Source organism: Cupriavidus sp. 05N39, assembly GCF_056397325.1.
On sequence record NZ_JBFTNE010000034.1, the window covers coordinates 1 to 57671 of the forward strand.

Annotated in this window: 46 protein-coding genes and 1 pseudogene (1 of these 47 running past the window's edge); 20 read left to right on the forward strand and 27 right to left on the reverse strand. The window is 65.2% G+C overall.

Annotated elements, in window-relative coordinates:
* Both AC1DN0_RS17675 and AC1DN0_RS17680 read right to left on the reverse strand, forming a co-directional pair.
* On the reverse strand, positions 1–1876 hold a 1876-nt coding region (locus AC1DN0_RS17675; RefSeq protein WP_477145882.1), incomplete at its 3' end, for a GNVR domain-containing protein.
* An 85-nt stretch (positions 1877–1961) separates the two neighbouring features.
* A complete protein-coding gene (locus tag AC1DN0_RS17680) occupies positions 1962–3428 on the reverse strand; it encodes a mannose-1-phosphate guanylyltransferase/mannose-6-phosphate isomerase (RefSeq protein ID WP_441626252.1) in 1467 nt (488 codons plus the stop codon).
* A gap of 470 nt (positions 3429–3898) precedes the next feature.
* Between AC1DN0_RS17680 and AC1DN0_RS17685 the strand changes: the two genes are divergently transcribed.
* Positions 3899–4975 (forward strand): DUF1839 family protein, encoded by a 1077-nt coding sequence (locus AC1DN0_RS17685; RefSeq protein ID WP_441626160.1) that lies wholly within the window; start codon positions 3899–3901, stop codon positions 4973–4975.
* 46 nt (positions 4976–5021) lie between these two features.
* Here the strand turns inward: AC1DN0_RS17685 and AC1DN0_RS17690 are convergent, their stop codons facing one another.
* The 11 genes from AC1DN0_RS17690 to AC1DN0_RS17740 form a co-directional block, all read right to left on the reverse strand.
* Positions 5022–5744 carry a Crp/Fnr family transcriptional regulator gene (locus tag AC1DN0_RS17690; RefSeq protein WP_276288170.1) on the reverse strand — a complete coding sequence of 241 codons (723 nt, stop codon included), beginning with the start codon at positions 5742–5744 and terminating at the stop codon, positions 5022–5024.
* A gap of 310 nt (positions 5745–6054) precedes the next feature.
* Positions 6055–8604: a glycoside hydrolase family 2 protein gene (locus AC1DN0_RS17695; protein ID WP_441626162.1), complete on the reverse strand. Its 2550-nt coding sequence runs from the start codon at positions 8602–8604 to the stop codon at positions 6055–6057.
* Positions 8601–9584 (reverse strand): DUF1839 family protein, encoded by a 984-nt coding sequence (locus AC1DN0_RS17700; RefSeq protein WP_276288172.1) that lies wholly within the window; start codon positions 9582–9584, stop codon positions 8601–8603. The genes AC1DN0_RS17695 and AC1DN0_RS17700 overlap by 4 nt, the downstream gene beginning before the upstream one ends.
* Positions 9584–10561: an amino acid--[acyl-carrier-protein] ligase gene (locus AC1DN0_RS17705; protein ID WP_441626165.1), complete on the reverse strand. Its 978-nt coding sequence runs from the start codon at positions 10559–10561 to the stop codon at positions 9584–9586. The genes AC1DN0_RS17700 and AC1DN0_RS17705 overlap by 1 nt, the downstream gene beginning before the upstream one ends.
* Positions 10562–10571: 10 nt before the next feature.
* Entirely contained in the window at positions 10572–11726 is a 1155-nt protein-coding gene (locus tag AC1DN0_RS17710) for an acyl-CoA dehydrogenase family protein (RefSeq protein WP_441626254.1), read from the reverse strand.
* A 38-nt stretch (positions 11727–11764) separates the two neighbouring features.
* On the reverse strand, positions 11765–12013 hold the full coding sequence (locus AC1DN0_RS17715; protein WP_441626167.1) for an acyl carrier protein: 249 nt from the start codon (positions 12011–12013) through the stop codon (positions 11765–11767).
* Positions 12014–12117: 104 nt separating this feature from the next.
* Complete coding sequence (locus tag AC1DN0_RS17720; RefSeq protein WP_441626169.1) at positions 12118–13521, reverse strand: undecaprenyl-phosphate glucose phosphotransferase; 1404 nt, start codon at positions 13519–13521, stop codon at positions 12118–12120.
* 106 nt (positions 13522–13627) lie between these two features.
* The gene (locus tag AC1DN0_RS17725) at positions 13628–14299 is read right to left on the reverse strand and encodes a phosphatase PAP2 family protein (RefSeq protein ID WP_441626171.1); all 672 of its coding nucleotides are present in this window, start codon (positions 14297–14299) and stop codon (positions 13628–13630) included.
* A gap of 644 nt (positions 14300–14943) precedes the next feature.
* Complete coding sequence (locus AC1DN0_RS17730) at positions 14944–15255, reverse strand: hypothetical protein (protein ID WP_441626173.1); 312 nt, start codon at positions 15253–15255, stop codon at positions 14944–14946.
* Positions 15256–15355: 100 nt separating this feature from the next.
* Positions 15356–15814, reverse strand: coding sequence for a DNA-binding response regulator (locus AC1DN0_RS17735; RefSeq protein ID WP_441626175.1), 459 nt, complete (start codon positions 15812–15814; stop codon positions 15356–15358).
* Positions 15815–16011: 197 nt separating this feature from the next.
* Positions 16012–16869, reverse strand: coding sequence for a response regulator transcription factor (locus tag AC1DN0_RS17740; RefSeq protein ID WP_441626177.1), 858 nt, complete (start codon positions 16867–16869; stop codon positions 16012–16014).
* 507 nt (positions 16870–17376) lie between these two features.
* Here AC1DN0_RS17740 and AC1DN0_RS17745 point away from each other — a divergent pair.
* Positions 17377–19023 (forward strand): phage integrase family protein, encoded by a 1647-nt coding sequence (locus tag AC1DN0_RS17745; RefSeq protein WP_441626179.1) that lies wholly within the window; start codon positions 17377–17379, stop codon positions 19021–19023.
* A gap of 54 nt (positions 19024–19077) precedes the next feature.
* Here AC1DN0_RS17745 and AC1DN0_RS17750 read toward each other — a convergent pair whose 3' ends face one another.
* Positions 19078–20094 carry a ParB/RepB/Spo0J family partition protein gene (locus AC1DN0_RS17750; protein ID WP_441626181.1) on the reverse strand — a complete coding sequence of 339 codons (1017 nt, stop codon included), beginning with the start codon at positions 20092–20094 and terminating at the stop codon, positions 19078–19080.
* Positions 20095–20096: 2 nt separating this feature from the next.
* Positions 20097–20756, reverse strand: a complete 660-nt coding sequence (locus AC1DN0_RS17755) for an AAA family ATPase (RefSeq protein WP_035875292.1) — start codon at positions 20754–20756, stop codon at positions 20097–20099.
* Between the two features lie 365 nt (positions 20757–21121).
* Between AC1DN0_RS17755 and AC1DN0_RS17760 the strand changes: the two genes are divergently transcribed.
* Complete coding sequence (locus tag AC1DN0_RS17760) at positions 21122–21325, forward strand: cold-shock protein (RefSeq protein ID WP_006159056.1); 204 nt, start codon at positions 21122–21124, stop codon at positions 21323–21325.
* 301 nt (positions 21326–21626) lie between these two features.
* Here the strand turns inward: AC1DN0_RS17760 and AC1DN0_RS17765 are convergent, their stop codons facing one another.
* Both AC1DN0_RS17765 and AC1DN0_RS17770 read right to left on the reverse strand, forming a co-directional pair.
* Positions 21627–22721, reverse strand: a complete 1095-nt coding sequence (locus AC1DN0_RS17765; RefSeq protein ID WP_477145879.1) for a replication protein RepA — start codon at positions 22719–22721, stop codon at positions 21627–21629.
* 1814 nt (positions 22722–24535) lie between these two features.
* Positions 24536–24739, reverse strand: a complete 204-nt coding sequence (locus tag AC1DN0_RS17770; protein WP_035875195.1) for a cold-shock protein — start codon at positions 24737–24739, stop codon at positions 24536–24538.
* Positions 24740–25221: 482 nt separating this feature from the next.
* Here AC1DN0_RS17770 and AC1DN0_RS17775 point away from each other — a divergent pair.
* The 3 genes and pseudogenes from AC1DN0_RS17775 to AC1DN0_RS17785 all read left to right on the forward strand — a co-directional run.
* Positions 25222–25976, forward strand: a pseudogene (locus AC1DN0_RS17775) (solute carrier family 23 protein); the annotation flags it as partial.
* Between the two features lie 579 nt (positions 25977–26555).
* A complete protein-coding gene (locus AC1DN0_RS17780) occupies positions 26556–27026 on the forward strand; it encodes a hypothetical protein (protein WP_441626184.1) in 471 nt (156 codons plus the stop codon).
* Positions 27027–27151: 125 nt separating this feature from the next.
* Positions 27152–28522: a sigma-54-dependent transcriptional regulator gene (locus AC1DN0_RS17785; RefSeq protein ID WP_035875198.1), complete on the forward strand. Its 1371-nt coding sequence runs from the start codon at positions 27152–27154 to the stop codon at positions 28520–28522.
* A gap of 91 nt (positions 28523–28613) precedes the next feature.
* On the opposite strand, the gene AC1DN0_RS17790 is transcribed toward AC1DN0_RS17785, so the two are convergent.
* The 7 genes from AC1DN0_RS17790 to AC1DN0_RS17820 form a co-directional block, all read right to left on the reverse strand.
* The gene (locus tag AC1DN0_RS17790; protein ID WP_441626188.1) at positions 28614–29954 is read right to left on the reverse strand and encodes a transporter; all 1341 of its coding nucleotides are present in this window, start codon (positions 29952–29954) and stop codon (positions 28614–28616) included.
* Positions 29955–30013: 59 nt separating this feature from the next.
* Positions 30014–30793 carry a hypothetical protein gene (locus tag AC1DN0_RS17795; RefSeq protein ID WP_441626190.1) on the reverse strand — a complete coding sequence of 260 codons (780 nt, stop codon included), beginning with the start codon at positions 30791–30793 and terminating at the stop codon, positions 30014–30016.
* A 1-nt stretch (position 30794) separates the two neighbouring features.
* A complete protein-coding gene (locus AC1DN0_RS17800) occupies positions 30795–31487 on the reverse strand; it encodes a C39 family peptidase (protein WP_441626192.1) in 693 nt (230 codons plus the stop codon).
* A 73-nt stretch (positions 31488–31560) separates the two neighbouring features.
* Positions 31561–32367 carry a hypothetical protein gene (locus AC1DN0_RS17805; RefSeq protein ID WP_441626194.1) on the reverse strand — a complete coding sequence of 269 codons (807 nt, stop codon included), beginning with the start codon at positions 32365–32367 and terminating at the stop codon, positions 31561–31563.
* 18 nt (positions 32368–32385) lie between these two features.
* A complete protein-coding gene (locus AC1DN0_RS17810; protein WP_441626196.1) occupies positions 32386–32976 on the reverse strand; it encodes a hypothetical protein in 591 nt (196 codons plus the stop codon).
* Positions 32973–33521 (reverse strand): hypothetical protein, encoded by a 549-nt coding sequence (locus AC1DN0_RS17815; protein ID WP_441626198.1) that lies wholly within the window; start codon positions 33519–33521, stop codon positions 32973–32975. The genes AC1DN0_RS17810 and AC1DN0_RS17815 overlap by 4 nt, the downstream gene beginning before the upstream one ends.
* A 482-nt stretch (positions 33522–34003) precedes the next feature.
* Positions 34004–34171, reverse strand: a complete 168-nt coding sequence (locus tag AC1DN0_RS17820; RefSeq protein ID WP_441626200.1) for a hypothetical protein — start codon at positions 34169–34171, stop codon at positions 34004–34006.
* A gap of 253 nt (positions 34172–34424) precedes the next feature.
* On the opposite strand from AC1DN0_RS17820, the gene AC1DN0_RS17825 reads away from it, so the two are divergent.
* The 3 genes from AC1DN0_RS17825 to AC1DN0_RS17835 all read left to right on the forward strand — a co-directional run bounded on the left by AC1DN0_RS17825 (position 34425) and on the right by AC1DN0_RS17835 (position 37378).
* Positions 34425–34592 carry a DUF1328 domain-containing protein gene (locus tag AC1DN0_RS17825; protein WP_045236439.1) on the forward strand — a complete coding sequence of 56 codons (168 nt, stop codon included), beginning with the start codon at positions 34425–34427 and terminating at the stop codon, positions 34590–34592.
* Positions 34593–34701: 109 nt separating this feature from the next.
* Positions 34702–35667 carry a YihY/virulence factor BrkB family protein gene (locus tag AC1DN0_RS17830; RefSeq protein ID WP_477102884.1) on the forward strand — a complete coding sequence of 322 codons (966 nt, stop codon included), beginning with the start codon at positions 34702–34704 and terminating at the stop codon, positions 35665–35667.
* 136 nt (positions 35668–35803) lie between these two features.
* The gene (locus AC1DN0_RS17835; RefSeq protein ID WP_477145880.1) at positions 35804–37378 is read left to right on the forward strand and encodes a peptide chain release factor 3; all 1575 of its coding nucleotides are present in this window, start codon (positions 35804–35806) and stop codon (positions 37376–37378) included.
* 45 nt (positions 37379–37423) lie between these two features.
* On the opposite strand, the gene AC1DN0_RS17840 is transcribed toward AC1DN0_RS17835, so the two are convergent.
* Positions 37424–38197 (reverse strand): TSUP family transporter, encoded by a 774-nt coding sequence (locus AC1DN0_RS17840; protein WP_441626204.1) that lies wholly within the window; start codon positions 38195–38197, stop codon positions 37424–37426.
* A 250-nt stretch (positions 38198–38447) separates the two neighbouring features.
* Here AC1DN0_RS17840 and AC1DN0_RS17845 point away from each other — a divergent pair, with 250 nt between their 5' ends.
* From AC1DN0_RS17845 to AC1DN0_RS17875, 7 genes are all read left to right on the forward strand, one after another.
* Complete coding sequence (locus tag AC1DN0_RS17845) at positions 38448–39347, forward strand: LysR substrate-binding domain-containing protein (protein WP_441626206.1); 900 nt, start codon at positions 38448–38450, stop codon at positions 39345–39347.
* Positions 39348–39947: 600 nt separating this feature from the next.
* Complete coding sequence (locus tag AC1DN0_RS17850) at positions 39948–41201, forward strand: MFS transporter (protein WP_441626208.1); 1254 nt, start codon at positions 39948–39950, stop codon at positions 41199–41201.
* Between the two features lie 500 nt (positions 41202–41701).
* Positions 41702–43483 carry an N-acetylglutaminylglutamine amidotransferase gene (locus tag AC1DN0_RS17855; protein ID WP_441626210.1) on the forward strand — a complete coding sequence of 594 codons (1782 nt, stop codon included), beginning with the start codon at positions 41702–41704 and terminating at the stop codon, positions 43481–43483.
* A 75-nt stretch (positions 43484–43558) separates the two neighbouring features.
* Positions 43559–45358, forward strand: a complete 1800-nt coding sequence (ngg, locus tag AC1DN0_RS17860) for an N-acetylglutaminylglutamine synthetase (RefSeq protein ID WP_441626212.1) — start codon at positions 43559–43561, stop codon at positions 45356–45358.
* 69 nt (positions 45359–45427) lie between these two features.
* Positions 45428–46636, forward strand: coding sequence for an osmoprotectant NAGGN system M42 family peptidase (locus tag AC1DN0_RS17865; protein ID WP_441626214.1), 1209 nt, complete (start codon positions 45428–45430; stop codon positions 46634–46636).
* A 35-nt stretch (positions 46637–46671) separates the two neighbouring features.
* Positions 46672–47556 (forward strand): mechanosensitive ion channel family protein, encoded by an 885-nt coding sequence (locus tag AC1DN0_RS17870; RefSeq protein WP_441626216.1) that lies wholly within the window; start codon positions 46672–46674, stop codon positions 47554–47556.
* Positions 47557–47710: 154 nt separating this feature from the next.
* A complete protein-coding gene (locus tag AC1DN0_RS17875; RefSeq protein WP_441626218.1) occupies positions 47711–48901 on the forward strand; it encodes a porin in 1191 nt (396 codons plus the stop codon).
* Positions 48902–48911: 10 nt separating this feature from the next.
* Here AC1DN0_RS17875 and edd read toward each other — a convergent pair whose 3' ends face one another.
* Complete coding sequence (gene edd / locus AC1DN0_RS17880; protein WP_441626220.1) at positions 48912–50738, reverse strand: phosphogluconate dehydratase; 1827 nt, start codon at positions 50736–50738, stop codon at positions 48912–48914.
* A 617-nt stretch (positions 50739–51355) separates the two neighbouring features.
* Here edd and fusA point away from each other — a divergent pair.
* Complete coding sequence (fusA, locus tag AC1DN0_RS17885) at positions 51356–53413, forward strand: elongation factor G (RefSeq protein ID WP_441626222.1); 2058 nt, start codon at positions 51356–51358, stop codon at positions 53411–53413.
* Between the two features lie 48 nt (positions 53414–53461).
* Here the strand turns inward: fusA and AC1DN0_RS17890 are convergent, their stop codons facing one another.
* Positions 53462–54457, reverse strand: coding sequence for a LysR family transcriptional regulator (locus AC1DN0_RS17890; protein ID WP_441626224.1), 996 nt, complete (start codon positions 54455–54457; stop codon positions 53462–53464).
* 153 nt (positions 54458–54610) lie between these two features.
* On the opposite strand from AC1DN0_RS17890, the gene AC1DN0_RS17895 reads away from it, so the two are divergent.
* The 3 genes from AC1DN0_RS17895 to AC1DN0_RS17905 all read left to right on the forward strand — a co-directional run.
* A complete protein-coding gene (locus AC1DN0_RS17895) occupies positions 54611–55927 on the forward strand; it encodes an L-fuconate dehydratase (protein WP_441626226.1) in 1317 nt (438 codons plus the stop codon).
* 66 nt (positions 55928–55993) lie between these two features.
* Positions 55994–57298 carry an MFS transporter gene (locus tag AC1DN0_RS17900; protein ID WP_441626228.1) on the forward strand — a complete coding sequence of 435 codons (1305 nt, stop codon included), beginning with the start codon at positions 55994–55996 and terminating at the stop codon, positions 57296–57298.
* A gap of 29 nt (positions 57299–57327) precedes the next feature.
* Positions 57328–57671, forward strand: partial view of a fumarylacetoacetate hydrolase family protein gene (locus AC1DN0_RS17905; protein WP_441626230.1) — the 5' portion only. The gene runs 853 nt beyond the window's last position; only the first 344 of its 1197 coding nucleotides appear in the window; the start codon lies at positions 57328–57330; its stop codon lies off the right edge, out of view.

Below are 57671 nucleotides of genomic sequence, written 5' to 3' on the forward strand. Positions count from 1 at the left end.
GTATCTCCGCCAGACCGCCTTCAGCCCCCTGGTCGAACCAGCTCGCCACCTTGCCCCGGCGCATGTCGGCGTCGATCAGCAGCACACGCTGGCCGGCTTCGGCAAACAGCACCGCCAGGTTGATGGCGGCGAAGGTCTTGCCCGCGCCCGGTGCGGGGCTGGTCACGGCCACCACGCCATCGGCCGCGCTTCGCAAGCCGAAATGCAGCGCGGCGCGCACGCTGCGCAGGCCCTCCACGGCCAGGGAATGCGGGGCGCTTCGCGCCAGCAGATAGCGGTCGTGCAGACCCTGGCGCAGCAAATGCTTGATGAAATCGGGATAGGATTCGTCGAGCGCCTCCAGTGCCTGCCCCGGCTCGGGCCCCTCCAGCCGAGCCGCGCCCGGCGCCGCGAAGCCAGCGGCAATACCCAGGCGGACCTTGGCCTCGATGAGACGCTCCAGCTCTTGCTGCTCGCGGCTGTACGCAATGTCCCCGAGCATGGGCATGCCGAGCAGCGCTTCCGCTTCGTTGGCGCTGGCGACGGTCTGCTTCGTGCGCTGGCGCACGCTCACGCAGGCAATGCCAAGGCACAGGCCAAGCAGGCCACCGCCGGCGGTCAACGGCCAGGGCCCGGGCCCCACCGGCGACATCGGCACCACCGCATTGTCGACGACGCGGACCTGACTACTGTGGTCCGAGACAATCAGCGACAGTTCCTGGACCTTGTTGCGCAAGGTCATGTACATGTCCTCCGCCACTTTGACATCACGCGTGAGCGACACCGACTCACGCTCCGACATCGAAAGATTCTGCATGCGCGCATCCAGCTCTTTGCGCTCACGCATCATCTGGGTAATCTTGTTGTCGACGGTGCGTACCTCGTTGGATTCCGTGGTGAAGCGCTGCAGCAGTCCGGTACGTTCCATCTTCAGCGCGGCGATCTGCTTCTGGTAGTCGATGCTGCCATTGAGGTAGGACTGCGCGTCCTGCGAGGGCTGCATCGACCCGGAGCGCGAACGGTAACGCGTCAGCGCGGCTTCGGCGCGCTCAAGCTCGCCCTGTACGCGCGGCAGCTGGCTGGAGAGAAATGCCAGCGTGCTGGCCGCGTCGTCGCTGCGCTGCGCGGTCTGCCCCGAAATGTAGGAATTGGCAACACCATTGACCAGCGCCGCGGCCAGTTTCGGGTCGGGATTCTGCCAGGTGATTCGCGCCGTACCGGCTTCGCCCTCCTCGCTGCTGACCTTGAGCTCCCCGGCGATCGTGCTGACCATGGCCGCCAGGTCGTGCCGCGTAATGGTGAAGCGCGTGCCGGGCAGCGCATCGACGCGCGTCACCAGCAATTCCACACCGTTGCCGGTGGCAGGCTCGTCGACCTTGCCCTCAAGCAGAACGGCATCCGCCGAGCGCAGCACGAAGCGTTGCTCCGGCAAGACCTCGAACATCAGCGGCTCGTTGAACAGGCGCTCCGGCACGGTCATCTTGTCGACCACGAGCCGCTGCGCGCCCCATGCATAGCCAAGGTTCGCCGGCCAGGGCGCGCCAAACCTGCCCGGTGTCGCAAAGCGGGCCGCCAGGCTGCCCAGCAGCGGCGCCCGTAACGGCTCGGCGGAGATATCGAGATGCAGGTTCTCCACCACCGGGCCGACCATCGCCCGGCTCTTCAGCAAGCCGATATCGAAGGGGGCGGGCTTCGCACCGCGCGCAACCCCCTGTGTAGCGGCATCCCTGGCGCCAATCTGCACCAGCGCCTCGGCGCGGAACTGCCGCGGTGTCGACAGCGCCAGCAGCGCCGCAACCGCGGCACCCGCCAGGCCAGCGGCAAGGATCCAGCCGATATGATCGAGCATCGCGCCCGCGGGCACGATGCGCTCCGGCGCGACGCCGGCAAATGACATTTTGCTCACAGCAAATTCCCCCGCTAGGTTCGTCCCCGCCTTGCCTGCGCAGCGGGCAAGCGAGGCCTGCTCCCATACCGCAGTGCTAACCGCGCCCGTAGTTATCTTCGAACCGGACGATGTCATCCTCGCCCAGATAGGCACCCGACTGGACCTCGATGATTTCCAGCGGTGTCTTGCCCGGGTTCTCCAGCCTGTGCAGCGTGCCGATCGGGATATAGGTGGACTGGTTTTCGGACAGGATGCTGACCGTGTCGCCGCAAGTCACGCGTGCGGTACCGCGTACCACCACCCAGTGCTCGGCACGGTGGTAATGCATCTGCAATGAGAGGCTGGCTCCCGGATCCACGACGATGCGCTTGACCTGGAAACGCTCGCCGTGATCGATGGAGTCGTAGCAGCCCCAGGGGCGCTGGACCTTGCGATGATTCACCACCTCGCATCCGTGATCGGAGCGAATGCGCTGGACCACGTTCTTGACGTCCTGCACATGCGCCTTGTCCACGACCAGCACGGCATCCGCCGTCTCCACCACCACCACGCCCTGTACCCCGACGCACGCGATCAGGCGTCCCTCGGAATGTGCCAGGCAAGACGAAGCGCCATCGAACAGCACGCGTCCCCGCCCCACATTTCCCGCTGCGTCCTTGGAAGCGATATCCCAGATCGCGGCCCACGAGCCAACGTCGGACCAGCCAGCGTCCAGCGGCACCAGCATGCCGCTCACACCGGGCAAGGCCTCCAGCTTCTCCATCACCGCGTAGTCGATGGAATCCGACATACAGTCGCCAAAGGCTTCCTTGCCAATGCGGAACGTGTCGCCGCTGCGTTCACCGGTCTCATATGCAGCACGGCACTGCAGGTACATTTCCGGCTGCAGCTGGCTGAGCGCCTTGAGCCAGACCGACGCCCGCACGACAAAAATGCCGGCGTTCCACCAGTAGTCGCCCGACGCCACGTAGTGCTCGGCCAGTTCCAGATGGGGCTTCTCCACGAAGCGCTCGAGCGTGAAGGCCCCGCTATCCTCGTTCACGCCGGCGCGGATGTACCCGTAGCCGGTTTCCGGCGCAAGCGGGCGCACGCCCAGCGTCACGATGGCGCCACGGTCGGCATGCTGTATCGCCGTCGCCAGTGCCTGGCGAAATGCTTGCGGATCCGCCACGCTGTGGTCTGCCGGGGTCACGACCAGGACGGCATCCTCGGTCTCCCCCAGGCCGCCGGCCGCGTGCAGCGCGGCCATCGTCAGCGCGGGCGCCGTATTGCGGCCGCAAGGTTCGGAGAGGATCCGCGCGGGCTTGCCGGCTCGCTTCATCATCTCCGCGATCATGAAACGGTGGTCCTCGCCGCAGACCACCATCGGCGCCACTTCCTTGCCCGCCGCACGGCCGGCCAGTTCCGCCAGGCCGTCGAAGCGGCGCGCGGTGGCTTCCAGCAGCGTGTCATCGGCAACCAGGTTCAGCAACTGCTTGGGATGCTGCTCGCGCGACAGCGGCCACAGCCTGGTGCCGGCGCCGCCGGCCAGGATGACTGGCTGGATCGCGGTTATCGGCATGGACTGCACGCCTGCATCGGCGGACACTGCTATTGCCGCGCCGTCCGGCTGGTACGCGTCCCGAGTCGTTGCGTTCATCTTGCCTCCTTGCCTGCCGCAGCCCGGAAAGGCTGCGGATACTCGCCACGTGCGCGGAACACGGACTGTGCATTCTTCATCCGGGGGATCACCGGCGCGCATGCACTCGCGCCGCGCAGCGCCGGGGGTAACGCTTCCGGACATGAGGCCCGCCTGGGCCGGACGGTCCGGCGCATACTGACAGCCAGTGTAGGGAGCGGGAGCGGGGGTATCTGTTCGCTGCCGCACACGCCAGCCGCCAGGCTGTCCCCGCGCAAATGCCCCTGCCATTGTCGTGCCCTCTGTTGGGCAACGAACGGATGGAAAGCGCCAATACGGTTGCAATGGCAGCAAAGGCGCCTACCGGTTTTCGACGGACCGGGCAGCGCGGCAACAGACGCAGGAGGCGGAAGATGAAACGGGACGCTGTACTCATAAGCGGCGGCGGCGCGGACAATATGGCGCGGGCAAGGCCGCGTGCCGCCCGCCCGGCGGAGCTTGCCACCAGTACAGCCGCTACCGTAAGCCATCCGCACGTGCTGCATGGCGCGGACGCGATCTGGCAGGAGACCAACTGCTATATGGACCTGTGGATCGAGCTGTTGCATGGCCGGGGACTCGATCCGCGCGCCGCGCTGCCATTCACGGTGACGCAGGATTTCGAAGGGGACCATTTCACATTCTTCAAGTATCCGCAGATGGATCTGGAGTTGCTGTACGGCACCGTGGTGCAGGAAATGCCGGTCTATGACACGCTCGAGGCCCACGTCGTCGCACAGGTCAGCCGCGGCCATACCGTGCTGGTGGAACTCGACAGCTACTACCTGCCGGACGTACGCGCGACCGCCTATCGGCGCGAGCACGTCAAGACCACGGTGGCAATCGACCGCATCACGCCGGCGGCGCAGGAGCTTGGCTACTACCACGGCCTTGGCTATCACACGCTGGCCGGAGAGGACTACCGCGGCGCCATGCGGCTTACGCCCGAACTGAGCGGCAACGGCAACATACTGTTCCCCTACGCCGAGTTTGCCCGGCAGGCGAGAGCGCCGCTGCGCGCCCGTGCGCTGGTCAATGCTTCGGTGTCGCTGATGCGCCACCACCTGACCCGGCGCCCCACAGCCAATCCGGTCAGCCAGTGGCGCACGGCTTTCGGTGGGCAGATGGAAGTCCTGCTGGCGCGTGGAGATGCTTACTTCCACCAATACAGTTTCAACCTGCCGCGGCAGCTCGGTGCCGGTTTCGAGTTGCTTCATCATTATCTTGGCTGGTTGGCCGAGCACGATTACAGGATCCCGGCAGCGGCGGCACTTGCGGCCCGAGCCGTTGCCACCGAATGCAAGGTGCTGCAATTCCGCCTGGCGCGGGCCGTGGCGCGCCGGCGGCATGACGACTGCGCGGATTGCCTGGAAACGCTCGAGGCGTCCTATGAGCGCGCCATGGCCGGGCTGGTCTCGGCGTTCGGCTGTGCGACTCGCCTTCACGCCTGAGGCCAGCGTCGGCATGCCGGCCCCGGTGCGCCGGGGTCCGCTCTGTTCAGGCGTGCGCCAAGGCAGGCAGCAACCGGTCGTACTCGCGTTTGACGAGCTTGTAGCATTCGCAGGATTGCTTCTCGAGCCCGCAACGGTCCAGCACGGTGATATGCCCACGGCTGTGGTGGATGAGTCCGAGGTCCTCCAGCTTTCCGGCTGCCTCTGTCACGCCTTCGCGCCGGACACCGAGCATGTTCGCAATCACCTGCTGCGTGATCACAAGCTCGTTGGAACTCATCCGGTCGATCGCCAGCAGGAGCCAGCGGCACAATTGCTTGTTGAGGGAGTGATGGCGGTTGCAGGCCGCGGTCTGCGCGATCTGCGTCAGTACCGCCTGCACGTAGAGCAGCGTCACGCGCTGCAGCACCGGTGTGCGCATCAGCTCATTGCGCAGATCGCGGGCTGCGATGCGATAGGCGAAGCCCGGGCTGCGCACTTCCACGCGGCTGGGCATGGTATCGCCGCCGGTGACGACCGGGATGCCGACCAGGCCCTCGTTGCCGATGGCCGCGAACTCGACCGTGGCACCATCCTCGAGCAGCGAGAGCATGGAGACCACTGCCGTGGTGGGAAAGTAGACATGGACGATGCGCTGTCCCGAATCCGTCAGCAACTCCCCCGCGCGGAGCCTGACCAGTTCGAAGTGCCGGCACAACACCTCCCACTCGTGGCGCGGCAACGCGCTGAGCAAATGATTGACATGCAGATCTGACCGATGCGTGATCATTTTCGGACCTCCCTTGGACCCTAGGATCACGGCTGGTGCCAGCAAGACATCCTGATGCCCTTATGACTGGGCACTACTGTCAATGCCGTTCCACCCGTTGCAAACAACCGCTGACTTTCCGCCAGCTGGTGTATCTGTATTAAGCGCCACGCAACTCCGTTGTGACACTGGGCAGACGGCTAGTACTAGATCATCCCTTGGTAGGTTGGAGATGACACGGGCGGACACCGGCGGTCGTGCCCGCTTGGGCGCGCAAGCGAGGCCCGGCGGCTGCGCAGGCCATGCCAGGAGTGGGAATCAGCGGCGCGTCCTATGCGTTGTAGCTGACCGGCCGGTCCGCGTTGATGGCGTGAATCTCGCCCGAAGGGATGAGCGCACCCGGGGCGGGGGAGCCGCCGTCATGCATAAGACGGATACGCCGGCTCTCGCCGGGGGCAAGATGAAACCAGTCTTGTGCCGGTTGAAAGACATGATCTTCGATATGCACCCAGCGCGCGAAGCGCTGTGTGCTGATTGTGAGCCACCATTCACCCGCCACGCATTCGACTACAACTTTCAGGCCAGGCGGCTTGAGCGCGCTCGCCCTGCGATCCGGCAGGTAGGCCACCTGGCTCAGCAGTGCACCATCAGCCCCTACAAGCGAGGCCACGACGACGTCGTGCGCCGGCGGACCAAACCGATAGGCGTAGGTGAAATCGAAGAACACATCCATCAGCGACGCGGCCTCGATGCGGTGCGCCTCGCGTGGGGCAAGCACGAGGTCCTGCGTGGCTTCGGCCACCACCGTCTCGCCGTCGCGGTAGCAGCGCAGCGACAAACGCACCTGATGCGGCTCCGGCGATTCGTTGAGCAGGTGCAGGTGCAAGCCGTTGAGCCCCTCGTCCGTGAACAGCAACTGCAGCGGCTGCCAGACCTGCCGCAAGGCATGCCAGGCCGATTTGGGACGCGCGCATGCGTCCACGATCCCCCAGCCCGGCCCCGGCAGGAGATCCTGCAGCTGCCAGACCAGCCCGCCCGCGCAGGTGGAACCCACGCGCCGCCATTCGCTGAAGACATCGGTCATGATCTCGGCCACCACCGCGCGTGACAGTGCCAGATAGCGCCCCGGCCGTTCGTAGCGCAGGCGGGGTGGATCGACGTCATACAGCGTACGCAGATAGAAGTCGCGCACGTCCTCGAAATCCCACGGCGCGCCGGCATCGCGCGGCACGCGTGTCTTCCAGCGCGGATCGTGCAAGGGCTGGCCAAGGTCGTGCTCGGCCAGGGTGCGCTCGCAAGGTACGTTGGCAAACGCCAGGCATTCCGCGGCGAAACGCACATTGGCGAGACGCGCATCCGCCAGGGGGCGCTGGTAGGCGCCCACGCCGTAATAATGGCTGACGCCGGTATCGGGCTGGAAGGGCCATGCGCCTTCGCAAGGTGAGTTGCGCACGTAGACGACATCCGGCCTGTGCGCGGCCACCAGGCCGGGGATCAGCGCTTCGAACAGCGGCTGGCGCCAGGCCGCGCGCGCCGCACCCATCATGGCGGCTTGCTGCTCGGTCTCGCTGCCACCGCACAACACCGCGACGCTCGGATGCGCGCGCGTGGAAACCAGCCACTCCGTCACCTCGCACGCGGCGTCGTCCATCAGCGCGGATCCCGCCATGCCGTCGCTGCCGCCATAGTCGAAATTGGCGAACATGAAGTCCTGCCACACCAGCAGGCCAAGTTCGTCGCAGAGCCGATAAAAGTTCTCGCCCGGATAGCAGGTGACGCCGCTCACACGCACCATGTTCATGCCGGCCCCTCGAGCCAGCGCCAGCCAGCGTCCGACCGTCTCCTGCGCATCCGACAGGCCGTGCAGGTCGTGGCTCGACACGCACGCGCCACGGCAGAAAAGCCGCTCGCCGTTGATGCGCAAGGCAAAGGCGCCCGGCGCAGCGCCGCGGTCGGCCTCGATGGTGCGAAAGCCGATGCGCCCGCATGCCAGCGTGCCGCCCTGCACCGTGGCAACTATGCGGTAGAGATAGGGCTCGCCGTGCGTGTGCGGCCACCACAGCCTGGCATGGGCGATGCGCAATGTGCCAGCCAGCGTGTGGGCATCCAAGCGCCGCAACAGGCCCGCGCAAAGCGGCTCACCGTCACCATCGACGGCACTGAAACTGCCATGCTCTGGCGCTTCTCCCGGAAAATGCAGCCGCAGGGACACCACGCCCTCATGCCCCTCGATCCGGCTGGAGAGATCGGCGCGCATGCCTTGCGATGCATCGTCGCCGGCCGGGTCGAGCAGTTCGACCGGGCGCCACGGCCCCACGGCATGCACCGGGGGGCACCAGCCGGCCATATGGCCGAGCAGGGTGGTGCGCACCGCGCGCAAGGTCGCTGGCGCGATCATCCGTGGCTTCCAGCGGACCGCGCCGCGCTGTGTGCGCAGCCACGGATACATCGCGCGAAAGCACAGGTGCAGTGTATTCTCGCCCGCCAGTTCGACTTCGATCTGATGGCTCACGAACATATGGCGCGTGGTAAGCACCAGCGCACCGTTCAGCCACACCTCGGCCAGCGTGGCCAGGCCGCTGAACCGCAGCACGCGGCGGCCACTGCCCGTGAAGTGCACGCGGTACCAGTGATCGCGCTGGTGCAGCGGTGGCGGCGCGGCATCATCCCATCGGCCGGCGGCACGCAAGGCGCCCGCCACGGTGCCGGGCACGGGCGCAGCCAGCCAGCCGGCGCCCTCCGGCAAGGCGGCCGGGCACCCGGCGGCGCCAGCGGAGGTTTCGAGCCACACCCACTGCCCGGACAACGGCGCGCCTTTGACCGCGACGCCGGGCAATGCCGGCAAGCCGCGCCGATCGGGGGCGAAGTCGCGCGCACTCACCCGCCAACCTCGCCGAAGTAGGCAGCCAACGCCGGCACCGTCGCCTTGTAGGACATCTCGAGCTGATCGAAGCAATCCTGGCAGGGATCGGGCTTGCGGCTGATGACGGCACGCATCAGCCGGAACTGCATCACCATGGCCTCGGAGGCAATGGTGTAGCAAGCCTCGGCGATGGTGTCCGGCAGCGGCTGGCCATGCATCACCAGCCAGCGAAGGTAGCAACCCAGMAGCTCGAAATTGGCGCCCAGCTGGCGCAACACGCTCGACGCATAGGCCTGGAATCCCGGCTCCCCACGCCCCATCATCTGGTCCAGGTGCGCGGGGAAAACCGTACGAAAGGCGCTGATGGGATTGACCCGCGGCCGCCGTCCCAAGTGGCGGCGCAGCATGTCAAGCGAGATCCGCACCAATGCGGCATCGGTCTGGGGAGCAAAGCGGCGCCGCACCACTCTCGCTTGCGGATACGGCGCGATATTCTTGTCCTTCAGTTCCGCCGGCAGCCGGAAGATGGCCTGGTACTCCTCGCCGCTGACCGTGTGGTAGCCGTCGCCATGGTAGTAACCGGCGGTCGAGGCCTCCGGCACCAGCAGGTCCACACCGATGCAGGAACGCGCATGCAGGCGCCGGTAGCCAGCGGCGGCGGCATACGGCAGGTTGAAACTGTCGACGTCAAGCAGTACCACGTTGCCGCGGCATGTCTGCGCGGCAATGTGCCCCTCCAGGTTGTCGTACACGGACAAGTCGTGCACGGTGACACCATAGAGCCGCTCGAGATCACCGAACGGGAAACTGAATAACGTGAACTGATCGCCCTCGAAATCCTGGCTCACGGTAAATGCCAGTGCGGCAATGGGCTCGAGTTCCCAGCCATGCAGAAGCTCTATCCACAGATCGACATTGCAATTTGCGTGCGACCACACCGGGTTCCCGCCGCGCAGACCGAGACCGCCGCGGCCCCCCAACTTGGGTGTTCCATGCATTACGCGCTCCAGAGCCGCTCGCGCACGCCTCGCGGCCAGCGCGCCGGATCGAGTCCATGGTGACGCAGCAGGGCAAGCCCGAGCCGCTCGATGCCAAAGCCCACGCAACCGGTATGCGCGGTGCCACCGTCGTCTGTCCGGATGCCCCACAAAGCACCGAAATGGTCCATATGGTAGTTGAAGCTCATACAGGCGGTAGGCGGCGCCCCGTCATTGACGGGAATCAGCAACTCGAACTTGAGCCGGAGCTCGCGCTGGCTGTCGGCCACGATCTTGCCGCCGCGCCCGAAGAACGGATCATTGGCCACGTCGACTTTCACCGGGAGCTCGAGCGCCTTGCCCAGTTGCAGCCCGCGCTCCATCCATAGCTGACGGAATGCCACGATGCGCTCGGCCGGCCCCAGGCACACGTATTCCCTCTGTCGGAACAACTGCATGCGCGTCGGCTCCAGCGAAGGCTCGTGCCGATAGCAATAGGACAGGACATCGACCACCTTGCCCTGCCACGGCAGCGGTCCCCGGCGCGCCATCACCGGGTAGACCGGATAGCAGGCTGCCGGTGTCAATACCACGCCGGAGAATGCCTGCTGGTCGGTCCACGCGTCGCCATCCTCCAGCCGTGCAAGCAGGCGGCGGTGGCCGCGGTCGTCGCCGCAGAAGCTATGGACGGTGCCCGCCAGCTGGGGAAAGCTCTTCATGTATTCACTGGTCTCGAAGTCAGCCTTTCCGATGGCGGGCGGAAATCGCAGGATCTCGGCGTGCTGGTCGCTGCCGAGCGCGGTGATCGCCGCGTTCAGGCCGTCGGCGATGGCTTCGAAGGTCTCGCTGCGACCGTACAAGCCCTGCACGCCGGTTGGGATCAGGAGGCCTGCGTCGAGCAGCGCCGCGAGAAACGTCGCCGGTCCGGTGCGGGCCGCCGGTGGCTCGTCGGCGCCGCTCGTGGCCAGGGTGTCGCTGATAAGGGCAATGGAATCCATCTTGTTTCTTTCAGGAACGATCTGCCAGCAGCAGGTTGGCGGTGTTGGCCAGGATACGGTCGTTATTGATCATCAGGGGCGCGGACCACAGATCACGCAGATGACGGCCGAGACTATAGGGCGTGCCATGTTTGTAGCCGGCCATGCCGCAAACCAGCATGGCCTGGTGCACCACCTGCAGCGCCATCTCCGAAACCGAAGTCTTCAAGCCGTTCATCTCAGCCGCGAGCGAGAACGAAGCCGATACCGACGCGGCAACGTGACGCTGGCGCTGACGCGCAAGGGCTAGCCCGAGCCGCCCTTCGATCATCTGCAACTGGCCCACCGCCTCCGCGACATGGGACGCCGAGGGCGGCAGCGAACCCGGTCGCGCCCTTGCCTGCCCCCGGAAGAGATTTTTTGCGCGTTGGACCGCGTCGCCTGCGATGCCAAGCCAAAGTGCGCTCCAGAGGATATGCGAGACCGGCGTCATGGTGACGTCGGCGATCTCGCCAAACGCAACGGGCAATACCTGGGCAACCTGCCCGGCCGCTTCAAGCCGGAAGCCGTTGCTGCAGGTGCCGCGCATACCCAGCGTATCCCAGGTATTAAGGCACTGAAGCGTGTAGTCGCCGTGCAGCACGCACACCAGCACCTGGTCCGACGGCGAAGCATCGGCGTGCCGCCGCGCGGTCACGAGGATGCCATCCGCGTACGCACCGTATGAGATGGTGGGCGCGATCTTCAACAGGTGGAATTGGTCGCCGTCGGCGTCGACCGCGCAGCCGCTGTTTCGCAATGCGCCGCCGATGGCTTCCTCCGAGGTGGCGGAGGCCAGCAGAAGCTGCTCGGCCGCGATGCGGGCAAGCAGGCTTTCATGCCACGGACTACCCGCGCCGTGCCCGGCCACGCATGCCACCTGGATCTGGTGCATGGCGTAGATCATGCCGGTGGACGAGCAGGCGGCGCCGAGGATCTGGCAGATGGCCGCGATGGTATCGAGCGATGCTCCCGCACCGTCGTATGCGGTTGGCACCATGGCGCCAAGCAGTCGCTGATCACGCATGGCGGCAAGGGCCTCGTGGGGAAACCTTGCCTCGCGATCTACCTGGTCCCCGTGCTCCGCCGCCACCTCGGCCACGACATGAGCGGCAGCAATCAGCGCCTCGCCGGACGCCGGATCCATGCCAGGCTGCGCCAGCTCCACCCTGGCCAGCGGCGGGCTCACGCTGCCTCCTGCTGCTTGATCTGCTGCACCGCGGTGGCTAGGGAATCAATGCTACGGAACAATTGCCGCGTCAGCATTCGGTCCGGAATCTCGATATCGAAAGCGTTCTCGATGGCAAGCATCACATGCACGGTCGCCAGGGACGACAGGCCTACCTCGTAGAGATCTGTGCCATCGTCCAGCCGGTCTGCCGGAACCGTGAGTCTCGCTACCTCGCCAAGGATGTGACGGATCGTTGCTTTCATGCTGATCTCCAGCGATTGAGACGGGAGCCATTGAACATGGAATCGCCTTGGCGGGGCGTGCGTTCCCCCACCAATAGCGCGGCGAGCGGGGGGATCGCACGAACTCAGAACGCGCTTTTGCCGGTCCATCCGTGCACTGCGGTTCGCAGGATGATGGAGATGTCCAGCTGGAACGACCAGTTGCGGATGTAGTAGATGTCGAACTCGACGCGCTTGCGCATCTTCTCGACGGTGTCGGTCTGGCCGCGCAGGCCATTGATCTGCGCCCAGCCGGTGATGCCAGGCTTGACGCGGTGCCGGAGCATGTAGCGGTCGATCAGCTCCTTGTAGAACTCATTGTGTTCCATCGCATGGGGACGCGGACCGACCACCGACATCTCGCCCCGCAGCACGTTGAGGAATTGCGGCAACTCGTCCAGGCTTGTGCGGCGCAGGAAGGCACCGATGCGCGTCACGCGCACGTCGTCGCGCGTGGCCTGTGTCACACCGGCCTCCTGGTGCACCACCATGGTACGGAATTTGTAGACATTGAACGGAGAGCCGTCCATACCGAGCCTTCTCTGGCGGAACAGCACAGGGCCCGGAGAAGACAACTTGACCAGGAGTGCGATGGTCAGCAGCACCGGCGACAGGCCAAGCACCACGCACAGCGCGAAGACCCGGTCGAAGCTCGCCTTCAACAGCCCGGTGATACCGGACACAGGCGGACTGTTCAGGTCGATCACCGGCATGCCGAGGAAGTCGCTGAATCGGTGGCCGAGCAGTTCCACCGACATGATATCGGGCACCCAGCGCACGTCGACCATGTCATTGCGGAACTGGAACACCACGTCATAGAGGTCGCGGCAGGCCGCCATCGGCAACGTCAGCCAGATTTCGCGCACGCCATTGCTGCGCACAAAGGCACAGACATGCTCCAGCGACTCGAGCCGCGCTACGCCCACCGGGATCGGCTTCTCGCGCTCATCGTAGATGCCGACCACATCGTAGCCCGCGCCGCGGATGCGCTGCACGCGCTGGTACAACTCATTCCCAAGGGTCCCATAGCCGAGGATAACCACGCGCTTGGCATTGAGGCCTTGTTCACGCACGCTGCCCAGCATGCTGTACAGCACCAGGCGCGACGCCACCAGCGCGGCGGCGACGCCGAGCAGCCAGGTCATGGACCACAGCCGGGAGAGCGCGGCAACCTGGTGCATCAGGAAGACTGTGACCAGGCCCAGGAGACAGACCGCGCACCATGCTGCCACCGTGCGCAGCGCCAGCGCAGCCAGGCTGCGGCCGCGCCAGGAACTGTAAAGGCCGCAGGCGGGAAACACCAGCAATGCGCCCACCGCGCACAAGGCGATGAGGAAGCCGTGCACCGGTGAGGCACCGCGGATGCCGTAGGGGAAGAGCAAGGCACCGACCGCCACGCCGCAGGCAGCGATGATGACTGCATCGGCGATGCGGTACAGGATTTGCAGGGCGGCTTGCCGCTCGGCTACAAAGGCTCGGACTGTCGACATGATTGGCCTCCACCTGGCATACCCAAGCAGTGATGGAGACCATGATTGCGCCGCAAGGGCGCCACGTCTGTTTGCTTACGCACACAGACGCCGGCCCCGGCCAGCGTCAGCGCATCAGCGGCACCGGTGCGAGGTGCGTCAACACCTGCTCGTGCCCGCTCTGCAATGCCCAGGAGCTCCATTGTCCGCGCTGGAAGGGCTTGTCACGCCCGGCCAGCCGCGTCGCGAGCACCTCCAGCCAGTGATGCGTAGGCGCGGCGACGCCCGTGACGGGTACTGCCAGCAGCAGCAAAAGCACCAGGCTTGCCGCCACGACCGGGGCCGAGCGTACCGGCCGTGCCGAGCTCAGGATAAAGGGCAGGCTCACGCCAAAGCCAAGGATGAGTCCGCTCAGGACTTCGGAGCTGGAGTGCGCGTCCAGTTCCAGTCGCGAAAAGCCGACCAGCAACGCGAGCAGCATGCCCATGCAGCCGGCGCCAAGCGCAAGGCGTTGCCACGCGTTCGGGACCAGCAGATAGAGCAGTGCCGGCAGTACCGATGCGGCCATCATGCTATGCCCCGAGAAACCAGTGAAATCGAGCGCGGCGCTGCCGATGCCCCAGCCCATGAACGCCAGCTTGGAGACCAGCACCATCGCGGCTGCCACGCCGAAGCTCAGGAACCACCGCCACGCGCTGGCGATAGCGCGGGTGTGGAAGAGCCAGGCGGTGATCAGTATCGCGCCCGGCAGCAGCAGGGAGGTCTCGCCGAAGCGAGTGATGAATTGCCAGTTAAGCATGATTGCGCCGAGGATCGAGTACGCGAGAAAAGTAACACAGTTGAGCCATTTTCCAGTCCCCGCCATCGGCCGGCGGCAGCATCTCCACCCAGCCAAAAGCATGACAAGTCGCAGATGTGCCGGACAAGTAAAGCGGCTGGTCCGTTGCGCCCATTGGGTTGGCGGACATCGCGGGCGCCGCGGCCGACACGCGGTGCGCTGCGTGGCGGATGCGGCTTCTGGTCGATAGGCGTGGCACCGCTGTTTGACTATCGTCTGAAGAGTGGCCCGCCGAGCGGAATCGTGCCGGCCACTTTAGAGCCCGCATGGTCCCCCGGTCGGCGGGCTCTTTTTTTGCTCGCGGTTCCACGGCAAGCGTGCCGATACCGATCAACGCCGACGCAGGCGGGCCGCCAGTCCCGCGCCAGAACAAAACAAATAGGCCACGGTCCGCCACTTGCGCTACGCGGCTGTTACCGTGGCCATCAAGATCCGGCGCAGCACGCGCTGCAACCGAAATGCGCGTGTGCGCATCCGGATTGGCATACGCACCGGATCGCTCCGGTCCCCCGAACACGCGCTTTTCGCCCCCCTTTGCCTTGTCGCCTTGCGACGTCACGATGCTCGCCGATCGTAGCGCCTTGCCTGGCTGGTTAGCGCCGCCGCTAGCCCGTGGCCACGTCATTGCGGCCATCGCATGCCTGCTCGCTCGCTACCACCACGCAATACTCATGGCGGGCAATCAGTCCAGCCCTGACGGTTGCCACCTGCCGGCGCGCTTCCTGCTCGCCGGCGAAGGTCGCCGCGGCGATGGCTGCCGCCTCGCAGCTATAGCGCCGGCCATGCAGTTCGCCGCGATAGAGCAGTGGCCCATCGCGTCCGGTCGTCAATCTGATTTCGTAGCAGCATGCCCACTTGCCCCGGCCTTCGGGCACGGCGAAGCCGCGCACAACCAGGATGTCCACTCCCGCGTCCATATGACCCCCTCTGCAACGCGCGGCGGCCGTATTGAATTTGATATTCCCGGCTTCGCTACCCGCGCGCCTTCAGCATAGTTGCCAACGCTGCCGCCCGCCCTCATCCCCTTGCCGTAGATCCACCTGAACCAATGGGGGAAGGAGCCGGCGCGGGTGTCATGGAGAAGGCTCTGCGGGGAAAACACTGGCCGCCGGCGCGGACCAGCTCCACCGCCGCGCGCGCCTGCTCGGGCGTGGCCGGCACGGTCAGGCACCCGCTCGCGCCAAGGCGGGCGGCATAGCTTGCCACCCCGGAGCCAGGCGCCTCGCACAGGATCAGCCAGCGCCTTGGCGCCAGGCGCGCGCAGAGGGTGTCGACAAGAACCTGCGGGTCGGCGTCCGTGCCGCTGCAATCCAGCAGCGCGAAATCCACTGGAGCCGAAGGCATTTCCGCCGCTGGCGCATCCAGTAGCCATTCGGGAGTCTGTGTCAATACCGGCGTGAGTGATGAGATTTCGCGAAGGTGGCGCAGCAGTCCGCGGCGCAGCATCATATTGTGGGCGAGCAGGAGCGTTGTCATCGACTCGGGTGGACGCGGGTGGACATCCGGCCGGCAAGCACAGGGATCGCCTATCGCATGCGGCACTTGTCAAAAGCGTAGCAACTACAACAAAGCGCCGCCTCGTGCGTTTGGATGAGGCGGCTCATGCCAACGATTGAAGCGCTTGCGGGTTGCCATGCCCCCGCCGGCCAGGCGGGGAGCAGGCGCCGCGCTGCTCAGGCGGCCGCCTGGCAAACAGCGGCGAAATCAACCAGTTGGGCGGCGCCGCGAATCGGCGCGGCGGCAGCCGGGCCCGGCCAGCTCAGTTTCGCGCCGCGCTGCAACGCCACGTAGACCGCCTCGCCCTTGTTGCGTACGTGCAGGCGTTGATACAGGGTGCACGCATGGGTCTTGGCCGTGGCCACGGAAATGTTCAGCAAGCGGCTGACTGTCTTGATCGGATAGCCGCGTGCCAGCAGTGCCAGCACCTCGTACTGGCGTTCTGTAATGTTGAGCAGATGCGAGCCCACTGATGGCGTTTCAGGCTCCGGTGCCACATCGGATGCGCGGCGCGACGGATGTTGGGCTGCGGTTGCGGCCTCGCTATCCGCCTGGCCGGGCCCGGCCCGCACATGCAGCGCCGTTGGGGCGTGGCGCGCATTGTCGGTCGGCCACGCCGAGACGCCATCGGTGCCATGCGCCGCCTGCGCGCGCGCGGGGAAACACTCGCCATCGGCCAGAACAAGGCGGATCGCCGCGTCGAGCATCTCGGCGCTGCAGCCCTTGGACAACACGCCCCGCACATTGTCTGGCATCCGAGCGCTGATCGAGTGGGATGGGATCTGGTCCGACAACACCAGTATCCGCCTGGGCATCAAGGTCTGGCAGATGTCTCCCAACGACTGCCAGCCTGCATCCTGGTCCGGCGGCAAACCATAGACCAACAAATCGGCATGGCAGAGCCATTCGGCAGGATGGGGCAAGGAAGTCGGATCGATGTCGACCAGATCGCCGTGGAGTCCAGCTTGAGTTAACAGATGGCGCAGACCCAGGCGCAGCAGAGGATGTGGCTCGATCAAGAGGATTGTGGCCATGGCCGCTCTCTTTTATTGTTTCGGCATGGCGAGCCCCGCGACAACCCGCACATGCTAACGGAACTGACCGCTATGTTGCGGTTGCAGTCCCATACGATCCGTCCCGTCTCCAGGCCATGGCAGCGCACCCGTCCAGGTTCCGCTGCCCGACTGACCATCCCGTGGAGTCGTTTCGAATCGCCCCGTTTGCGTTTTTTACGCTTTAGATGTTTCTTAAGTCAGAGTTAAAGAACTCTGACTCTGGGTATCAGGATATGCACAGGTGGGGGTGAATGCAAGAGAGGGTTACACCCGTCAAAGGGTGTCGCGCGATGCCAACCGCGCCATGTACGCTACCGAACCGCGCGACGTCGAAACCTGTGGCAGGCGCGATTCGGGGATGGCCGCACGGATTCGGCGCTATAATTATCGGCATTAAATTTCACTATGCATTTCTACCCGGATGCATTTAGCGATCGCTTAAGTGCCTTATGAATCAATATCTTAGCTGCCCGTTTGGGCGTTGTCATGCAGCCCGGTAAGGCCCCCAATCTGAGTCTCACCCGTAGCGAATTTGCGGCCGTCCGCGCCTACGTGCAGGGTATGCCGGCCGCGATGGTTGCCGGGCGCTACCTGTCCGACGACGGCGATGACGACGCCGGTGGCGAGTCCGCACTGCGCTTGCTGCTCGGCCTGCGTGACCGCATGGTACAACTGGCGCACCTGCATAACAGGCAGGATCTGGCCGAGTTGCTCGAGCTCGGCCCCGGCCGCTCCAACCGGGGCATGGACCGGCGCGTGGAAGCCCTGGCCGAACTGGAGCGGCTCGGCACCGCACGGCCGCGTGCGGATCATGGCATCGAGCTATGGTTTGCTCCCGCCCTGGCGCGACGTTTACGCGCCCAAAAGATATCCAATCTGCACATTTTGGTCGAACTCGCCAATCGCCACGGCAGTGCGTGGTGGCGCTCGGTTCCGCGTATCGGGGCGCTCGCCGGGACGGTCATCAACCGCTGGCTGGCCGATCATCGCGATGTCGTCAGGGACGAGCGAGGCGAGCCACTGTTGCGCGAGCATTTTGGCGCCCAGGGCCGCTTGACGGAGGCCGCGCTGGGGCCCCGCCTGCGCCAGCTTGTGCCGTTCGAACTCATGCGCGAGGAGGGGTCCGCGACAGCGCAGATAACCCAACATAATAGTGATGTAACAGGCTCTTTTAGTAGCGATCTTGCGGCCGTCCACGGGTGGCTTGCAGCCAATCGCGCGCAACGGAGTACCTGGTTGGCCTATCGCAAGGAAGCCGAGAGGCTGCTGCTCTGGTCCGCAATGGACCGGCGTAAGCCGCTGGCCGCGTTGGACGGCCAGGATCGTTTGGAGTACTTTGGGTTCCTGCGCAATCCCGGCCCCGTCCGGCTATGGGTCGGACCGCGCGCTCCCAGGGAATCGGCAGCCTGGCGTCCGTTCACCGGTCCGCTGTCGGAAAGCAGCGTGCTTCACGCGTCGCGCATCCTTGGTGCGCTATTTGAGTGGCTGCAGATTCAGGGGTATCTTGCGGACCATGTCTGGCAGCCCGAGACACGGGCCAACGCGCAACGTGCCGCGGTGCCTGCCGGCGTGGGCAGCCCGCTCTCGCTCGATTCCCTTTCCCGGTTTCTGGAGTGGCTGGCTGCTCGGGGGCGGGACGCCGAGGGGCTGCGGTACCGTGCAGCCGAGGCCGCGGTTCGCTTGCTCCAGGAGCAACATATTGGTTTTGCCGACCTGACGACATTCACGCGCGACAAGCTCGGCATGGCCGGCGAACCCGGCTGTGGAGATGAAGCACTCAGCGCTCCGGCACGCATCGCGCTGGAGCGTCACTGGCAAGACCGCGGACTGGACTGGCACGGTCAGGCTGGCCAACCGATCGTGCTGATCGGACCTCCCCGGCTGCCACCCACCGGGCGAGCCAGGCGCAAAGCCGACGTGTCGCCAGGTGCCGGTTACTCGGTGCGGGGCCTGCACGCGCTGTTGAGCCAGGCGATCGAACGCTATCGCGAAGAGGAAGATGCGGGATTCGCGGCGCGCTCTCCGCGTGATCTTGCGGGGCGGCGAACCCGCATGGCACGGGCCGGCGCGCGCGGGCCCGATGCAGGGGCCGCGGCCGGTATCATCGCGTCGGGGACACCGGCCATCGGATGACGCCTCGTGGACGAACGTGCCGCGGCGACCGTCCCCTATGCTGCCGCCCAGCCATCAGCCCGCAGGCTTGTCCAGGCCGAAGCGTGCCTTGAGTGCCTCAACCAGGGCTTCGCGGGCGCCGCGATCGCCCACCTGGACGTCCAGCATCACGCGGCCGGAATCCCACTCCTTGATCGTTCCCAGCAATAGGCCACCATCGCTCCGGATCTTATATTGGCGACTGATTTCCTTGATCTTGCGCGCTTTTCCTTCCTGTGCATGCTTGCGAATGGCCTCGACCTCGCGGCTGGACAAGCCTTCCGCCATGATCCGGGCAGCGAGGTCGCGGGTACGGTCCTCTCCCACGATCTTGCAATATAGAGTCAGTTCGTAACCGGTCGCAATGCCGATTGCACTGGGCCGCTCGCGCATGACACCCAACACAGAATCCGGGAGCCTTAACAGCGCCAGGGTCTTGTTGACGGTCCCGGCGGACATGCCAGTCAGCTCGCAGATATCTTCCTCCTTCTGGACCTTGCCTTCGTCGAGGAGTTGCCGCCAAGCGATTGCATTGTCCAGCGCCGACTGGTCGGAACGCTGTTCATTGAGCAGGAAGGACAAGCGATAGAAATCGAGATCGCTCAGGTTGCTCTCGACGAAACATTCCATCTCGAGCTTTCCCGCCGATGCCAGCGCGCGCTTGCGGTAATGGCCATCGATCAGGATGTAGTGCCCTGGACGCGCCGGATCCGGCGTAGCCAGGCCCGGCGTCTTCTGACCATGCGTGGCTATGGAAGCGGCCCGCTCCTGGACCACCACCGGATCATAGATGCGGCGCGCATTGAACGGATTGTCGTGCAGTTGCGCCAGAGGAACCTTCATCAGGATCCGCCCGTCCCCCTCGTCCTCCATCTCACTTTCAGCGCTGAAAATGGGATTCGGCTCGCGGCTGCGCGCTTGCAACAGACCATTGGGATGCTGCGAAATTGCCGCTTCGGCACGGGCAAAGCGGTCGAGCGCGTCGCCCCGCGTCTTTTCGGCCGCCATTCCGGCCAGCATGCCTGCCTTGAGGCTTTTCAATTTTGTTGCCATACCTATTGCTCAATCAAAGACAAGACTTCGTCGACCATCATGTCGACTTCCTGCACGGACTCGCGCGCGCCCGCCACACCATGCACCGTGCACCCGATCGCCTGGCATTCGCGGAAAGCCGAACGTGAGCCGATCATGGAATGCATCAGGGGCACCTCCGAATCGTCGCCCAATATTTCAATCGCCTGGCGTGCAATGGAAACGCGCCGCTGGACCATGTTTGCCATCACGCGGATGCGGAGCGTCTCGTTCTGGACCTGCGCATGCTGGGCCAGCGTCTTGGCCGCCACGGCAGCCCAGAGATCGGGAGGAGACGGAACGACGGGAATGATCGCCAGATCGGAGATCAACAGGGCGCTTGAGGGAGCCGCCGAATGCACGGCTGGGGGGCAGTCCACCACGATGTAATCGTAGTCCTGCACAAACTTCCTGACCTCGCGATGCATGGCACCCCCAGACGGGGCCAGGCCGATTACCGACGCTGGAAAGGGTCGCTCGTCGCTCGCCTGCGCGGCCCAACGCGTCGCGGTGCCCTGCTCGTCCATGTCTACCAGCATCGAGCGTGCGCCGCGCAAACCGAGCGTACCCGCGAGATGCATGCTGACCGTGGTCTTTCCGCACCCGCCCTTCTGGTTAAAGACCGTGATGATTTTTGCTGGCACTAAGACCTCTCTTTCAGCGCTGAAAGCGCGATTAACTCTAGCCGCAACTTTAGTCAAAGTGACGTGCTGGCTCAACTGTTTTTTGAATTTATATTTAAAATATAAAATTAGTGGAAACATTTCGCTTTATGGAAATGAAAGATTTCCACTTGAAATGCGGCATGAAATACGCCTAAAGTATCGATAGTGCGTCTTTCGGCGCACATGACACAACTAGACAAACTGGTTATGATGCCCGCTACAGTCGAGTCAAGTCGTGTCACCTCGTCGGCGTCCGTTCGGTAACTACGAGAACTTAGCGTGCTTGAACGGTTGTTAGCGTTGTTAGCGTTGTGTACAAGAACTTGCTTCGAAAGGAAATTCACATGGCAACCGGTACGGTCAAATGGTTCAATGAGACCAAGGGCTTTGGCTTCATTACCCCGGACGACGGCGGTGCGGATCTGTTCGCGCACTTCTCCGAAATCCAGGGTTCGGGCTTCAAGACGCTCAAGGATGGTCAGCGCGTCACGTTTGAAGTAAAGCAGGGCCCGAAGGGCTTGCAGGCATCCGCCATCAAGCCGGCCTGATCTCACGAATCACGCCGAAATCGCCGATCACGCGAGGCTCCCGGGCCATGCGTGGTCAGCAAAGCAAAAGGCAAGCGTTTTCGCTTGCCTTTTGTGTTTACACAGCCGGAAGGCCACGCCTCCCCGACCGCCTGTTCCTAGGCACCGTCTCCGCGACGGCTCCCCCATCGGAAGTGCCCGCCAGGCAAGACCCGCGGACAGCCACACGACGCTCCCTTCGTCCGCAGGCACAATATCCTCCAGTAACAAAAAACCCGCGGGCTGGATCAGCCCGCGGGTTCCGCACCACGTGTGGCCAGGATCAGGCCAGCTTGCGAACGCTCGTCCGGGAAGGCTGCAGGATCAGCGCCTTGGAGGAATCGGCGTCCACCTTGGCGCCTGGATAGACGACCAGCACATCCTTAAGCGCCTTGCGGAACAGTGCGCGGAATTTGCGCTCGCTCTCGGTTTCCGTGCCGAATTGCATCTGCAAGGCTTCCCAGGGGATCTCAGTGCGGCGCTGGATCGTGAAAAAGCGGTAGGTTAGCCAGGAGTAAACATCGAGCGCGAACGGGGATTGCTTGAGTGCTTTCAACGCACGCATATCCACCGGAACTGGCCGATTAACCAGTTCATTGAAAAACGGCTCCGACAAGACCACGAAACTCTCGAACATGGACCCCTGGCCAGGCTGCATGGGATCCCACCACGTCGACAGCTGGTCTGCCAGCAGGTAGCCAACACGGTCAATCGAAAGGGGTTCGTGGCTCTGGTTTTGGTTCTGGCTGGGCGTTGACTTGTTCTGGACGATCGCAATTGTGGCGGAGAACAGACGGATCATCTGTTGCCGCACCAGGGTCATGGTGCCGCGTTTACCTCCTGTGGCCATCGGAATGCCCAGGTTATACATGAACTCGGACAAGGAGTTGCCAAGCGAGATGCGACGGTCCTCTACGGTTCCCGTAAACTCGCCTCGCTTTTTCTTGGCCATGATTTCCTTGCCGATCCAGGCAAGCATAARRCGCGGATAGGAGCCGTAGGGATACCCGAGCGACACCGTCTCGGATACCAGTTTCTGGCGACCATTGCTCGCTTTTTCTGAACGCTGCTGAGTGAAATAGCCAGGCTGGATCATCAGCGAAATATTCCCGCTGGTCCGCGTCCACACAGGGGGAGCACCCTTTGGCGCCCGATAAGGCAAGGTGACTTGCACACTGGCCCGGCTCAGAAAGCCGACTTCGCCGCTTTGCCAGGCGTCTTCACGCTCCATGGCCTGGGCTTCGTCAAAGAGCCGCTGGAATTTTTCGGACGGAACCAGACTGTTCTCGTCGCCGGGAACGATGATGCGGGAGGGCTCACTGTCCACATCGGCGGGACCGCGAGACCCAAGGATGGTCTGGTTGCGTTTGATCGGCATATTGGCGTGCTTCGGAATACCCGACTTTTTACGCGAAGCCAACAGCCTTGTCACGCAGAAACGGGTTCAGTAGACGAATTTCCTGCAATGCCGCGTGTTTTGGGGTGGGGGGGTCTCCAGACTGGTCGCATGGTTGCCGGCGGTGGGCAACCCCGGAGGGTTGTCCACGGACGGCAACCCATCAGCTACCGGTAAACGATAAGAGTATGGGTTAACTACTTGTAAACCGTATACGGAGCCCCCAAGGCTCTGATTCTTAAGCGGAAATATGGCCTCGCCGAACCCGATTCTGCGTGAAACCGTACTCGATTCTGCGAAGTGCTGTACCTGATTCTGCGGTATACCGAACCCGTTTCAGCGCAAAGCCCGAACCGGTTTCTGCGGGGATAAGTCGCTGTTCCCACAGGCTTTTCCACAGCCACCCGAGCCAAAAGCGTACCCGTTTCTGCGCATCAAGGGCGCTTTTCGTCACGTATGCCGTTGGGATCCGGTTTGCGGACTAGTTATCCCCGCAGAAACGGGTACGCCGCCCATCCCGCCACAGCCCTTTTTCATCGCGCCCGTACCCAATTCTGCGTAACAAGGGTGCTTGCCGTTCCATTTCCGTACCCAATTCTGCGTGGAGCTATTTGAAATCCGAGGTTCGGCGCCCTGGCGCACTCAAAACGTACCCATTTCTGCGGCGTACCCAATTCTGCGAATCGTGGATTCCGTTGCTTCACAGTGCTTGGCGTACCCGTTTCTGCGGGCCCAACAAGCCAGGTTTCCGCTCACCGCGTACCCGTTTCTGCGTATATCCGTTGCCACTATTTCCCGCAAGCTGGTTCTCCTTTCCATTATACACAAGCTTCTTACTGAAAGCGAGTACTTGCACTCAAGGATCATAAATAAATTAAAGGCTTTCCGGTGGCGTACCCGTTTCTGCGTGCTGTTGGTGGTGAGGGGATGGTGGCGTGCCCCGGCGGCGCGCGATGACTTGACGGGCGCGTACCCATTTCTGCGACGGAAGGAACACCGTCGTCGCGTCTGGGGTGTACCCATTTCTGCGGGGGAGCACGGATTTCCTCGCCGCGGCAAGGAATTGGCGTGGCGCCAGGTGACGCGGGGGCTCTGCGCGAGGGGGGCAACTGCGTCACGGTGCCCGAAAGCCGCGCTCCGTACCCGTTTCTGCGCGACGGGYGCGCTTGCACTAGTGATTGGCCTGGCCCAAAAAATGAGGGGGCGTACCCGTTTCTGCGTTGCGGCGTTGCATCACCGCGCCGCTTGCGGAGAGGTATTCGCCCAGCCTTGGGGGCGTGGAGGGCAGATCTGGCGCAGGGCGTACCCGTTTCTGCGTGATGACTTGCTGCGTCACAGCCGGCAAACGCCGCTTAGTTGCCGACGCGAAGCGCCCGAATGATGAGGCGTACCCATTTCTGCGTGGTTTCTGGCCATCGGGAATGGCCGCGGGTGCTCAATGCGCCTTGGGCGTACCCATTTCTGCGGAGTGATTTGGGGGTCCGGGAGTTCTCTTTAGCCCCGCCGCAGGCAAGCGTACCCATTTCTGCGTGCGTTGCCGGGAGCGTTTTCGCCAATGGGGCTGATTTGGGCCGGCAGGCGGCGGCGCAATGGCACTGCTTGGGGCCGCCAGTGCGCTGCGCTGCCGGCATGGATGCCGCACGGTTGGCGGTCCGCCGTAGCGTGCCGAGTGGGTGGAGGGCCATGCCTGACTGATCCGCCGCGCACGCAGTACGCGCGGGCGAAAAAAAACCCCGCCTCGAGAGGCGGGGTTTTCCTGACTGGGCGCACCCCAGGGCGGGGTGCCAGTCTATTGCTTACAGCGGCGTGATGTTCGCGGCTTGCAGGCCCTTCGGGCCGTTCTTGACTTCGAACGACACACGTTGGTTTTCCTGCAGCGACTTGAAACCTTCCGAGCGGATTTCAGAGAAGTGCGCGAAGAGATCGTCACCGCCAGCGTCCGGCTTGATGAAACCGAAGCCCTTGGCGTCGTTGAACCATTTAACGATACCGGTTTGCATGGTATTGCTTTTCCTGGGAAAAATTTAAAAGAAACGGATAGCTCACGCGTATCCGAGCAAAGCAACTCAAGGAAAGGACACCATGGACAACGGAAGTACCATGACGGTGGCTAACGAATGTGCTGTTGCCTCGTCGCTTGAATCTAGCGGGGTTTATACGGCGGATTAGCGTCAGCGTCAAGGTAGGGTGATTCTGGATGCCTGCCCGGATCCACTGCCGATCGTCGTGGGATCATCACATTTTTCAGATGATGCCTATTGGCCGGCAGCGGTGCCGGGGGGAAGAAATTGCTAGACAGTACGCTTGGCCGCACATGCGCAGCGTCAGTAGCCCGGGCAGGAACCCGCCAGCAAACCAGTCTACCCGCAGGTGCCGCCGGAGTTTCGCAGGTGGAGCGCTTGTTCAAGTTAAGCGAGCACCGACCGACGCGCGCATCGAGTTGCTGGCCGGGCCAACCACGTTCCTGACCATGGCCTACACCGCCGGCTTCTTCGTGATCCTGGCACGCGATCACCTTAAGGTCAAAGGCGCGATCCTGATCGGCATCCTGCTTACCACCATCCTTAGCTTCGTAGTCGGCGACAACACGTTCCATGGCCCTCCATTGCGCCGACCCTGCTCAGGCTCGATATCTCCGCCGCCCTGTCGATCGGCATCATCAATGTGGTGCTGGTGTTCTTCCTGGCGGAGTTGTTCGACGCCACCGGCACCCTGATGGGCGTGGCCAATCGCGCCGGCTTGCTAAAGGCGGGCAAGATGGACCGGCTTAACAAGGCACTGATGGCCGATAGCACGGCGATCATGCCGGGATATTTTCTCGGCACCTCGTCGTCCACCACCGCCTATATCGAAAGCGCATCAGGCGTGCAGGCAGGTGGATGGATCGGGCTTACCGCGGTCACGGTGGCGACGCTCTTTCTCGCCAGCCGGTTCATCGCTCCGCTCGCGGGCACCGTGCCCGGCAATGCCACGGCGCCGGCGCAGTTCTACGTGTCTCGCCTGATGTTGCGCGAGCTGGTGGACCTGGACTGGAGCGATGCGACCGAGGTGGTACCCGCCATGCTGACCGCGCCTGGCATGCCYTTCACCTATTCGGTGGCAAAGGGCGTGGCTTTTGGCTTCATTACCTATGCGGGGCTCAAATTGTTGACAGGGCAGGCCCGCACGGTCCCGGTCCTGGTGTGGATCATCGCCGCTGTCTTTGTCTTCAAGTTCTATCACTTGCCGGGGCATTGAGCCCGCAACCGCGATTGGCCCGCGGCGACGCGCGTACCCGTTTCTGCGTCGCCCGCGGAGCGCATTGCCGCCTCCGGGATCGCTGGGGCGTACCCGTTTCTGCGCACCCGCCGAAACGTGCCCGGGGCTTGCCAGGCTCCCGAACTGTCGTTCTTTTTACACAAAAAGTAAGTGGCTAATTACCTCGCAAGGCAGATGATCGTGGTCATGTGGCTCATACGAAAGGATGATATTCGGCTGAGTGCCCATACTGAGGGCTGGACAAACAGGCCCAAATGCACTGAACTAGAGGCGTGGCAGATAGCGGGGCGCTTTAAGGGCGCCCCTTCTTGACTCCGGCACTCCGGGGTCGCGCCGCTGGCGCAGTGTAGTCAGGCCTGAAAATTTAGACAGAAACAAGTCCACCGCACACAGACGGCAAGGACTGAACGATCAGACCATCGTCCAGATGGCTTCGCCACCACGAAAGGAGCGCGCGGATACACGCCCGCCCGATTAGAAAAGCAAACAATAAGATCAAACATAAGTGGTAATCGCGAACGTGTAGTGCCGGGGGTGTTGTTCAACGGGGATCACATCATGACCGCAGGAGAAATCCGGCGACCCGCCATGGGGCCCATCAGCGAGTCCGCCAGCCTGTCCATTCACCGTGCCTGGTTGGCTTTGGGAGAAGCCGCAGCCGAGGCACCGCGCCGAAGCCGCATCAGCGAGCGGGGCGATCCTGCCGCCAGTACCGTCGACGCATTCCTGAGCCAGGACGAGACGCTCCCGCCCCATGTGCGGGCAGCGATCGAGCAATTGCTGCAGCGGCAACGCTCGCTCGAAAGCGAACTGTCCCGCCAGCGTGAGTTGCTGCAGGAATGGATCCTTAGCCAACTGACCTACAAGGCGCTCTATTGCCGTTACTCGGGCCAGTCGCTGGAGGCACCGCGCAGCGAGCTGACGCGCGAGAAAGACGAGGTGCGCCGGCGTATTCGCGAGCAGCTCCAGGCCGGGGGCGACCACACCGCCATTCTCGGCGAGCAGTCCCGCAGCCAGTCCAAATCGTAATGCCGACGTTGCGCGTGGGGGAGCCTCCCCAACCGACTCAGCTTGGCCGCAAACAGAGCCCGCATCAGAGCGCGGCCGTGGCGGAAGCTGGAATAGTCAAAGTGCTCAATGTCAGGGAGAACGTTATGGACCGACTGTGCAAGGCGGCGACACGCACCGCACAGGTGCTGGTCGTATCGCGCCACGAACCCTATGGATTTGACCCGGCCCAGTTCGGCTCCGGCTGGGAGATTCGCCATATTCAGCAGATCCGGGATCTGAGCCGGGTCGTACGGGGCAGCGCGCCGATGGCTGGCGTGCTCGATCTCGAGAGCGAATACAGCGATGCCGACCTGATGCAGCTCGAACAAAGCCTGCAATACCTGCACGTGATGTGGGTGGCGATCACGTCGTCGCGCATGCTGGAAGACGAACGCGTGCGGCGCTTGATACGCGACTACTGCGTGGACTACGTGCGCACGCCGTTCTCGTTCAGCGAACTGCTCTACACGCTCAAGCACGCGCACGGCATGGCCTGCCTGCATGGCGCCCGCAGCCACGAACTGATCGGCCACGGACCGATGATCGGCGAGTGCGCGGCCATGCGTTCCATGTTCCGCTCGCTAGCCAAGGTGGCGCACAACGAGGCGCCCGTATTTATCTCCGGCGAGTCCGGCACCGGCAAGGAGCTGGCGGCGCAAGCCATCCATGAAGCCTCGAGCCGCCGCAAAGGTCCGTTCGTGGCGATCAATTGCGGCGCAATCCCGCCGCACCTGGTGCAGTCCGAATTGTTCGGCTACGAGAAGGGCGCGTTCACCGGCGCCAACCAGCGCAAGATAGGCTGGATCGAGCAGGCGCAGGGCGGTACCCTGTTCCTCGACGAGATTGGCGACCTGCCCCTGGAAAGCCAGGTAGCCCTGCTGCGCTTCTTGCAGCAAGGCACTATCACCCGGCTAGGCGGGCACCAGTCGATCCCGCTGGATTTGCGCATCATCTCGGCGACACACGTGGACCTGGTGGCGGCCCAGTCGGACGGTCGCTTCCGCGCCGACCTGTTCCACCGGCTATGTGTGCTGACCCTGTCGATCCCGCCATTGCGCGAACGCGGCGAGGACATCCTGCTACTGGCCAACTCGGTACTCGCCGAACATGGCCACGAGGCGCACCGGCGCATTCGCGGATTTTCGCCGTGCTCCACCCAGGCCATGATGCAATATGAGTGGCCCGGCAATGTACGCGAACTGATCAACCGGGTACGGCGCGCCATCGTGATGACCGATAACCGCAAGATCACCGCGGAGGACCTGCAGCTGCACGGTGGCAGCGACTCACCGCGCAAGACCCTGGATGCGATCCGCGAAGAGGCTGAGCGTGAGGCGATCCGTACCGTGATGGCAAGTCACGGCTTCCATGTGGTGCCGGCCGCGCGCGAACTCAACGTCTCGCGGGTCACGCTATACCGGCTGATGCACAAGCACAATATCCGTATCGAAGCGCGCCCCGGCGCCGGCGACTAACAACACATCGCCGCAGAAGCGGCATACAGGACGGAAGCGGGCTGCGGCCCGCCTTTTTTTTGGGGGAGGGGACGGGAGCGACCTACCCGATTCAGAACGTATAAGGGAAGCGCAGCGTCACTGTGTAGTTCGCCGCGTCGGGTGTCAGCCCGAGGCCGATCGCGGCGCTCACCGACCAGCCTTTGGTAATCACGTGATTCAAGCCGAAGGTCATGGTGGCCACATTGGATCGGCTGCCGATCACGGTCTGCGTAACGCCGGCGGTGGTGACCTGCGTGCTGCCCGAAATGGAGGCATTGAAGGCCAGCGACATCGACGTGCGGTCGTTTAGCGCGAGCGCGAGGCCGCCGCCAAAGCCGAACGTGTCGCCCAGCTTGACGTCGGCCGGCGTGACCTGTCCCTGCACCGAGGAAATATCGCTCACCGAGCGCTTGATGTTGTAGGTGTAGCTGGCATTCACGAACAGCACCACCGGGTCGTAGGTCTTGAGCAGCGACAGGCCGGCGGTAACGGCCCATACGCCGTTGCCCGTGGGCAACTGGTCGGCGATATTGAGATTGTTGTTGTTGGGGTCCGCCGGAACCAGCTTGATGCCGAACGGYGAGCGCCCGGTGGGTGCGCGTACGCGGATGCTGCCGACGACGTCGGGTGCCGCGCCGCTCTCACGCAGGAACTGATAATACAACCCCATGCTGATGTCGCCCGGCGCTGCCGTGCTGAGCGTCGCGTCGGACAGGTTCGAGGCGGAGCCGCCCGCACCGCCGGAGAGGAAATTGGTATTGCGGTAGATGAGCGGCAGGTCGAAATCCATCGAAAAGCGGTCGGAGAGACCATAGCGCGCGATGGTGTCGTAGGTGAGCGTGTACGACTTGGTCTGGTTGAGATTGATGGTGCCGAGGAAGATGGCATCCAGTGCCAGGAAGCCGGACAGCGACAGCGCGCGCCGGTCGTAGTAGCTATAGATGAAACCGCTGTCGATGGTCAGGCGCCGCTCGAATAGCGGCGCGTGCTCGCTCTGGTAGACCAGATCCTTGCTCTGCACGCGTGCCTGCTGCTGGGTTTCGCGCGCATCCGAACCCACTACAGGGGTATCGCTGCCGGAAGTCGCGGTGGCTGCGGCTGTCGCGCCAGGTGTGGCAGGGCTGGCCTCTTGTGCCAATGAGGGAACACCGGCGGCGGTCATGGCACCACCAGCGTTCCCCTCGGCACTGCTCCCCGTTCCCCCTGCCACCCCTCGTCCGCGCGCCCCGACCATTTCCAGGTCGTTCAGGCGCTGCTCGAGAGCCTTGATGGTCTTTTGCTGTTGCTCGACCAGATTCGTCAGCCGTTCGATCCGCTCGTCTGTGCTGGGCTGGACGCTGACCTGGGCCCACGCGCCAGTGGAGATCAGGGTACCCGCCAGGGTACCCAACAGAGCGAATTCGTTCTTCATCTTTCCCCCCGGAAATCTGAATGGGCGCGATGCGGGTGCGCCAGCCCTTGCATGGTGGATTATCGTCGCATCGTCGCCATCGCCGCTAGTGCGTCCCGCATGCTGGTTTGGGTCAGTTGCCGGCTTGACAGTTGCTGCACCTGCAGCGTGATGTTGGTGAGGTTGAGCACTTGCTGCGCGTCGCCGGTGATGCGCGCGGTCTGCATCAGGCTGCCGGTCTGCGCATTCTGCGTGGCGCTGCCCGCGGCCGATTGAATGGCCACCGAGACGCCACCGCCAGCAGCGATCGTGGCGCTGGCAGTGATGCCGTTGCCCTGAGCTACTTGCGGTGCCGGGTTGCTGTTGCCCGTCGCCGCCTGGATGGGCGCGGTCTGCGTCGTGATGGTACTGACGTTGCTGGCTGAGTTGGCGTCGCCCGCGATCTGCGTGACCTGGCCCACGCCCGCCACCTGCACTGCGGAGCTGGCCACGCCGCCATTGCCCTGCACGTTGCCAGGCGCCAGGCTCTGCACCTGCGCCGACAGGCTGGCGGTGGCCTGGGAAACCGCCCTGGCGGCGGCCAGGTTGGCGGCCGCCACGCGCGCGCTCGCCGTCGCGATCGCCGTGTCGTTCTGCCAGCGCGAGACCATCTCCACCACGAAGCCGCTGACCAGGCTCGCACCCATGTATTTGCCGCGCACGGCCGCCAGTTCGTCGTCACCGACGAGCTCTGCCATGACCGGCGAGGCAACCACCTCGCTCAAGTCGTCCGTCACGGCAGAGGCGCGGGCGGCGGCCGATGCGGTCAGCGCCACGCTGGCCGAGCAGCTCAGGCAGAGGAGGCGAAGCGCGGCGTCCATGTCAGAAGTAATCCATCCGGATCAGGCCAAAGTCCAGCGCTGCGGGCACCATGCCGCCGGCCAGCGCGGCGTTGGTCCGCTCGCGCAAGGCAGGCGCGGTGATGTTGAGCAGCGGCGAGTTCGGGTCGAACGGCCGGCCGACGATGGCGAACACCAGGCCGTTCCAGTTGGCCGCGAAGTCCTCCTCCTTGATGATGCGGTTCCCCAGCGCAGGGTCGGCGACAAACACGCGCCCGTCTATTGCCTTGCGCACCACCACGAAATGCAGGTAACCGTTGACGTCGAGCAGGGTGATGACCGGGATCTTGAGTTGCCGCAGGGCGCTGTAGTCGACCCGGAAACCTCGTCCGCGCAGGCCGAGCGTCTCCACGTAGTTGCGCATGTCGAGCATGGAGAAGCCGTTCTTGACCACGGTGTCGGCGTCGGCGATGCGCAGCATGTCCTCGACGATCCTGGGCTCCGCCAGGTCAAAGCCATAGCCGTAGCGAAGCAGCGTACCCACCGCGGCCGCACCACAACTGAAGTCAAGTTGCTGGCGCATCATGTTCTGGTAGCGCATCTCGAGCATGCTCTTGACAGGCTTCCTGAGCATCGGCTGGCCGTCGATGTCGATTGTCATCGTGCTCTGACCGTGAGCGCCGAGTGCCGCTGCTAGCAGTACGCATGCCCCGGCCATGCGGAATAGCGCGCGCATGACACATCCCCCCGTTGGGCGGGATGAGCCGGTACCCCCCGGTACCCGGCTCTCCTGCCGCGTTTATCCTGCTTCAATGGGCCGCGGTGGAAATCGCGAGCCCGTTGCTCTGCACGTTGCCGGCGCCGGCGGCGATGTTGACGCCGATATTGCCGACTGCGTTGACCAGGGCGCTGCCACTGAGCGTGGCAGCGTTGCTCGGCCGGCAGCCGCACATGGACAGATCGTTGCCGTAAGTCGTCTGGTCGTTTGAGGCGGTCGCCTTGGCCAGCACGCCGACTGGCGCACCGTTGCGGCCACCGCTGTTGCCGCTGCCCGTATTGACCGAGGCGGCCAGCGAATTGCTCTGCAGGTTGCCGGCGCCGGCAGCGATGTTCACACCGACATTGCCCTTGGCCCCGGCCAGCATGTTGTCGCCCATGCTGGCGCTGTTCGCCGCGCCGACCATATGCACGCCGTTATCCCCGGTCTTCTGGCTGGAGAAAACCTGCGCCGAGGCGAACACGTCCGACGCATCGATGCTGGCCAGCGCGGCCTGGTTGGATTGGCCATTACCCGCGCCTGCGGAAATGTTCACGCCGATATTGCCCTGCGCATTGAACAGCGCGTTGCCGCCGCCGGATGCGCTATTGCTGGACGGGCCGATACGCACGTTATTGTCGCGCGCGCTCTGCTGGCTGTTGACCACCGCGCCCGACTCGGACTTGAAGCGGATGTCGCCCCAGGCAAAGCCGAAGCCACGGACGTAGATGTCGTTGCTGATGGCGGTCTGGTTGAAGATATCGGCATCGTCCGGCCGATCGAAATAGCTGAAGCCGCCCGCAAACGCGCTGGTGGAAAGCGCGGTTATCGCTGCGATGGCGAGGATTTTCGTTTTCATGATTTTCTCCTTCCCTGCTTAGAAAAAAGTGCCCGCCGGGGGACGGAGCACAAAAACGTTGGACGAGACATTCCCCGATCCTGCCGTCTGGTTCAGCTGCACCAGGCCCGTCGCGTTGCGGTAGGCATCCGGCTGGATGACTGCCTCGCGGGGTCCCGCTGCGTGGCCCGCTGAACCCGGGCGACTCCCTCCGGCCGATTCCGCGGCGAGCAGGCCGTCGGAGATGGCTTCGATCCTTACGCTGGCGGCCGGCGCCAGCACTGCCGCGTTGCTTTGCAGGTTGCCGTTGCCGCTGGCCACGTTGGCGCTCAGCAGTCCGCTGCCATTGGCGAATGCGCCGTTGCCGATCTGGCTCACGGCGCCGCCCGCGGGCACGGACGCGCCAGCGTGCTGGCGCGACTGCACCGTAGCGCTGCCAATGTCCGCGATGGCAGCCTGGTTGCTTTGCGCATTGCCGCTGCCGGCGGCCAGGTTAACGGCGGCACGCCCGGCAACGCCGGCGAGCGCGCCCGTATCGATGCGCGCGCTGTCGGTGTCGGTGCCCTGGGCGTGGGATGGGAGGCTGGCCAGTAAAAGGCTGGCCAGAACGGCAGCGTGGGTAAGGGTCATGGCCGGCCTCCCACCGCGAGCGGCGCCAGCCCGCGCATCAGGGCGCCGCTCATGTTGCCGGTAGCTTGCGCGATCTGGCCGGCGATGCCGCCCGAGACGCCTCCAGCGCCACTGCCGTTGGCCAGGCCCTCGATCTGGCTGGATACCACGACCAGCCGCCCGGTGGCAGACTGGCTGGTGCCGGACACGGCGGTGCCGCCGGTGCTGCGGCCCACCGCGGCAGCGAGATCGCTGTCGGTCAGGTCGCTCACCACGGCGGCTGTGGATTGCTGGAAACGGGCGGACGGAAACGGCTCGACAGCGGCTGCTACCGGCATGTCCCCCTGCGGAATGCCGCGATAGGCAATGTGCGGCTCGACGCTGCGCAGAACGACGATATCGCCTGGATCTGCACTCGCGGAGAAGGAAGCAAAGGCGGCGACAAAAGCTGCAAGACCGAGGGCGCAGGCCGCGCCAGTCGATACGAGCGCCTTCGTGCCGTCATTCGCGCAGGCGGCTGACGCATGGCAGAACTCACTCCCGCGTTGTAGGACTCGTCGCGTCATTTTTTTATATCTCCCTCTGCGGAGTAGAGCGACAAGCGTGCCAATACCCTGGGATCCAGCGCTGGCAAGGGTTTGCGGGTGGGTTGCCAGATCGTGTGTAAGTTCCCCGCAAAAGGGGGGACATTTTGGTTGCAGCACTGAAACACGCTGTTGGCAGTGAAGCCGGTTGTAAGCTATTGCCGATCTACCGCCCAGCCATGATGGATCAGGCCAGACGCCGCGCCATGTGTGCCCCGACGGGCGGGCGGGCGCCGGTTACATTGCTGAAACAAGGCCGGCGGTGGCTGGCGCGCCCGCCTGCCTTTGCTGCCGGCCGCTTTTGTGCCCCGCAACCCCCGTTTGCCACGCGCAACGCCGTCCGCGGGGTGCGATGGTCCCTACGCAGAAACGGGTACGCCCTGAGCTTGCAGGAGCATGGGTGCCACGCAGGCCGCACCGGCCACGCTGGCCTGCCCTGCGCGGTTGCGAAGCTGGCGATGCGCTCAGGCTGGCGCGCCTGGCAGACCCTGCGCTGTGCCGCCGGCGTGTTGCGCGGGTCCGCTGGAGATCGGCTTGGGGCCCGGCTGGCTGCGTTCGCAACCAGCGGCGGCGAGCAGGCCGAGCGCCAGGAAGACGGCGGTCCCGAGGCGGTGGATAGTCCTTCTGTTCATGGTGCCTCCTTCCGACTGTCAAAGGGTTGCGTGCTGGAGGACGGTGCTTGCACGTTGGGGATGGCGCTCAACGGTCCGGTGACGCCGTGCGCGCGCGGCGAAATGGCGCCTTGCCCGTCTTTCAGTCTAGCTGCTGGTGCCGGGATCGGGCCAAAACCGAGCCGCGGGCGGCTTGGGCAAAGCGTGCGATGGGCGGTATCATGAACCTTGGAGCGGATAACAAGACGGGAGATGGCTGCATTGGAGTCGCATCATGTTGCGCTACGCCGTGGTTTTCTTCGTCATCGCCGTGATTGCCGCCTTGTTCGGCTTTGGCGGCATTTCCGCCTGGGCGGCCGCGTTCGCCAAAATTGTCTTCCTCATCTTCATCGTGCTGTTCATGGTGTCGCTGATATGGGGCCTGAGCAAGGACCGGCGCTAGCGCCGCCTATGACAACGGCGCTCATGGCCCCGCCCCTGCGGGGCCGCTCGCCGGCGCCGATCAATAACGGGATCCACGCGTGAATCCAGCCGATTTCCCCGACCGGTCCCTGGACCACAAGCCGCCCAGGCAACGCCCGGGCGGCAATGGCAACTGGTTGCCCAATCGCCATACCGCCGCGCGCACGGTCAGCGTGGTGCTGGCCGCGATACGCTCGTGGCTGGCGCACCGTGCCGCCAGCAAGGGCGCGGCGCTGTCCTTCTATATGCTTTTCTCGATGGCGCCAATCCTGGTGCTGGTGATTTCCATTGCCGGCCTCTTCTTCGGCGCGGAGGCGGCACGCGGCGAGATATTCGCCCAGATCGAGGGCCTGGTCGGCGCCCAGGGCGCGGCGGCCGTTCAGCAAATCCTTGCCGCCACGCATCGCGCCGGCGGTAGCGGGGTGGCCGCCGCCATCGCCACCGGCATCCTGTTCGTCGGCGCCACCAGCGCCTTTGCCGAGCTAAAGGGCAGCCTGGACGAGATCTGGCAAGCGCCCGTGCCGCAAGGCGCGGGCTGGCAGCAATTGCTGCGCGCGCGGTTGTTGTCGTTCAGCCTGGTGCTGGTGCTGGGCTTCATGCTGCTGGTGTCGCTGATCGTCAATGCCGCGCTGGCCGTGATCGACCGGTTCTGGGGGCAGTTGTGGACGCAATCGTGGTTTGCGCCGGTCGCCGAAGCGATCTCAACGGCATTTTCCTTTTGCGTGGTCACTTTGCTGTTCGCCGTGATCTTCAAGATGCTGCCCAACGCGCGCATCGCCTGGCGCGATGTGATCATGGGGGCGGTCATCACCGCCCTGTTGTTCGCGGTGGGCAAGCGGCTGATTGGCCTCTACTTGGGCAATAGTGCCGTGGCTACGTCTTACGGGGCGGCCGGCTCGGTGGTGGCGCTGATGTTGTGGGTGTATTATTCGGCGCAAATTTTCTTCTTCGGTGCCGAACTCACTCGCCAGTACGCGCTGCAATTCGGCAGCCTGAGAGGGCAAAGCGGCAGCGTGCCGCCCGATCCCCGCGCCGCTGGTCCCGCGAACCGGTAAAATACGGCCCGATTCCCTTCGTGCATGCCCGCAGTGCCCGGCCCCCGACCGCAAGCTGATGGTCGCGCCGGCCCCTGGCGCCGGTCCGCTGCGCCCCGGGCCCTTATTTCATCTTCTGTTTGCCGAATCCACTGCCGTGAGCTCGCTCGTATCCGAAATTGCGCGTCGTCGCACCTTTGCCATCATTTCGCACCCTGACGCGGGTAAGACGACCCTGACCGAAAAACTGCTGTGGTTCGGCGGCGCCATCCAGGTCGCGGGCGAAGTGCGCGCGCGCAAGGCCGACCGCCATGCCACCTCCGACTGGATGGAGCTGGAAAAGCAGCGCGGCATTTCGGTGACCTCCTCGGTGATGCAGTTCCCCTACCAGGAGAACATCATCAACCTGCTCGACACGCCGGGCCACGAGGACTTTTCGGAAGACACCTACCGCACGCTGACCGCGGTGGACTCCGCGGTGATGGTGATCGACTCGGTCAACGGCGTCGAAGCCCAGACCATCAAGCTGCTCAACGTCTGCCGCCTGCGCGACACGCCCATCATCACCTTCATCAACAAGCTCGACCGTGAAGGCCGCTCGCCGATCGAACTGCTCGACGAAATCGAGGACGTGCTGAAGATGCAGTGCGCGCCGATGACCTGGCCGATCGGCATGGGCAAGTCTTTCCGCGGTGTGTACCACCTGATCGACGACCGCGTGCAGTTGTTCGATCCGCACGGCGACAAGGGCACCTCGGCCATCGTCCAGGGGCTGGACAACCCGGAGCTGGACCGCGTGCTGGGCAGCCAGGCGGAGGAACTGCGCATCGAGATCGAACTCGTGCGCGGCGCTTCGCATGCCTTCGACAAGGACGCCTTTCTCAGCGGCAAGCAGACGCCGGTGTACTTCGGCTCGGCCGTCAACAACTTCGGCGTGCAATCGCTGCTCGACGCACTGTGCGCGCTGGCGCCGCCGCCGCAGGCGCGCCATGCCGAGTCGCGCGTGGTGGAGCCGCAGGAGCCCAAGTTCACCGGCTTCGTGTTCAAGATCCAGGCCAAYATGGACCCGCRSCACCGCGACCGCATCGCCTTCGTGCGTGTCTGTTCGGGCCGTTTCGAGCGCGGCATGAAGCTGCTGCACGTGTCCACCGGCAAGACCATGGCGATCAATAACGCCATCACCTTCATGTCGCAGGACCGCAATACGACCGAAGAGGCCTATGCCGGCGACATCATCGGCGTGCCCAACCACGGCACCATCCGCCTGGGCGACGTGTTCAGCGAGGGTGAAGCGCTCAAGTTCACTGGTATTCCTTCGTTCGCGCCCGAGTTCTTCCGCCGCGCGCGACTGAACAACCCGCTGAAGGTCAAGCAACTGCAAAAGGGTTTGCAGCAGCTGGCCGAGGAAGGCGCCACGCAGATGTTCCGCCCGATCGCTTCCAACGACCTGGTGCTGGGCGCCGTGGGTATCCTGCAGTTCGACGTGGTGGCGCACCGCCTGGAGCATGAGTACGGCGTCGACGCGATTTTCGAGTCGCACGATTGCGCCACGGCGCGCTGGCTCAAGGGCGATCCCGCGGAGATCGACAAGCTGATCGAAAAGGCCGGCCATAACGTGGCGCTCGACGGCGCGGGCGACCACGTCTACCTGGCGCCCAGCATGGTCAACCTGCGCCTGACGCAGGAGCGCTTTCCCAATCTGCAGTTCATGGAAACGCGCGAGATCGTCTGAGGCCGGGTGTCATGGACGAACGCCGCCCTCGCCGGGCGGCGTTCGTCAGTTCACGCGCAGCAGGAAGTGCAGCACCAGCGCGCCGCCCGAACACAGCACCACCACATTGACCATGCGCAGAAACTGCTCGCGCGACAAGCGCAGCGTGATCCTGCGCCCGGCCCACAGGCCCAGCGCCATCGCCGGCGCCAGCATCAGCGCCAGCTTGAGGATGGCCGCGCCTGCATACACTCCCGCCAGCGCGAACAGCACCAGCCGCGTCAGCGTGCTTACGCCGATCAGCGTCGATTGCGTCATGCGCATCGCGTCCTTGCCCAGCCGTCCCGACAGGTAGATCGCATACAGGAAACCGCCGCTGCCGAACATGGCCGAGCAGATGCCGCCACCCAGCCCGAAAGGGAGCGCCGCGCGCGGCGTGAAGCCCGCCGGGCGCCTGCCGGCAAGCGACCAGACCGCGTAGGCCATGGCGAACATGCCCAGCAGCAGCGGCAGCAGATCCGATTGCAGCTTGAGCAGCAACGCGGCGCCCGCCAGGCTGCCGGCCAGCATGCAGGGCAGCAACCGGCCAAGCTCGGCGCGGTCCGCGGCGCGGCCATCGCGCAGCAAGGCAAAGGCGGCGGCGCTGCAGTCCATCAGCGCCAGCAGAGGCACGATCTGGCTGACCGGCATCAGGTAGGCCAGCAGCGGTCCCGCCACCAGCGCGGTGCCAAAGCCCGCCATGCCGAAGATCACATAAGCGCCGGCGATTGCCAGGCACATGGCGAGGTAGGCCGGCAGGGAAAAGCCAGGGAGCAGGAAGGAAAGGGAGGGGAGTTCCACGATAGGCTGAGTCGGGGTTGCGTGACCCACAGCATAGGGACGCGCCCGCCGGCGGACCAATATCAAAGCGCCCCGCGATCCATCGCAAAGCGGCATGGCAGGGTGCTGGGCGCGGCGCCCGCGCCATGGCACACTGCGCGCGTGCGCCGCGCCGGCGCCAATCCAGCCATCGCAGTCCGCAATCCCGGCTCGCGGCCCCGCGCACGACCCGGCCCGGCATGAGCCCGTCCTTCAATGAGCCTGTCCCTGAATGAGCCCGTCCCTCAAGCAGTTGCGCTATTTCGTGGAAATCGTCGATGCCGGCAGCTTCAGCCTGGCCGCCGAGCGGCTCTTTATTGCCCAGTCGGCGCTGAGCCGGCAGATCAAGGAACTGGAGGGCATGTTGCAGGTGGCGCTGCTGGTGCGCAAGGCGCGCCATGTGGAAACCACGCCGGCCGGCCGCGCTTTCCATGAAGCCGCCCGCCGCATCCTGGCCGAGCTGACCGAGGCATCGGCGCAGGCGCGCCAGGTCGAGCGCGGAGAACAAGGCACTGTGCGCTTGCTGCATTCGAGTTCGGTGCCGCTGACGCCAGCCTGCACGGCGGTATTGCGCGCGTACCAGTCCGGACATCCGGGGATTCGTCTTGAAATCTCGCAGGCGTCCAGCGAACAGCAGGCGCTTGAGATCGAGGAAGGCCGCGCCGATCTTGGCCTGGCGCGCGAGCCGCTGCTGCGCCGGCTGCCCCGCGTCAACGTCGATCCGCTCTACAGCGAACGTCTCGAACTGGCGGTAAGCAGCGCGCACCCGCTGGCGCGGGAGGACCAAATCGCGCTGGAGGCCTTGCGGGAGCAACCTTTCGTGTCGCTGCCGCATGCGGATCGCGGCGGCCTGAGCCAGCGCGTGGCGCAGTGCTGCCTGGCGAGCGGCTTCTACCCGCGCGCCGCCGCGGCGATCTCGCGCAAGCTGTCGCAACTGGCGCTGGTGGAGGCCGGGTTTGGCGTGGCCCTGGTGCCGGCTTCGCTCGGGCGCATGGCGCCGCCGGGGGTGCGCTTCGTGCCGCTGGCCGATGCCGGCTGCGACACGCGCGTGGTGCTGCTGTCGCGGCGCGATGCCGCGCCAGCGGCCGCGGCGCTGGCCAGCAGCCTGCGCATGGCGCTGCCTGCTCAATAAGCCAGCGAGGCCTGGCTGGTCCTGCACCTTGGAGTCATTGGGGCTATCGAGCCAGTTGCCTACCACGGTAACGGTATTGAGCGCGCTTTCGGCGCTGAAAGCGCCAGTGGCCTGCGGTGCGGTTGCGGCATCGGGTGCGGGCACGGCGCCAGGGTGGGTGTCGGCCGCATGCGCGGGACATGGTCAGGCAAAGCAGGACGGTGCCGATAGCGGCGCACGTGAGCGAGACGRTGGGCTGCAAAATGGAATTCCCGGGAATGGGGCGGGAAAGTCAGGGTGCCGCCACATCGAGTGGTGCATTATGAATACGAATGATTCTCGAAACGAATCGCATTTTTTCGCTCTGTAGCGATATTGCATCATTGTTGATACATGGCGGCGGCGTACGGACACAATGCATGCGCCTGCATGCATCGCGGGGCTCGGATAGAATCCGAAACTTGCGGGAACTGGTCTGGGAAATTGCCTGGGAAATGGCCCGGTAGCCGGTGCGTGGTTTTGGCTGCCATGCGAGTCGTTTCAGGCGCTTTTCAGCGTTTCCCGCCGAGTGAGACAAGCCAGCGCTTTGCCTCGCCGCCCGCCCCGTCATCACCGCCATCCATGCCGACCCCTGCTACTGCTCCGGCCACCGCGCCGGACTCTGTTTTTCGCGACCCTTCATTTCGGCTGTTCTGGTTTGCCCGCCTGTGCACCACCATCGGCTATCAGATCTTCACGGTGGCCGTGGGCTGGCAGATGTATGACCTCACCCGCGATCCCTTCATGCTCGGCATGGTGGGCCTGGTGCAGTTCCTGCCCTCGGTGATGCTCCTGCTGGTGTCAGGCCATGTGGCGGACCGTTTCGACCGGCGCCTGATCGTACGGACCTGCCAGACGCTGGAAGCGCTGATTGCGGTGTCGATGGCGGTGGCGAGCCTGAAGGGCTGGATCACGCGCGATCACATCTTTGTCTTCGTGGCCCTGATCGGCGCCACCCGCGCATTCGAGACGCCGACGCTGCAAGCGCTGCTGCCCAGTGTGGTCACGCCGCGCCAGCTTCCGCGCGCAGTGGCCTTGTCCAGTTCCGCCACGCAGACGGCCATCATCATCGGCCCCGCGCTGGGCGGCTTTGCCTATGTGGCCGGCCCCGGCGTGGTCTACGCCATCAGCGCCACGCTGTTCGCCGTGGCCGCCTGCCTGGTGAGCGTGCTCAAGCTGCGCCAGGCCGCGCAGCGGCTGACCACGCCGGTCAGCATCGCCACGCTGTTTGCCGGTTTCTCCTATATCCGCAGCCGTCCGGTGCTGCTCGGCGCGATCTCGCTGGATCTGTTTGCCGTGCTGCTGGGCGGCGCCACCGCGCTGCTGCCCATCTATGCGCGCGACATCCTCCACACCGGGCCCTGGGGCCTTGGCCTGCTGCGCTCGTCGCCCGCCGTCGGCGCGTTGGTAACCGCGCTGTGGCTGGCACATCACCCGATGAACCGCCGCGTGGGACGCGTGATGTTCGGCGCGGTGGCCGTGTTCGGCGTGGCCACCATGGTGTTCGGCATCTCGCACTGGTTGCCGCTGTCGATGGCCGCGCTGGTCATGCTCGGCGCTTCCGACATGATCAGCGTAGTGGTGCGGTCCACCCTGGTCCAGCTCGATACGCCCGACGATATGCGCGGGCGCGTGGGGGCCGTCAACTCCGTGTTCATTGGGGCATCCAACCAGCTTGGCGAGTTCGAGTCGGGCGTCACGGCCGCACTGCTCGGACCGGTCGGCGCGGTGTTGCTGGGCGGCATCGGCACACTGGTGGTCGTGGCGGTGTGGATGCGCCTGTTCCCCTCGCTGGCCTCGCGCGACCGCTTGCACGATCACCCTTTGACGGCCTGAACGCCGGCCGGACAGCGCCCTGCGGTCCGGTCGCACCGGTTGATTTGCCCCTCCCGCACCAAAAGCGTACCCAATTCTGCGTGCCTCGACGGTGCCGTCCGGGCGCCGGAATGCGCCACTCTCCGATCCCGCACCACGCCGCATGCGCCGGAAATATGGTGCTTGCACCGCTTTGTCGCGCGATGCCATGCACGCATAAAAGTATCTGAAATGGCATTCAGGCGAATTTTTTTGAACCGGTGCGAGCCCTTGTCCACCAAGGGCTCGCGCCGGTTCGGCCGCCTGCCTCCGCGAATTTCGGGGAAACCAAAGCCCCATTCATCTGTCCTGAAAGTATCCCCAATTTCAATCAACTGTAGGTGATCGTCAGACATCCGGTCAGACGGTCGCGGGCAGACCAGAACACCGCGCCATGAGAAAACAATACACGGCGCGGTATTTGGGCTTTGGCAGTCCCATTGGACGTCCCGATACCGCCAGTGACAGGAGAGCGTCCGGATATGTGTGGCATTGCTGGAGAATTACGTTTCGATCAGGTCATGGCCGACCTGCACGCCGTCGCCGTCATGACGCGCGACCAGGCGCCGCGCGGCCCCGACGGAGAAGGCCTGTTTAGCCTGGGCAGCCGTGCGTTCGGCCATCGCCGGCTGCGCATCATGGATTTGTCGCAGCGCGCGCACCAGCCCTTCATCGACAACGAACTGGGCCTGGGCGTCGTGTTCAACGGCGCGATCTACAACCACGATGCGTTGCGCAAGGAACTGGCCGCCCAGGGCTACCGCTTTGCCTCGACCGGCGATACCGAAGTCATCATCAAGGCGTGGCATGCATGGGGGCCGGCCGCGCTCCACCGCTTCGCCGGCATGTTCGCCTTCGCCCTGTGGGAGCGCGATTCCGGCGTGACCCACCTGGTGCGCGACCGCCTGGGCATCAAGCCGTTGTACTACTCGGCCACGCCGCAGCGCCTGCGCTTTGCTTCCACGCTGCCAGCCTTGCTGGCCGGCGGCGATATCGACACCACGCTTGACCCCGTAGCGCTGCATCACTACCTGAGCCTGCACGCCGTGGTCCCCGCGCCCCACACCATCCTGCAAGCGGTGCGCAAGCTGCCGCCGGCCACGCATATGACGGTGCAGCCCGACGGCCGCACCGACAGCCGCACCTGGTGGCGGCTGGATTTCCGCCAGAACGCAGACGATCTGGAAAGGCCGTTCGAGGCCTGGCGCGATCTCACGCTCGCCACGCTGCGCGACGCCGTGCACCGCCGCACCGTGGCCGATGTGCCGGTGGGCGTGCTGTTGTCCGGCGGGGTCGACTCCAGCCTGATCACCGGTTTGCTCGCAGAAACGGGTACGCCCGACCTGCGCACCTACGCCATCGGCTTCGAGACCGTGGGCGGCGAGGCTGGCGACGAGTTTCGGTACTCCGACCTGGTGGCCAGGCACTTCGGCACCCGCCACGAGAAGATGATGATTCCGGCGGCCGGCCTGCTGACCGCGCTGCCCGACGCCATCGGCGCCATGAGCGAGCCGATGGTCAGCCACGACTGCGTGGCCTTCTACCTGCTGTCCGCCGCCGTGGCGAAACACAGCCGCGTGGTGCAGAGCGGGCAGGGCGCCGACGAAGTTTTCGGCGGCTACCACTGGTACCCGCCGCTGGCCGGCAACACGGACGCGGACGGCGGAGTCGCCGCCTACCGGCACGGCTTCTTCGACCGCAGCCACGACGAGATGGCGGAGCTGCTCGCGCCGCAATGGCTGGCCGACGATCCCAGCGGCCGCTTCCTTGCCGCGCACTTCGCCCAGGCCGGCGCCGACAGCGCTATCGACCGCGCGCTGCGCGTGGACACCACCGTGATGCTGGTGGAGGACCCGGTCAAGCGCGTCGACAACATGACCATGGCGCACGGCCTGGAGGCGCGGGTGCCCTTCCTCGACCACGAGCTGGTGGAACTGGCCGCGCGCATGCCGGCACGCCACAAGGTCGCCGCGGGCGGCAAGCATGTGCTCAAGGAAGCGGCGCGCCAGGTGATCCCGGTCGCGGTGATCGATCGCCCCAAGGGCTATTTCCCGGTGCCGGCGCTGAAGTACCTGCGCGGCCCGTTCCTGGATTACGTGCGCGGCTACATCAGCAGCGATCGCGCGCGCAGCCGCGGCCTCTACCGCGACGGCGTGGCCGACGCCATGCTCGACGCGCCCGATAGCCATATCACCCCGCTCAAGGGCTCCATGGTCTGGCAGATCGCGCTGCTCGAAGCGTGGTTGCAGACGCGCGGCATCTGACCGGCGCAGCGATGCACCGACAACACGCCAGCCTGACGGGACGCTGCACGAGACACCAACAGGAGGAAGACCCACATGCCATCCACCAACCTTGTCAGCCTTTCCGCGCGCACCAGGGCTACCGGCCGGATCGCGCCCTCGCCGCATCCCGCCGGCGCGATGCATGACCCCGCCGGCGAGGATCGCACTGGCGTTGCCACCCCGCGCAGCGCCGGCGAGCCGCCGGCGCCGGTGTCGACCCGCCCCAATGCGATGATCGATTGCGGCTGGGGCCGGCTGATGTTCGCACCGGCCTTCGGTTCGCCGGCGCTGCTGGCTGCCGAACTGCAGCAAGAAGCGCCGGGCCGGCGCGATATCGCGTTCTACGTGGACGCGCCGCAACTCGTGCTCGCGCAAGCGCCGCAGACGCTGTTCCTCGATCCTTCGCTGCTGTTCCGCCGCCGCCTCGATGTGCCGCTGGACGATATCGCGCCATCTCCTGGCGTCACCATTCGCCGCCTCGCGACCCGCGCCGACATCGCTGCAATCAATCGCCTCTACGCCATGCGCAAGATGGTGCCGCTAGACGCTGCCACCGTGTGGCGTCAACGCGAGCAGGAAGCGGTGGTCTACCTGCTCGCCGAGGATGAGCAGAGCGGCGAGATCGTCGGCTCGGCCATGGGCGTGGACCATGCGCTGGCCTTCGGCGACGAGCAAGGCGGCAGCAGCCTGTGGTGCCTGGTGGTGGATCCGCAGACCCACCTCGCCGGCGTGGGGCGCTCGCTGGTCACGCACCTGCTCGCGCGCTTTGCCGAACGCGGCAGGCGGTCGCTCGACCTCTCGGTGCTGCACGACAACGAGCACGCCATCGGCCTGTATCACAAGCTCGGCTTCAGCCAGCTCGATGGCTTTGTCATCAAGCACAAGAACGCCATCAACGAGCCGCTGTTTGCCGGCAGCAGCGAGTGCGACCAGCTCAATCCCTACGCCGCGCTGATCGTCAAGGAAGCACGCCGGCGCGGTATCGGCGTGGACATCGTCGATGCCGCCAGCGGCATCTTCGGCCTGCGCTTCGGCGGACGCGAGGTGCTGTGCCGCGAATCGCTTTCGGAGCTGACCGGCGCGGTGGCCATGACGTGGTGCCAGGACAAGGCGCTCACGCGTGCCCGGCTGGATGCGGCGGGCCTCGCGGTGCCGCGCCAGCGGCCCGCGGGCAGCGAGGCAGACAACGCAGCCTTCCTTGGTGCCTGCGGCTCGGTGGTGGTCAAGCCCGCCTGCGGCGAGCAGGGGCGCGGCATCAGCGTGGACGTGCGCGACACCGCGCAACTGCCCAGCGCTATCGAAGCCGCGCAGCGCGAAGGCGGCAACGTGTTGCTGGAGTCGTTCTGTCCCGGGCAGGACTTGCGCATCGTCGTGATCGGCTACGCGGTGGTGGCTGCCGCGATTCGCAAGCCGGCCGAAGTGGTGGGAGACGGCAAGTCGGATCTCAAGACGCTGATTGAGCGCCACAGCGCGCGCCGCGCCGCTGCCACCGGTGGCGAAAGCCGCATTCCGATGGACGGCGAAACCGGGCGCTGCATCGGCGCGCAAGGCCTGGGGATGGCTTCGGTGCCGGCGGCCGGCCAGCGCGTGCCGGTGCGCAAGACCGCCAACCTGCATACCGGCGGCACGCTGCACGACGTCACGGCGGAACTCCATCCGGTGCTGCGCGAAGCCGCCGTTACCGCCGCGCGCGCGTTGCGCATCCCGGTGGTGGGACTGGACTTTCTGGTACCCGCGCATGACCAGCCCGAGTACGTGATCATCGAAGCCAATGAACGCCCCGGCCTGGCCAACCACGAACCGCAGCCGACCGCCGAGCGCTTTGTCGACCTCCTTTTCCCGTTCACCGCCTGACCGCGTTCCCTGGCGTACCAACCTCTTCCGTACCAACTTCTTCCTGAACCGAACCATGAACCCGCCCGCATGCAGACACTGACAATCGACGCTTACTACCTCAAGACCACGCTGCTGGAGTTGCTCGCCATCCCCAGTCCCGCCGGGCTGACCGACGAGATCGTGCACTACACCGCGCGCACGCTCGACAGCCTGGACATTCCGTACCAGCTCACCCGGCGCGGCACCATCCGCGCCACGCTGCGCGGCAATCGCGCGCAAGCCGGGCTCGGCCCCGACTGCGCTATCGTCGCCCATCTCGATACGCTTGGCGCCATGGTGCGCGAAGTCAAGCCCAACGGCCGCCTGGCGCTAGCTCCCATCGGTACCTGGTCCAGCCGCTGGGCCGAAGGCGGGCGCGTGACACTGTTTACCGAGAGCGGCCGGCATCGCGGCTCGGTGCTGCCCTTGCTGGCTTCGGGTCACGTATACAACGAGGCGGTGGACACGCAACCCGTCAACTGGGACCAGCTCGAACTGCGGCTCGACGAAGATGCCGCCACGCCGCAAGCACTGCGCGAACTCGGTATACAGGTGGGCGATTTCGTTGCGTTCGACGCCAACCCCGAGATCCTCGACAACGGCTTTATCGTCTCGCGCCATCTCGACAACAAGGCCGGCGTCGCCGCGGTACTGGCCGCACTCAAGGCCGTGCGCGAAAGCGGCGCGCCGGTGCCGATGGACTGCCACGCCGTGTTTACGCTCACCGAAGAAGTTGGTTCGGGCGCCACCGCGGTGATCGAGGACGACGTCAGCGAAGTGATCGGCATCGACATCGGCCCGGTGGCGCCGGGGCAGGGCGCGAGCGAAAATGGCGTGACCATTCCGCTGATGGATTCGGCCGGACCGCATGACTATCACCTTACGCGCCGCTTGCTGCGCCTGTGCGAAGAGCACGGCATCCCCAGCCATCGCGACGTGTTCCGTTTCTACCACTCCGACGCGGGCGCGGCGGTCACTGCCGGGCACGATGTGCGTACGGCGTTGCTTTGCTTCGGCGCCGACGCCTCGCATGGCTATGAGCGCACACGGTTGTCCGTGCTCGTTCATCTTGCCGAATTGCTCACCGTCTATATTCAGAGCGGGCCAACCTTGCCGGAGGACCGCCAGCGCCGCATGGGCTCGGTGGCTGGCTTCTCGCATCAGCTCGATCCCGGCCAGCTCGCGCGCAGCGAAACGCCGTTGCCCGACGCAGGCGAACTGGCGCATCGCCGGCGCGGCAGCGTGAGCCGCGCATGACCAGTCTTTCCAATTTGATTGCCGGAGCCGAATCCATGGACCTCAACTTCATCGAGCCCAGAAAGCTGGAAGCAGCCTGGACCTACCTGCTGCAACTGGTGGTGCAGCAGGGCCTGAACTGCATCGCCGCCGTCCTGATCCTGATACTGGGCTGGTGGATCTCGGGCCGTGCCCGCGCCGCCGTGCTGCGCGCATTCGACCGCCCGCGCGTCGATGCCACCTTGCGTCCCATGCTGGCCAGCGTCACGCAGTGGATCGTGCGCGTGATCACGATTGTGCTGGTGCTGTCGCAATTTGGCGTGCAGACCGCCAGCATCATCGCCATGCTCGGCGCCGCCGGCCTCGCCATCGGGCTGGCTTTGCAAGGTACGCTGCAGAATATCGCCGCGGGCATCATGCTGGTGCTGCTGCGGCCGTTCCGCGTGGGCCAGTACATCGATGCCCAGGGCGTGGCGGGCACGGTGCGCGAAACCGGGCTGTTCATGACCGAGCTGACCACCTTCGACGGGGTTTGCCTGCGCGTGCCCAACGGCAAGATCTGGGGCAGCGCCATCACCAACTACAGCGAGAACCCCACGCGCCGCCTCGATATCGAGGTCACGGTCACCTTCGGCGCCGATATCCAGGCCGCGCTCGATGCGCTGCGCACCATGCTCGCCGCGGAAGACCGCGTGCTGGCGGACCCGGCCGCCGAGGTCATGGTGATCAACTACGCGGCGCAAGGCGTGACGCTTAATGTGCGCTGCTGGCTTGCCGCCGTGGATTACTGGACCGTACGCTTCGCGTTCTACCACCGCATCAAGCAGGCGCTGGAAGCCGCCGGCTGCGCCATCGCCGTGCCGGTGCAGGAACTGCGCGTACCCGACGATGCGCAACTCGCCGTGCCCGCCGTGGCCAATCCCGCGCGCAGGCTGAGCTGAACCGTCTGGCCTGATCGTCTTCCGCCGCCGGGGCGCGCAAACGCCCCGGCGGCGATTCTGTTTTGTGGCGCGCCCTCGTGATGCCGCCGCACTTTCACCCCTTTGGGTCGCTCACGCTTGTCCAGGGCCCGCTACCCGAGCGGCGGACCCTGGCATGTCATCAAATCTGGAACTGGCATTGACGTTTGACTCCACGCCCGCACTGAACCCCGCACTGAACCCCACACGGAACCCATCACATACATCCCCGCGCTTTCGCGCCGTGGCGCCGCCATGCGAAAGCGCATTTTCCCCCGGCCTGCGCCGCAAGCGCGCACTGGCGCGCTGTCTGCCGGCGCTCGCCTGCGCCGCCGTACTGGCCCCGGCCGCACCGATGGCGCACGCGCAGGGCAGCCTCACGCTGTATGGCTTTGCCGATGCCGGCATCTTCCGCCCGGCGCCGGGACAGCCGGTCCAACTCGGCACCATGCAGCGCAGCTTCATCGGCCTGCGCGGCAGCGAGCCGCTGGGCGGCGGCTGGGCCGCCACCATGAACCTGCAGACACGTTTCGACATGGGCGACGGACGCCTTGAAGCCAGCGGTGCCACGCCGTACTTCCAGGGCGAATCCACCGTCGGCATCCGATCGCCCTATGGCGACCTGCGGTTTGGCCGCGCGCTGACGCCGATGTGGCAATACGACTGGCAGTACGACAGCTGGGACAACTTCAATCGCGTCGGCTCGGTGGCCTGGTTTGTGTACCACCCGTCCTATCGCACCGATCCGTACCACAACGGTCCGGCGGGAGAATATTCGCGGCTGAACAACGGGGTGTTCTACGATTCGCCGAAATGGGGTGGCGTGCATGTCCACGTCTCCGCCGGCGTGGAAAAGAACGAGACGCCGGATGCCGCCGGCAACCGGGACCGCACCCGGCCGCTGGCCGCTTCGCTCAACTACGACGCGGGACCGTGGTCCGCCATGCTCACCGCCGAGCGCAATTCAGCCCGCGACAACACCTGGTTTGCCGGGCTCGCCTATGCCTTCAGCGCGGTGCGGCTGATGGCGTCGTATAGCCAGACGCATCTGAGCGCCGCCAGCCAGGCGTTTCTCGGCGATGCCAGCGCGAAACGCAGCGCGGCCACCCTCGCCGCGAACTGGCGCGTGGGCGCCGTCACGCTGAAGCTCTCCGGTGCGCGGGATTTCCAGGGCTACGGCCACGCCGGCACGACCGGCTACGTCACCAGCGGGCTGGACTACGCGCTATCGAAACGCACCACGCTGTATGGCGCGGTGTCGTATCGCCACAGCCGGCAGGCCAGTGGCGGCACCGGGTTTGGTGCCGGCATCAGCCATAGTTTCTAAGCGGGGCGCTTCAGCCCTCCTGCGCGAACAGCGAGCACGCGCCCGCCTCGGCCGTGCTGACATGGCGCCGGAAGTTTGCAAACAGGTCGCGTCCCACGCCGTGCCGGTTGGCGGTGAGATCGGGCGGCGTCACGTCGCGCGCGGCCCACTCCGCTTCCGGCACCATCACCGTCAGCACACCGGTGTTCGCATCCACGCGCATCGGGTCGCCGTCGCGCACGCGGGCGATGCCGCCGCCGCTCAGTGCTTCGGGGCAGACGTGGATGGCGGCCGGTACCTTGCCCGATGCGCCGGACATGCGCCCGTCCGTCACCAGCGCCACGTGGAAACCGCGCTCCTGCAGCACCGTCAGCGTAGGCGTGAGCTTGTGCAGCTCCGGCATGCCGCAGGCGGCCGGCCCTTGCCATGGCAGCACGGCGACGAAGTCGCGCTCCAGCTCGCCGCGCTTGAAGGCGTCGATCAGCGCATCCTGCGTATGGAACACCAGCGCTGGGGCCTCGACCACATGGTGCTCGGGCTTGACCGCCGAGATCTTGAGTACCGCGCGGCCGATATTGCCGTCGAGCAGCTTGATGCCGCCCTCGGGCGCGAACGGCTGGCTGGCAGAGCGCACCACGCTGTCGTCCAGCGGCGCTTCCGGCCCGTCGATCCAGGTGAGCCTGCCATCGCGCAGCACCGGCTCGCGAGTGTAGTCCGCCAGCCCCTTGCCCACCACGGTAGTGACGTCGTCGTGCAGCAGCCCGAGCTGCAGCAGTCCGCGGATCACCACAGGCAGGCCACCTGCGGCCTGGAACTGGTTCACGTCCGCGCTGCCGTTGGGGTACACGCGCGCCAGCAACGGCACCACTTCCGATAGTTCGGCGAAATCGTCCCAGCTCAGCACGATGCCGGCGGTGCGCGCCATCGCCACCAGGTGCAGCGTGTGGTTGGTGGAGCCGCCGGTGGCCAGCAGGCCGACGATGCCGTTGACGAAGGCGTGCTCGTCGAGCACGTCGGCCACGGGCGTATAGCGCTCGCCGCCATGTACCAGGCGCAGCGCCTGCCGCGCGGACTCGCGCGTGAGCGCCTCGCGCAGCGGCGTGTTCGGATTGACGAAGGCGGTGCCGGGCAGGTGCAGGCCCATTATCTCCATCAGCATCTGGTTGGAGTTGGCGGTGCCGTAGAAGGTACAGGTGCCGGGGCCATGGTAGGACTGGCTCTCCGCCTCCAGCAACTCGGCGCGGCTGATCTTGCCCTCGGCATAGCGCTGGCGCACGCGGGCCTTTTCTTCATTGCCGATGCCCGTGGTCATGGGTCCGCCGGGCACGAAGATGGCCGGCAGGTGGCCGAAGGACAGCGCGCCCATCACCAGCCCCGGCACGATCTTGTCGCACACGCCGAGGTACAGCGCGCCGTCGAACATCTGGTGCGACAGTGCCACCGCCGTGGACAGCGCGATCACATCGCGCGAGAACAGCGAGAGATCCATGCCGTCCTGACCCTGCGTCACGCCATCGCACATGGCGGGTGTGCCGCCAGCGAACTGCGCGGTGCCGCCCGCTTCCAGCGCGGCCTCCTTGAGCCATTGCGGATACTCCGCCAGTGGCTGGTGCGCCGACAGCATATCGTTGTAGGACGAAACGATGGCGAGGTTGGGGCGCTCCTGCGCCTTCAGGCGGATCTTGGCCTGCTCTGGCATGGCCGCCACGGCGTGCGCCAGGTTGGTACAAGAGAGATGGGCGCGTTCCACCTTCTGCCCCGCCATGGCGCGGGTGCGGTCCATGTAGGGCTGGCGGGTGCCAGCACTGCGCGCCACGATACGGGCGGTGACCCGTTCCAGGACTGGGTGACTTGGCATGGGGATCTCCTGCGTGGGGATGTCTTTTTTCAGCCTAGCGCACTTTGGGGCGGGGTGCACGTATGGTGCGCTGCAAGTTTTTCCTGCAAGTGCTAGACTCCGCTCCATTCTCTGGAGTTCAGGCAACATGAAGCAAGCAGCGCAACGCACCGCCATCGCAGTATTTGCCGCGGCACCTTACGGTGAACGCGTGCTGCTGGCTATTCACGCCTAGTCTTCCGAGCGTCCGCCCGGAAGGCTGCAAGGCCGGTTCCGGGAGTGACGAAACAGCATATCGCCAACCCCGGACGGCCCGCAGGCCCTCCGGGGTTTTGTTTTTTTGTTTCGCCACCATCTGACACGCCATGCGTACCTACGACAAGCTGATCGCCACGATTCAAACCGGCCAAGGGAACGGGAGCTTGCGCTCGTCCCTTGGTGCGGTAACGGCGTCGGCTGGCGTAGCCACCGAGAAGGTTGCGTGCCGCATGCGGCATGCCGGCGCCGCCCCGCAAGCGATCCCATAGCCTCCCGGCCGCACATGCAGTCCGGGAGGCCTCGCAGATCGCCTCCCAGGGACCCAAGACACCCTGGCAGGCACACACCCGCCAGGGTGTTTGCATTGTAGGCAGCCCATCATGGAAAGCAGAAAAGAACGCAGGAACGAACGCAGAAACCTCAGGAACATCGGCATCATCGCCCACGTCGACGCCGGCAAGACCACCACCTCGGAACGCATCCTGTTCTACACCGGCGCCAGCCACCGGCTGGGCGAGGTGCACGACGGCGCCGCCGCCATGGATTTCGATCCGCAGGAGCAGGCGCGCGGCATCACCATCAACAGCGCGGCCACCACCGTGTTCTGGCGCGAGCACCAGATCAACCTGATCGATACGCCGGGCCACATCGATTTCAACATCGAAGTGAACCGCTCGCTGCGCGTGCTCGACGGCGCGGTGGTGGTGTTCGACGGTGTGGCCGGCGTGGAGCCGCAGACGGAAACCAACTGGCGCCTGGCGGACCGCTATCGCGTGCCGCGCCTGGCCTTCGTCAACAAGCTGGATCGCACCGGCGCGGATTTCCTGCGCGTGGTGGGCATGATCGAGGACCGCCTCGGCGTGGTGCCGCTCGTGCTGCAGTTGCCCATCGGCAGCGAGGGCGATTTCACCGGCGTGATCGATCTTGTCACCATGCAGGCCTTGCTATGGCAGGGCGGTGCGGGCACGACCGGATACGTGACGCAGGCCGTGCCGGCCGCGCAGAGGGAGCAGGCGGCCGTATGGCGCGAACGTTTGCTGGAAACCCTGGCCGAGCATGACGATGCCTTGCTCGAAGATTATCTCGCCGGCCGCGTGCCGGCCGGGGACGCGCTGCGCGCGGCCATCCGGCGTGCGACGATCTCCGGCGCCGTGGTGCCGGTGCTGGCGGGATCGGCCTTCAAGAACAAGGGCGTGGAGCCGCTGCTCGACGCGGTGACGGCCTATCTGCCGGCACCCGGCGAGGTGGATCGCCATGAAGTCAGCGCGGATGCGGACCAGCCGCTGGTGGCGCTCGCCTTCAAGGTGGTGCACGACGCGCACGGCACGCTGACCTTCGTCCGCCTGTATCGCGGCAGGCTTGCCGCCGGGGACACCGTGCTCAACGCCGGCAGCGGCAAGCGTGAACGCGTGGCCCGGCTGTACGAGATGCATGCCGACCGGAAGCAGGAGCGCGATGTTGCCGTGGCGGGCGATATCGTGGCGATCGTCGGCCTCAAGGCGACCATCACCGGCGACACGCTGACCGATCCGGCGCATCCCGTAGTGCTGGAGAGCATCGAGTCGCCCGAACCGGTGATCGACGTGGCCATCGAGCCGAAATCGCAGGCGGACCAGGCTGGCTTGTCGCGCGGCTTGCAGGTGCTGGTGCAGGAAGACCCGAGCCTGCGGCTGCGGCAAGACCCGGAGAGCGGCCAGACGCTGTTGTCCGGCATGGGCGAACTGCAACTGGAAGTCACGCTTGAAAAATTGCGCACGCGGTTCAGCGTGGAGGTGACGGTAGGCCGCCCGCAAGTGGCTTATCGCGAAACGCTGACCCGCGCCGCCGATGCGCGCTATCTGCATCGCAAGCAAAGCGGCGGGCCGGGCCAGTTCGCGGAAGTGCTGCTGCGTTTCGAGCCGCTGGCGCGCGGAGAAGGCCTGCAGTTCGAGAGCCGCATCACCGGCGGCGCGGTACCGCGCGAGTTTGTGCCGGCGGTGGAAGCCGGTATCCGCCGCGCCGCAGCGCAAGGCCTGCTCGCGGGCTACCCGGTGGTCGATTTCAAGGCCACCCTGCTGGACGGCAGCTACCACGAGCGCGATTCCTCGGCGCTGGCCTTCGAGACCGCGGCGGCGGCGGCCTTCCGCGAAGCCGCGCGCGATGCGCAGCCGATGGTGCTGGAGCCGGTGATGGCCGTGGAGGTGGTGACGCCCGCGGATCATGTGGGCGACGTGATCGGCGACATGCACCGGCGCCGGGGCCTGGTGCGGGGGCAGTCGCAGCGCGGCGGCGATGGCAGCGGCAACACGGTCGTGGTTGAAGCGCATGTGCCATTGGCCGGCATGTTCGGCTATATCGGCAGCTTGCGCGCGCTGACCTCGGGGCGCGCAAGCTTTGCGATGCAGTTCGATCACTATGCGGTGGCGCCAGCGAAGGCGGTGGCGGAGATCGCCGGCTGACGGCAGGCGTTGAACGGGCGGGCACCAGTCTGGTGTCCGCCTTTTTGTTCAGCGCCGGCTTCCCGGATCGGGGCTGCCAACCTCGGCGTTCCTCCCGTACTCCTTCAAGTAACTGAGCACGCCGCGCACCGCCGCCGACATCGGACGCGAGCGCCGCGTCAGCAACCCGAGATTGACCATCGACACCGGCAACTCCACGGGAAGCACGGAGACCATCGCATAACGCGCGTAATACTGCGCAACGTCGTTCGGCACCACGGAAATCATGTCGGAGGTTTCCATCATGGCGGTGGCGGCAAGAATGGACGCGGTCTCGACGATATCCAGGGCATCGATCATCCCCGCCTGCGTCAACGCACTCTCGACTCTCAGCCGCATCGGGCTGCCCACGGGGTGAAGAATCCAGGTCATCGGCACCAGGTCGCGCAGCGCCAGTGGATCGAGCCTGGTCAACGGATGGTCCGGCCGCGCGATCACCCGCATCTGCTCGCCCCTTTCGAACAATTCAATGTCCAGGTCCGGATGACTGAGCCGGTCGGGCAAGCGGCCCAGCACCACATCGAAGTCCCCGCGGATCAGCGACGGAAGCAGGGTGTCGCTGGTCCCCACCTCAATGGCAATCCGCACCTTCGGGTTAGCGGCCTTGAACGCCAGCAGCCCGCGCGTCAGGATCGTCGGCACCGGACCCATGACGGTGCCGATCCGCACCAGGCCCGAGGCGCCGCGGCCCAGTTCCGCGATTTCCGCTTCTGCATGGCCGAATTCGTGCGTGACCCCCTGGGCGAAACGGATCAGTACCTCGCCGTAGAGCGTCGGTTCCATGCCTCGCGGAAGGCGCTCGAACAACTGCACGCCGAGTCTTTCCTCAAGCTGCTGCAGCAACAGGCTGGCCGCCGGCTGGGTGGTGTGCATGGCCGCCGCGGCCCGGCGAAGGTTGCGGTGTTCCGCCAGCGCGTTGATCAAGGCGATCTGCCGGCTTGAGATCTTCAGCGGTGCAAACGCTTTCGCCGATTCCGGGGAGGGTTCGGTGGGCTCGGGTTTCACATCGGTTGGCTTCACATTGAATAGATACCAATTTTGATATCGATATATATGAAAGCACGATTATGCAGGTATCAATAGGGGCTGTACAGTCGACGCGTCCCAGATGGCCAGGATGTCCCTGACGGCCCCAACAACCAATCAGCCGAGCGTCAAATGCGTATTCGAATTACCCACCTCAGCGTCCACGACATTCGCTTCCCGACGTCCAGAACCCTTGACGGCTCCGATGCCATGAATGCGGCTCCGGACTATTCGGCAACCTATGTGGTGCTGCACACCGATGCCCCGCAAGGGACGGAAGGCCATGGGCTGACCTTCACCATCGGCCGTGGCAACGAGATCTGCGTGCTCGCCGTGCAATCCCTGGCCCCGCTGGTGGTTGGCCTGACCCTCGAGGAAATCACCTCGGACATGGGCGCCTTCTGGCGGCGGTTTGCCACCAGCGACAGCCAGCTGCGCTGGCTGGGGCCGGAAAAAGGCGTGATTCACCTTGCCACCGCGGCCATCGTCAACGCCGTCTGGGATCTGTGGGCAAAGTCAGCCGGCAAGCCGGTATGGAAGCTGCTGGCGGATATGACGCCTGAAGAACTGGTCCGCTGCCTGGATTTCAGCTACGTGACGGATGCGCTGACGCCGGAGGAAGCGATCGCGCTGCTCCGCCGCCAGGCCCCGGGCAAAGCACGGCGAGAGGCGCAGATGCTTGAGCAAGGCTACCCGGGCTACACCACCGCCGCGGGCTGGCTGGGCTACTCGGAGGAGAAGATGCGCCAGCTGGCGCGCGATGCCGTCGCGGCGGGATGGACGCACTTCAAGCAGAAGGTCGGCGCCGATCTGGAGGAGGATATGCGCCGCGCCACGATCCTGCGTGAGGAGATCGGCTGGGAGCGGACGCTGATGATGGACGCCAACCAGGTCTGGAGCGTGGATCAGTCGGTCGACGCCATGCGCCGCCTCGCGGCCTTCGATCCCTGGTGGATCGAAGAGCCGACCAGCCCGGACGATATTCTCGGGCACGCCGAAATCCGCAAGCGCATTGCACCCATCGGCGTGGCCACCGGCGAGCATTGCCACAATCGCGTGATATTCAAGCAGATGTTCCAGGCGCAGGCGCTGGATTTTTGCCAGCTTGACGCCGCGCGCCTCGGCGGCCTCAACGAGGTTCTGATCGTCGTGTTGCTGGCGGCGAAGTTCGGCATCCCGGTCTGCCCGCATGGCGGCGGCGTCGGTTTGTGCGAGTACGTGCAGAACATCTCGCTGTTCGACTACATCGCGGTATCCGGTTCGCTGCAAAACCGCGTGCTCGAATACGTCGACCATCTGCACGAGCATTTCGTCGAGCCGGTAGTGATTCGCAACGGCCGCTATATGCCGCCCCAGCGCCCGGGCTACAGCATCGAGATGCATGCCGGCACGCTGGAGCGCTACCGCTTTCCGGACGGACCGGTCTGGGCCGGCCTCGGCCCGGCCTGAGCCGCGGCGGCACTGGCGTGCCAGCACAAGCAGAACATCAATAAAACACCAATATCAGGAGACCCCATGCTAACTGCCGACGCTGTCGCGGCGCGCGTTGAGCCCTTGGCCGACGACGCACAGCGCCTGAACAAACTACTCATTCGCAAGCTGATGCCTTTGCTTGTGATTGTCTACGTGATCAGTTTCCTCGATCGCACCAATATCGCCCTGGCCAAGGCCAGCATGGGGATCGACGTGGGGTTGTCGGCGGCCTCCTATGGCCTGGGCGCCGGACTGTTCTTCCTGACCTACGCGCTGTTCGAAGTCCCGAGCAACCTGATCATGCACAAGGTGGGCGCCAGGTTCTGGATCACCCGCATCATGATCACCTGGGGCCTGCTTTCCGCAGGCATGGCATTCGTGCAGGGCGAGACCAGCTTCTACATCATGCGGCTGTTGCTCGGCGTTGCCGAGGCGGGCCTGTTCCCAGGCGTGATGCTCTACCTGACGTACTGGTTTGACCGCGAGCAGCGGGCCCGGGCTACCGGCTACTTCCTGCTGGGCGTCTGCGTCGCCAACATCCTGAGCGGCCCGCTGGGCGGCGCGCTGCTCCAGATGGACGGCCTGATGGGCCTGCATGGCTGGCAGTGGCTGTTCATCATCGAAGGGCTGCCGACCCTGGCGCTCGCCTATGTTGTCTGGAAGACCCTGCCGGATGGTCCGGGCAGCGCACCCTGGCTGACCGTGGAAGAACGCCAGCGGCTGCAGGCGCGGTTGGACGCGGAGCAGGGCTCTGGCGCATCCCAGCACCGCTTCACGGAGATGCTGCGCGATCCGCAGATCTGGCTGACCATTGCCGTGTACTTTTGCCACCAGATCACCATTTACACGGTCATCTTCTTCCTGCCGGGCATCATCGCGACCTACGCCAGCCTGTCACCGCTGGAGATCGGCGCGCTCAACTCCGTGCCCTGGGTGGCGGCTGCCCTCGGCGCCGCGATTCTGCCCCGCCTGGCGACAACGCCGCAGCGTTGCCGGCGGATGCTGTTCATCGGGCTCCTGACGATGTCCGCCGGCCTGGTGGTGGCCGCGATGTCCAATTCGTTTATCGGCCTGATCGGCTTCTCGCTGACGGCGTCCATGCTGTTTGTGGTGCAATCTGTTCTCTTTATCTTCCCTTCCAGCCGCCTGAGCGGCACGGCGCTGGCAGGGGGCCTGGCGTTCGTCACCACGTGCGGCCTGTTCGGCGGCTTCTTCGGCCCTTCGATGATGGGCCTGATCGAGCAAGCCACCGGCAGCACCCACAACGGACTGTTGCTGATCGCCGGCCTGCTTGTGCTTGCCGCGCTGATCAGTACCCGGCTGCGGCAGGGACACGAACAAGCCTGATCCGGTACGCATTGGAGACTACATCGCATATGGAGCCACTGACCTCTCTCGATTTGTCGGATGCACTGCCCGACGACGGCTGCGCCGGCATACTGGTGGGACGCGCCTGGGTGCCCGGGCGGATCTCCGGCCCATCGGTCGTCGCGATTCGCGACGACGGTGTCTACGATCTGTCGGAGCTGGCCTGCACCATCAGCGGGCTGCTCGAACTGGATGCGCCCGCCGAGCGGGTCCGGCGCGCGCCCGGCCGGCGGCTCGGCAGCCTTGCGGAGATCCTTCGCAATACCGGCCGCCCCGCGCGGGATGCGAGCCAGCCCCATCTGCTGGCGCCGTGCGACCTCCAGGTCATCAAGGCAGCGGGTGTCACGTTCGC

What these genes read in the sequence shown, in the direction of transcription:
- AC1DN0_RS17680 (WP_441626252.1), bottom strand. Translation starts at nt 3,428, where the DNA reads ATGCCGATAACCGCGATCCAGCCAGTCATCCTGGCCGGCGGCGCCGGC.
- AC1DN0_RS17685 (WP_441626160.1), top strand. Translation starts at nt 3,899, where the DNA reads ATGAAACGGGACGCTGTACTCATAAGCGGCGGCGGCGCGGACAATATG.
- AC1DN0_RS17690 (WP_276288170.1), bottom strand. Translation starts at nt 5,744, where the DNA reads ATGATCACGCATCGGTCAGATCTGCATGTCAATCATTTGCTCAGCGCG.
- AC1DN0_RS17705 (WP_441626165.1), bottom strand. Translation starts at nt 10,561, where the DNA reads ATGGATTCCATTGCCCTTATCAGCGACACCCTGGCCACGAGCGGCGCC.
- AC1DN0_RS17710 (WP_441626254.1), bottom strand. Translation starts at nt 11,726, where the DNA reads ATGGATCCGGCGTCCGGCGAGGCGCTGATTGCTGCCGCTCATGTCGTG.
- AC1DN0_RS17715 (WP_441626167.1), bottom strand. Translation starts at nt 12,013, where the DNA reads ATGAAAGCAACGATCCGTCACATCCTTGGCGAGGTAGCGAGACTCACG.
- AC1DN0_RS17720 (WP_441626169.1), bottom strand. Translation starts at nt 13,521, where the DNA reads ATGTCGACAGTCCGAGCCTTTGTAGCCGAGCGGCAAGCCGCCCTGCAA.
- AC1DN0_RS17725 (WP_441626171.1), bottom strand. Translation starts at nt 14,299, where the DNA reads ATGCTTAACTGGCAATTCATCACTCGCTTCGGCGAGACCTCCCTGCTG.
- AC1DN0_RS17730 (WP_441626173.1), bottom strand. Translation starts at nt 15,255, where the DNA reads ATGGACGCGGGAGTGGACATCCTGGTTGTGCGCGGCTTCGCCGTGCCC.
- AC1DN0_RS17735 (WP_441626175.1), bottom strand. Translation starts at nt 15,814, where the DNA reads ATGACAACGCTCCTGCTCGCCCACAATATGATGCTGCGCCGCGGACTG.
- AC1DN0_RS17740 (WP_441626177.1), bottom strand. Translation starts at nt 16,869, where the DNA reads ATGGCCACAATCCTCTTGATCGAGCCACATCCTCTGCTGCGCCTGGGT.
- AC1DN0_RS17745 (WP_441626179.1), top strand. Translation starts at nt 17,377, where the DNA reads ATGCAGCCCGGTAAGGCCCCCAATCTGAGTCTCACCCGTAGCGAATTT.
- AC1DN0_RS17750 (WP_441626181.1), bottom strand. Translation starts at nt 20,094, where the DNA reads ATGGCAACAAAATTGAAAAGCCTCAAGGCAGGCATGCTGGCCGGAATG.
- AC1DN0_RS17760 (WP_006159056.1), top strand. Translation starts at nt 21,122, where the DNA reads ATGGCAACCGGTACGGTCAAATGGTTCAATGAGACCAAGGGCTTTGGC.
- AC1DN0_RS17770 (WP_035875195.1), bottom strand. Translation starts at nt 24,739, where the DNA reads ATGCAAACCGGTATCGTTAAATGGTTCAACGACGCCAAGGGCTTCGGT.
- AC1DN0_RS17780 (WP_441626184.1), top strand. Translation starts at nt 26,556, where the DNA reads ATGACCGCAGGAGAAATCCGGCGACCCGCCATGGGGCCCATCAGCGAG.
- AC1DN0_RS17785 (WP_035875198.1), top strand. Translation starts at nt 27,152, where the DNA reads ATGGACCGACTGTGCAAGGCGGCGACACGCACCGCACAGGTGCTGGTC.
- AC1DN0_RS17795 (WP_441626190.1), bottom strand. Translation starts at nt 30,793, where the DNA reads ATGGACGCCGCGCTTCGCCTCCTCTGCCTGAGCTGCTCGGCCAGCGTG.
- AC1DN0_RS17800 (WP_441626192.1), bottom strand. Translation starts at nt 31,487, where the DNA reads ATGCGCGCGCTATTCCGCATGGCCGGGGCATGCGTACTGCTAGCAGCG.
- AC1DN0_RS17805 (WP_441626194.1), bottom strand. Translation starts at nt 32,367, where the DNA reads ATGAAAACGAAAATCCTCGCCATCGCAGCGATAACCGCGCTTTCCACC.
- AC1DN0_RS17810 (WP_441626196.1), bottom strand. Translation starts at nt 32,976, where the DNA reads ATGACCCTTACCCACGCTGCCGTTCTGGCCAGCCTTTTACTGGCCAGC.
- AC1DN0_RS17815 (WP_441626198.1), bottom strand. Translation starts at nt 33,521, where the DNA reads ATGACGCGACGAGTCCTACAACGCGGGAGTGAGTTCTGCCATGCGTCA.
- AC1DN0_RS17820 (WP_441626200.1), bottom strand. Translation starts at nt 34,171, where the DNA reads ATGAACAGAAGGACTATCCACCGCCTCGGGACCGCCGTCTTCCTGGCG.
- AC1DN0_RS17825 (WP_045236439.1), top strand. Translation starts at nt 34,425, where the DNA reads ATGTTGCGCTACGCCGTGGTTTTCTTCGTCATCGCCGTGATTGCCGCC.
- AC1DN0_RS17845 (WP_441626206.1), top strand. Translation starts at nt 38,448, where the DNA reads ATGAGCCCGTCCCTCAAGCAGTTGCGCTATTTCGTGGAAATCGTCGAT.
- AC1DN0_RS17850 (WP_441626208.1), top strand. Translation starts at nt 39,948, where the DNA reads ATGCCGACCCCTGCTACTGCTCCGGCCACCGCGCCGGACTCTGTTTTT.
- AC1DN0_RS17855 (WP_441626210.1), top strand. Translation starts at nt 41,702, where the DNA reads ATGTGTGGCATTGCTGGAGAATTACGTTTCGATCAGGTCATGGCCGAC.
- ngg (WP_441626212.1), top strand. Translation starts at nt 43,559, where the DNA reads ATGCCATCCACCAACCTTGTCAGCCTTTCCGCGCGCACCAGGGCTACC.
- AC1DN0_RS17865 (WP_441626214.1), top strand. Translation starts at nt 45,428, where the DNA reads ATGCAGACACTGACAATCGACGCTTACTACCTCAAGACCACGCTGCTG.
- AC1DN0_RS17870 (WP_441626216.1), top strand. Translation starts at nt 46,672, where the DNA reads ATGGACCTCAACTTCATCGAGCCCAGAAAGCTGGAAGCAGCCTGGACC.
- AC1DN0_RS17875 (WP_441626218.1), top strand. Translation starts at nt 47,711, where the DNA reads ATGTCATCAAATCTGGAACTGGCATTGACGTTTGACTCCACGCCCGCA.
- edd (WP_441626220.1), bottom strand. Translation starts at nt 50,738, where the DNA reads ATGCCAAGTCACCCAGTCCTGGAACGGGTCACCGCCCGTATCGTGGCG.
- fusA (WP_441626222.1), top strand. Translation starts at nt 51,356, where the DNA reads ATGGAAAGCAGAAAAGAACGCAGGAACGAACGCAGAAACCTCAGGAAC.
- AC1DN0_RS17895 (WP_441626226.1), top strand. Translation starts at nt 54,611, where the DNA reads ATGCGTATTCGAATTACCCACCTCAGCGTCCACGACATTCGCTTCCCG.
- AC1DN0_RS17900 (WP_441626228.1), top strand. Translation starts at nt 55,994, where the DNA reads ATGCTAACTGCCGACGCTGTCGCGGCGCGCGTTGAGCCCTTGGCCGAC.